This is a genomic window from Rhodoferax sp. SPJ4, from assembly GCF_058216275.1.
In genome coordinates this window covers 1,387,219-1,444,606 of record NZ_JBYZMN010000001.1, presented here as the reverse complement: position 1 = coordinate 1,444,606, position 57,388 = coordinate 1,387,219, and the positions used below count along the sequence as shown (strand labels likewise).

Sequence of the window (57,388 nt, the reverse complement as noted above, 5' to 3'; positions counted from 1 at the left end):
CTATGGCGAGCCCTACACCGGCCCGGCCGATGGCGAGGTGATCGTGGTGTCGCCACGTTTTGGCACGGTGTCACCCTGGGCCTCCAAGGCCACCGACATCGCCCACAACTGCGGCCTGGCGGTCAAACGCATCGAGCGCCTGACCGAGTACCGGGTGGTGTTGAAGGCCGGCCTGCTGTCCAAGCCCAGCCTCAGCGAGGCCCAGCGCGCCCAGGTGGCCGACCTGCTGCACGACCGCATGACCGAAAGCGCGATGTTCGACCGCGCCACCGCGGCCGGCCTGTTCACCGAGCTGCAGCCGGCGCCCATGGCCCAGGTCGACGTGCTGGGTGGCGGCCGGGCCGCACTGGTCGAGGCCAACACCACCTTTGGCCTGGCGCTGGCCGAGGACGAGATCGACTACCTGGTGACCGCCTTCACCCAGCTCGGCCGCAACCCGACCGACGTGGAGCTGATGATGTTCGCCCAGGCCAACAGCGAACATTGCCGCCACAAGATCTTCAACGCCCAGTTCACCATCGACGGCGTGGCGCAAGAACGCAGCATGTTCGGCATGATCCGCCACACCCACCAGACCAGCCCGCAGCACATGGTGGTGGCCTATTCCGACAACGCCTCGGTGATGGAGGGCAACCCCGTCCAGCGTTTCATGGCCATTCCGGGTTTGAACCCGGCGGCATCGTCGCTGGTTCGCTATGAAAAGCAAAGCGCACTGAGCCATGTGCTGATGAAGGTGGAAACCCACAACCACCCGACCGCCATCTCTCCCTTTCCCGGCGCCTCCACCGGCGCCGGCGGCGAAATCCGCGACGAGGGCGCGACCGGCCGCGGCTCGCGGCCCAAGGCCGGCCTGACCGGCTTCACCGTCTCCAAGCTGTTCGACGGTCCTTTTGGTAAGTTCGGCAAGCCCGAGCACATCGCCAGCCCGCTGCAAATCATGACCGAGGGCCCGCTGGGGGGTGCGGCCTTCAACAACGAGTTCGGCCGGCCCAATTTGCTGGGCTATTTCCGCGAGTACGAACAGGCCGTGCCCAGCGACGTGGACACGGTGCAGCGCGGCTACCACAAGCCCATCATGATCGCCGGCGGTTTGGGGCAAATCGACGCTGGCCTCACCCACAAGATCGAGTTCCCCGCCGGTTCGCTGCTGGTGCAGCTGGGCGGGCCGGGCATGCGCATCGGCATGGGTGGCAGCGCCGCCAGCTCCATGGCCACCGGCGCCAACGCCGCCGAACTGGACTTTGACTCGGTGCAACGCGGCAACCCCGAAATCCAGCGCCGGGCGCAGGAGGTCATCAACCACTGCTGGGCCCAGGGCGCGGCCAACCCCATCCTGGCCATCCACGACGTCGGTGCCGGTGGCCTGTCGAATGCCTTCCCCGAGCTGACGAATGACGCCGGCCGTGGCGCCCGCTTCGACCTGCGTGCCGTGCCGCTGGAAGAAAGCGGCCTGGCGCCCAAGGAAATCTGGTGCAACGAGAGCCAGGAACGCTATGTGCTGGCCATCGCGCCCGAGTCGCTGGCCAGTTTCCAGGCCTTTTGTGAGCGCGAGCGCTGCCCGTTTGCGGTGGTGGGTGTGGCCACCGAGGAACGGCAGCTGGTGCTGACAGATCAGGACGCCGCAGCGCCGGGCCGCCCCAAGCAAGGCACGGCCCCCTCGGGGGGCAGCGAACCACACGCAGTGGGGAGCGTGGGGGCTGCTGTCGACATGCCCATGAATGTGTTGTTGGGCAAGCCCCCCAAGATGCACCGCGACGTGGCCCGCATCGCCCGCCAGTTCCCGCCGCTGAACCTGACCGGTGTGGACCTGCAAAAGGCCTGCATCGACGTGCTGGCCAACCCCACGGTGGCGTCCAAGCGCTTTTTGATCACCATCGGCGACCGCACGGTGGGTGGCTTCAGCCACCGCGACCAGATGGTGGGCCCCTGGCAGGTGCCGGTGGCCGACTGCGCCGTGACCCTGGCCGACCACAGCGGTTTTGCCGGTGAGGCCATGGCCATGGGCGAGCGCACGCCGCTGGCCGCCATCGACGCGCCGGCCTCGGGCCGGATGGCGGTGGCCGAGGCCATCACCAATTTGCTGGCCGCACCCATGGAGTTGCCGCGCGTCAAGCTGTCAGCCAACTGGATGGCTGCCTGTGGCGAACCCGGCGAAGACGCCGCGCTGTACGACACGGTGCAGGCGGTGGGCATGGAGTTGTGCCCCGCTTTGGGCATCAGCATCCCGGTGGGCAAGGACAGCCTGTCCATGCGCACCCAGTGGAAAACCGAGGCCGGGTCGCACAAGGTCACCTCGCCGGTGAGCCTGATCGTCACCGCCTTTGCCACGCTGGGTGACGTGCGGGGCACGCTCACGCCCCAGCTCAACGCCACCGAGGCCCACACCACGCTGGTGCTGGTGGACCTGGGCCGTGGCCAGAACCGCATGGCCGGGAGCATCCTGGCGCAAACCCTGAACCAGGTCGGCGACCGGGTGCCCGACCTCGACCAGCCGCAAGACCTGGTGAACCTGGTCAACGCGGTGAACGAGTTGCGCCAGGCCGGCCAGCTGCTGGCCTACCACGACCGCAGCGACGGCGGCCTGTTCGCCACCGTCTGCGAGATGGCCTTTGCCGGCCAGGTGGGTGTGGCGCTGAACGTGGACATGCTGGTCACCGAAGGCGACGGCATTGGCGACAGCCGCATGGACATGGGCGACGCCAAGAACTGGGCCGGCCAGGTCAGCGCCCGCCGCGAGGAATTGACGCTGAAGGCGCTGTTCAACGAGGAACTGGGTGTGGTGCTGCAGGTGCGTGCGGCCGACCGCAGCGCGGTGATGCAGACCCTGCGCCAGCACGGCCTGTCCAAACACAGCCATGTGGTGGGCAAGACCCGGCCGGCCGGCAGCGCCATTGCCGCCGGTGTGGGCCAGGTCCAGGTCTGGCGCGACACCAAGCCGGTGTTCAGCGCCAGCCTCAGTGATTTGCACCAGGTCTGGGACAGTGTGAGCTGGAAGATCAACCAGCAGCGTGACAACCCGGCCTGTGCCGATGCCGAACACGCGGCCGCCGGTGCCGCTGGCGACCCTGGCCTGCATGTGAGCCTGGGCTTCGATCCGGCCGACAACGTGGCCGCGCCCTTCCTGAACCTGGCCCGGCCCAAGGTGGCGGTGCTGCGCGAGCAGGGTGTCAACTCCCATGTGGAAATGGCCTACGCCTTCCACGAGGCCGGTTTCGACGCCATCGACGTGCACATGACCGATTTGCAGACCGGCCGTGCCCGCTTGCAGGACTTCAAGGGTGTGGTGGCCTGTGGCGGTTTCAGCTACGGCGACACACTGGGCGCCGGCATCGGCTGGGCCCGCAGCATCACCTTCAACCCGGTGCTGGCCGAGCAGTTTCAGGGCTTCTTCGGTCGCCTGGACACCTTTGGCCTGGGTGTGTGCAACGGCTGCCAGATGTTTGCCGAGCTGGCCGACATCATTCCCGGCGCCGAGGCCTGGCCGCGCTTCACCACCAACCAGAGCGAGCGTTTCGAGGCCCGTTTCTCGCAGGTCGAAGTTTTGGATTCACCCAGCCTGTTCTTCGCCGGCATGGCCGGCAGCCGGCTGCCGATTGCGGTGGCCCATGGCGAGGGTTTTGCCAATTTCGCCCAGCGGGGCGACGCGGCCAAGGCGATTACGGCGATGCGTTTCACCGACCACCATGGCGTGGCCACCGAAGCCTACCCGTTCAACCCCAACGGCAGCCCGGGCGGCCTGACGGCGGTGACCACCGCCGATGGCCGCTTCACCGCGATGATGCCCCACCCGGAGCGGGTGTTCCGCAACGTGCAGATGAGCTGGACCTCGGGTGACGTTAACGCGTTCAGCCCCTGGATGCGGCTGTGGCGCAACGCCCGCCGCTGGGTGGGCTGAAGATCAGGCGGCGGCCGGTGCCGCCGGCCGCTCAGTGGGCCAGCGGCTCGGTTGGCAGCAGCGTCTGGCCGCTGGCTTCGGCCGGTGGCGCTGGCACCCGTCGGGCGCCGTTGAAGCGGCGCTGCCAATAGGCCTGGCGCATGTCTTCCACCCGCACCTCGCCGCCGACGCTGGGGGAGTGGATGAACTTGCCTTCGCCAATGTAGATGCCCACGTGGCTGAAGGCGCGGCGCATGGTGTTGTAGAACACCAGGTCGCCGGGCTGCAGGTCCTTGGGGCTGATGGTCTGGGTGCTGGCGGCCTGCTGGCTGGCGCGGCGCGGCAGCACCAGGCCCACGGTCTGCTCGTACATCGCGCGCACAAAACCACTGCAGTCAAAACCACTGTCAGCGTCGCTGCCGCCGCGGCGGTAGGGCACGCCCAGAAAGCCCATGGCGTTGATCACCAGCTCGGATGCCTGGTCGCTCAGGCTCTGGTGCACCTGGCCCAGGCGGGCCAGCAGGTTTTGCTCGGTGCGCGGTGCGTCCACCGTTTCGGCCGGCCGGGCTCGGGGGGCGGCCTGTGCACCTAGGGTGGCCCCAAAAACCAGCACTATGGCCAGCACAAGCTGTTTCAGCCAGCCCGTCTGTAGACAAGAATCCAAATGAAAATCCCTGAATAACTCTTTGATTTATATTGACTTTAGGAGGGTTGGATTGGTGGCGTTCACAACTTGACAGGTTCGAGCATAGCGGGAAATAATTAGACGACCGGTCTAATTCATTGATTGCCTTCCCCCGACCACCCACCCAGCAAATCCATGGACCGCCCTGAAAGCCAGCCCCAGAGAGATGCCATGCCCGTCAGCTTACGGGGTGCGCGCGCCGTGCAACGCGAGAAAACCAGGGAAAAACTGGTCCACCAAGGCCTGGTGCTGGTGCTGGAAAAGGGCTGGGCGGGTTGCGGTGTGGACGCTGTGCTCAAGTCCTGCGGCGTGCCCAAGGGCTCGTTCTACCACCACTTTGCCAGCAAAGACGACTTCGGTTACGCCGTGCTGGCCCATTACCAAAGCTTCTTCATGGGCCGTTTGGCGCGCTGGTTTGGCCCCGAGGCTGACCGCCTGAGCCTAGTCGCCTGTTTCGACGGCTTTCTGGCCGAGTCCGAGGCCGGCATCGCCCGCCATGGCTTTCGCCGTGGCTGCCTGGTTGGCGCGCTGGGCCAGGAGGTGGCCGGTTTGCACGACGAGTTCCGCCAGCGTCTGCAGCAGGCCCTGGGCGCCTGGGACGAGGTGCTGGCCGGTTGCCTGGCGCGCCATGGCGTGGCCGGCGACACGCTGGCCCTGGCCCAGGATTTCTGGGCCCTCTGGGAGGGCGCGGTGCTGCGCACCTTGCTGGCCCGTGACAGCCAACCCCTGCGCGCCGCGGTGCGGCGTTTTCTCGACCCCCTGATTTCCCCCCAACCCTAGGAGCCCCCTCATGTTCAAAGCCCTGCTGCTTGAAAAAGCCGAATCGTTCACCGCCAGCGTGCAATCGGTCGACGAATCCCGCCTGCCTGCCGGCGACGTCACGGTGTCCGTGGCCTATTCGACGCTGAACTTCAAGGACGGCCTGGCCATCACCAACAAAAGCCCGGTGGTGCGCAGCTGGCCCATGGTGGCTGGCATCGACGGCGCTGGCACGGTGCTGGAATCCAGCCACCCGGCCTGGAAAGCCGGTGACGCCTTTGTGCACAACGGCTGGGGTGTGGGCGAAACCCACTGGGGCTGTCTGGCCGAAAAGGCCCGCCTGAAAGGCGACTGGCTGGTGAAACTGCCGGCCGCCTTCACACCCCGCCAGGCCATGGCCATCGGCACGGCCGGCTACACCGCCATGCTCTGTGTGCTGGCGCTGGAAGACCATGGTGTGCAGCCCGGCGCCGGCGAGATCTTGGTGACCGGGGCCACCGGCGGCGTGGGCAGCGTGGCGATTGCGCTGCTGGGCAAGCTGGGCTATTCCGTGGTGGCGGCCACTGGCAAGGCCAGCGAAGAGGCTTATTTGAAGTCACTGGGCGCCAGCGCCATCGTCGACCGGGCCGAGCTGTCGGCCCCTGGCAAGCCCTTCCAGAAAGAGCGCTGGGCCGGTGTGGTGGACGCGGTGGGCTCGCACACCCTGGCCAATGCGCTGTCGCAGACCCGCTACGGCGGCGTGGTGGCGGCCTGCGGCCTGGCACAGGGCATGGACCTGCCCACCACGGTGATGCCTTTCATCCTGCGCGGCGTGACACTGGCCGGGGTGGATTCGGTGATGGCGCCACTGGCCAAGCGCCAGCGGGCCTGGGACCGCCTGGCGCGCGACCTGGACCCGGCGCTGCTGGAGTCCATGATCGACGAGGTGGGTCTGGACCAGGCCATTCCCAAAGCCCAGCAGCTGATGGACGGCAAGGTCCGCGGCCGGGTGGTGGTGAAAATCTGAACTGGCCATGTCCCGCGTGGTGGGGCTCGAGCCCCACCGCCGGCCCGCGGCCGAACTGGGAGAGTTGCTGTGAAAAATGACGCAATCCGCCTGCGCTGGCTCTGCGCCGGTCTGGCCTGCTGGGCTTTGGCGGGCACCAGCCAGGCCCAGGGCGTGCGCAGCGAGGCGGTGGCCAGCGGCCTGCAAAACCCCTGGGCCGTGGCCTTTCTGCCCGAGGGCCGTTTTCTGGTCACCGAGCGGCCGGGCCGGCTGCGGGTGGTGGAAACCAATGGCCAGCTGGGTGCGCCGGTGGCGGGGCTGCCGGCGATGGCCGTGGGCGGGCAGGGTGGCCTGCTCGACCTGGTGCTGGACAGCGATTTTGCCCGCAATCGCACGCTGTACTTCTGTTTTTCCGAGCCCGACCCGGCCGGTGGGCCGGGCAACAGCACCGCGCTGGCCCGGGCCGAGCTGTCGGCCGACCGCAGCCGGCTCGACAAGCTGCAGGTGATCTTCAGCCAGAAGCCCAAGGTGGCGAGCAACGGCCACTTTGGTTGCCGCATTGCCGAGCGAGCCGACGGCACGCTGCTGCTGGCCTTGGGCGAGCGCTATCTGCGCAAGGACGACGCCCAGACGCTCGACAACCACCACGGCAAGACGGTGCGGGTCAACAAAGACGGCAGCGTGCCGCGCGACAACCCCTTTGTGGGCCGCGCCGGTGCCTTGCCCGAGATCTGGAGTTACGGCCACCGCAACCCCCAGGGCGCAACGCTGGCGCCCGATGGTCGCTACTGGCTGGTCGAGCATGGGCCGCAGGGCGGCGACGAGATCAACCTGCCGCAGCCCGGCAAGAACTATGGCTGGCCGGTCATCACCTACGGCGAAAACTACGGGGGTGGTGCCATCGGCGACGGCCTGACCCGCAAGGCCGGCATGGAGCAGCCGCTGCATTACTGGGTGCCGTCCATCGCGCCGTCGGGCATGGCCTTTGTCACCAGCGACCGTTACCCGGGCTGGAAAGGCCATTTGTTCGTCGGCTCGCTGAAGTTTGGCTTCCTGAACCACATCGAACTGAGCGAGCCCTTCAAGGGCAAGGTGGTGCGCGAAACCCGCTTGCTGGCCGACAACCGCGAGCGGGTGCGCGACGTGCGCCAGGGTCCGGACGGCCTGTTGTATGTGCTGACCGACAGCCCCAAGGGCCGCTTGCTGCGCCTGCTGCCGAACTGAGCGCCGGCCGGTCCACGTCCAACCCCTCGCCCCATGGCCGACTCCGAGCTGCCCCTGGTCTGGTTCAAACGCGACCTGCGGGTGACAGACCATGCACCGTTGCTGGCGGCCTGTGCCGCCGGCGCGGCGCTGCCGGTGTTTGTGCAAGAGCCGGCCATCCACGGCGCGGCCGACTGTGCGCCGCAGCACCGCGGCTTCATCGGCGAATGCCTGACCGAGCTGGACACGGCGCTGCGCGAGCGCGGCAGCCGTTTGCAACGGCTCAGCGGCGATTTGCCCGACGCCTTTGAGCGCTTGTGGCGTGTTCTGCCCTTCACCCATTTGCACAGCCACCAGGAAACCGGCAACGCCGCCAGCTACGCCCGCGACCTGGCCGTGGCCCGCTGGTGCGAGGCCCGCGGCGTGGTCTGGACCGAGTACACCCAGGACGGGGTGGTGCGCCGGCTGAAGCACCGCAATGGCTGGGCCCAACGTTGGGACGCCCGCAACCGGCAGGCGCCCCAGCCCGCGCCGCAGCGCCTGCCGCCCGCACCGGCGCTGCCGCCCCTCCCCGACCCAGACGCCACCTGGGATTTGCAGGGCGATTTGCCGCTGCGACAGCGCGGTGGCCGGCAGGCCGCGGTGGACGCGCTGCACGGCTTTCTGCAGCAGCGTGGCCAGACCTACCAGCGCGCCATGTCCAGCCCACTGGCGGGCGCGGACGCCTGCTCGCGCATCTCGCCTTATTTGGCCCACGGCGTGCTGAGCCTGCGGGAAACCGTGGCCGCCATCGCCCGTCGCCGCGAGGCCCTGGCCGACCAGCCACCGGACGCGGGACAACGGGCCTGGCTGGCCTCGCTGCGCAGCTTCGAGGGCCGGCTGTACTGGCATTGCCATTTCATGCAAAAGCTGGAATCCGAGCCGGCCATCGAGTTCGAGAACATGGTGCGGGCCTTTGACGGCCTGCGCGAGAACGATTTCAACCCCGACCACTTTGCGCGCTGGTGCAGTGGCCACACCGGCTACCCCATGGTGGACGCCTGCATGCGCATGCTCAATGCCACCGGCTGGCTCAACTTCCGCATGCGGGCCATGCTGGTGAGTTTTGCCGCCTACCCGCTGTGGCTGCACTGGCGCGCGCCGGCCTTGCACCTGGCCCGGGCCTTTCTGGACTACGAGCCCGGCATCCATTACTCGCAGATGCAGATGCAGTCGGGCACCACCGGCATCAACACGCCACGCATCTACAACCCGGTGAAGCAGGCCCGCGACCACGACCCCGACGGCCACTTTGTGCGGCGCTGGCTGCCCGAGCTGGCGGGGCTGCCCACCGAGTGGCTGTTCGAGCCCTGGCGCTTGCCAGCCTCGCTGCAGTCGCGTTACGGTTGCCGGCTGGAAACCGACTACCCTTTGCCGGTGGTGGATTTCACGGCCAGCATCCGCCAGGCCCGGGAGCGGCTGGCGGTGTTCCGCGGCCTGGCCACGGTGAAAGCCGAGTCGCGCGAGGTGATGGCCAAACACGGCAGCCGCAAAAGCGGCCTGCGCGCCACGGGGCGGGAGCCGGAGCGGGGCGCCCAGCTGCCGGCCAAAAAGCCCAGCAAGGCCGCGGCACCCCCGCCACAGCTGGCGCTGGACTGGGGCGACTGAGCAGCCCGGCGGCGCTGGCGTTCAGTCGGCCGCGCGGCGCGAGGGCAGGGTGGCCTCCACCGCGGGCAGGTCCACCATCATGGGCTGGCCGGGCGTGCTGCAACCCATGTCGCAGCATTTGCCGGGTTGGCGGTTTTTGGTGATGGCGCGCTCCGGGTCGTGTGAGGCCGCGGCGGGCGAGCCGTCGGCGGCCACACCGCGTTCCAGGATGCGCTCCACCAGCTCGACCTTGGAGCCCAGGGGATAGTTGCGGTAAATCTCCTGCTTCATCGCCGCCGGCGAGCCGCCGCCGTGCAGGCTGATCACGCTGTACCAGCCGCCCTGGTAGCCGGCGGTGAGGTCTTCGAGAAAGCGGGCCGCCTCGATGCGTTTGTCGTAAGGGATGGCCGGGTTGGCCTGCAGCACCTCGGCCAGCCGGGCGGCGGTTTCCGGGTTGTGGTCTTCGTCCGGGCCGGGCAGGGTGACGATGAGCCCGCCGCTCACGTAGTGGGCGATGCGGTGCATGTCGTAAATCTGGTTGGCCATCAACAGCTTGCCGATGTTGGCGAACACCGGGTCGGGCATGTAGGTCTGGCTGTAGGGGTCGGGTTTGCCGTAAACGCTGGCGGCCACACCGCAGGCGTAAAAGCCCTCGGTGATCTTGATCAGTTCCACCATCTGGTCGCGCAGATGGGTCTCCTTGCCCGGATCGAAACCGTTGGCCTCGCACATCAGCGCACCGGCGCCGATCAGCAGATCACCAAAGCCGGCTCGGGCGGCGATACAGGTCTGGCGGTGGTGGGTGGCGTAGCTGTAGGTCAGGTGGTGGGAGTGTTCCCACTCGCCGGCGTAGAACACCCGGTCTTCCGGCACAAACACCTTGTCGAACAGCACCACGCCGGTGCTCTGGCCGTACTTGCGGGAAAACAGCGCGTCGCCATGCTCCAGCTTCTCACCGGGCCGGCCGGCAGGGCGGGCGACGATGGTGATGCCTTCGGCGTCGATGGGCACGGCGCAGCAGACCGCGAAGTCGGCGTCTTCCTGGCTCATCTGGCGGCAGGGCATGACCAGGAACTCGTGCACATAGGGGGCGCCGGTGACGATGGCCTTGGCGCCCGAGATCACGATGCCACGTTTGCCGTTGCGCAGCGCATGGCGCTCGACGATGTGCACATAGCTGTCGGGGTTGCCCTGCTGGTGGGGGCGCTTGCTGCGGTCGCCTTTGCCGTCGGTCATGGCCACGGCCAGCGTCAGGTCCTGGTCCTGCACCTGGTGCAGGTAGTTGAGGAATTTGGCGTGGTGCTCGGTGCTGCCGCGGGCGTCGTCGATCTTGGCCGTCACCTGGCCCAGCGCGTTCAGCGCGTCGTGCACCAGGTAGCGCTGGGCGCAGCCGGTTTCCTGGCAGACCAGCCGGGTGGCTTCCAGCTTGTTCAGCAGGTCGCCGGCGCTGGTGTTGATGTGCGACAGTCGGTTGACCCGTTTGCCGCTGGTGTGCTGCACCGCCGTCATGATGGGCGCGTATTCGGGCCGCAGCGCCAGGTCGTAGGTCAGGGCGATGGCGTTGATGCCGGGTTGCAGCGCGCGCTCGTCGACCACGCTGTCAATGCGGCGGCCATCCACGAACACCTTGGGTTGGAGCCGGCGCAGCGACTCGCGGAAGGCGTCGCCGGACATCATCAAAGAGCTGGGGGCAGGGGCGTTCATGGGGGTCTCCAGAAAGTCGGGCGGCTGCGGCAATTGCAAAATTTGAACACTGTTCAATAAATATGGCAAGTGTTCAAATTCACGCCGTCCCACCGCATAATCCGCCCATGGAAGCCAAACTGCAACGCCAGCAGGCGATGACCGACAGCCGCCGTGCGCTGGTGCTGGACGCCGCCCGCGCGGTGTTCAAGGCCTCGGGCATCGAGGGCGCCAGCATCCGCGAGATTGCCAAGCGGGCCGGTTACACGCCTGGCGCCATCTACTCCTACTTCGACAACAAGGAGGCGATTTACGGCGCCCTGCTGGCCGAGTCGCTGGAGCGGCTGAACGCCCAGGTGCTGGCCGCCAACACCGACCCGGCGCCGGCCCCGCGCTTGCGCGCCACCGCCCTGGCCTGGTTCGGTTTTTATGCCGACAACCCGCATGACCTGGATCTGGGCTTTTACCTGTTCCAGGGCCTGCAGCCGCGCGGCCTGACCAGCGAACTGAACACCCGGCTCAATGGCCGCTTGCTCGACGCGCTGGCCCCCTGCGCCCAGGCGCTGGCCGATCTGGGCCTGGACGCCGAGGCGGCGCGGCGCGAAAACACCGCGTTGTTCGCCCAGGGCGTGGGCCTGTTGCTGTTGCAGCACACCGGCCGCATCCGGCTCTTTGGGCAGCAGGCGCCGGCGCTGTTTGAGCACTGCATCACCGGCCTGCTGCAGCGGCTGGAATAATCGGCGGCTTCTGAAGGAATCCCATGTTGCTTGATGCCGACGGTTGCCAGCTGGTGCTGGTGGACTACCAAACCCGCTTGATGCCCGCCCTGCACGACCATGCCGCGGTGGTGGCCAACGCGGTCCGCCTGGGCCGTTTGGCCGAGGTGATGCAGGTGCCCTGCTGGGGCACGGAGCAGAACCCGGCCAAGCTGGGTGAGAACCTGCCCGAGATCCGCGCGCTGTGCCAGCGCACCCTGGCCAAGATGCATTTCAGCGCCTGCGAAGACGGCCTGGTGGACTGGCTGCGTCCGCCGGTGCAGGCGCCCCGGGGCAATGCCCGCAGCCTGCCCAAACACCTGCAAAAGGCCCAGGCCGACGATGGCGAAGCCCGCAGCAGCATCGTGATCGCCGGCTGCGAGTCGCATGTCTGCCTGCTGCAAACCGCGCTGGATTTGCTGGAAGACGACTTCGAGGTCTGGGTGGTGACGGACGCCTGCAGCTCACGCACCGAGCGCAACCGCGACGCCGCCTTCGACCGCCTGGCCGGTGCCGGGGCTGAGCTGGTGACCACCGAGATGGTGGCTTTCGAGTGGCTGCGCAGTGCCGAGCATCCGGCTTTCAAGACCATTCAGGGGTTGATCAAGTAATTGCTTTCACCCGCCCCGCCAAGGCCGCAGCCAGGTGAGGCGTGTCCGAAGCCGGATCGGGCCATGCCGTGCCGATGGCGCCGTCAGCACCCAGCAAGTTCACCACTAATAATTATGAATTCAGTTTAACGGTTCGCAGGAGACAAAAATGGCCTCGTTTGCAGATTTCCACGCGCGTTCACTCAACGACCGCGAAGCCTTCTGGGCAGAACAAGCCCAGCTGATCGACTGGAAAACCCCGCCCCAGCAAATCCTGGACTACAGCCAGCCGCCGTTCGCCCGCTGGTACGTGGGCGGCACCACCAACCTGTGCCACAACGCGGTCGACCGCCACCTGAAAGACCGCGCCGACCAGGCCGCGCTGATCTTTGTCTCCACCGAAACCAACCAGGAAATCACCTACAGCTTCCGTCAATTGCACGCCGAAGTGCAGCGCATGGCCGCCATCCTGCTGGAGATGGGGGTGAAAAAGGGCGACCGCGTGCTGATCTACATGCCCATGATTGCCGAAGCCGCGTTTGCCATGCTGGCCTGCACCCGCATCGGGGCGCTGCACTCGGTGGTGTTTGGCGGCTTTGCCTCGGTCAGCCTGGCCAGCCGCATCGACGATGCCACGCCCACCGTGGTCATCAGTGCCGATGCCGGCTCGCGCAGCGGCAAGGTCGTGCCCTACAAGCCGCTGCTGGACGAAGCCATCTCGCTGGCCACCCACAAACCCAGCGGCGTGCTGCTGGTGGACCGCCAGCTGTCGCCCATGGCCCTGGTGACCGGCCGAGACCAGCTGTACGCGCCGCTGCGCGAGAAGCATCTGAACACGGTGGTGGATTGTGAGTGGGTCGATGCCACCCACCCCAGCTATACGCTGTACACCAGCGGCACCACCGGCAAGCCCAAGGGCGTGCAACGCGACACCGGCGGCTACGCGGTGGCACTGGCCGCCAGCATGAAGCACATCTTTCAGGGCAATGCCGGCGAAACCTATTTCTCCACCAGCGACATCGGCTGGGTGGTGGGCCACAGCTACATCATCTACGGCCCGCTGATCGCCGGCATGGCCACCATCATGTACGAAGGCCTGCCGACCCGGCCCGACGCCGGCGTGTGGTGGAGCCTGGTCGAGAAGTACAAGGTCACGGTGATGTTCAGCGCACCCACCGCGGTGCGGGTGCTGAAGAAACAAGACCCGGCCTTTTTGAAGAAATACGACCTCTCGAGCCTGCGTGCGCTGTTCCTGGCCGGCGAGCCGCTGGACGAGCCCACCGCGCAATGGATCAGTGACAGCCTGGGCGTGCCCATCATCGACAACTACTGGCAGACCGAGAGCGGCTGGCCCATCCTGACCATTGCCAACGGCGTGGAAAAGGCGCCCAGCAAGTTCGGCAGCCCCGGCATCCCGATGTACGGCTACAACGTTAAGCTGATCAACGAAAGCACTGGCGAGGAGATGACCGAGGCCGACGAAAAAGGCGTGGTGGTCATCGAGGGCCCCATGCCCCCGGGCTTCATGCAGACCGTGTGGCGCGACGACGCGCGCTTCGTCAAAACCTACTGGAGCAGCATCCCGGGCCGCATGGTGTACTCCACCTTCGACTGGGGCGTGCGCGACAAGGACGGCTATTTCTTCATCCTCGGCCGCACCGACGACGTGATCAACGTCGCCGGTCACCGCCTGGGCACGCGCGAAATCGAGGAAAGCATTTCCAGCCACAGCAACGTGGCCGAGGTCGCGGTGGTGGGGGTGGCTGACCAGCTCAAGGGCCAGGTGGCGATGGCCTTTGTGATCATCAAGGACTTGTCCAAGGTGCCGGACGAAGCCGCCAAGCTCAAGCTCGAAGGCGAGATCATGAAGGTGGTGGACGAGCAGCTCGGCGCCGTGGCTCGGCCATCGCGTGTGCGCTTTGTCACCGCCTTGCCCAAGACCCGCAGTGGCAAGCTGCTGCGCCGCGCCATCCAGGCGGTGTGTGAACAGCGCGACCCCGGCGACCTGACCACCATCGAAGACCCCACCGCGCTGCAGCAAATCCAGGACCTGATGGCCGTGCGTTGACCGCCGGCCGGGCGGGGTGCATGCGCCCCGCCGGTCTGCCCGCCGTGGCCATCGCCCATGGCGCTACCATGGCCCCTCGGGCGGTGGTGGCCTTGCCACAGTTTTCACGCTTTGCAGGGCGTCACCCGGTCCAGCGCGCGGCGATGCATCGATTCGATGGCACAATCCTGGGTGTTACTTCGGCCCTTCCAGCTTCAAGTCGCATCCGCCAATCGGTTCAGCCGTGTCGCGGAAGGTTAATCAACCAGCTTTAACCAGCTAATGTTTCCTGCAGGGAAACGGAGGTCAGCGGAAATGAGTGAGTCCCCGTCTTCGAAATCGGCGTCCGCGTCGGTTTACCAGGCCTATTCGGCCAACACCTACCTCTTCGGCGGCAATGCGCCCTACGTCGAGGAGATGTATGAAAACTACCTGAGCAATCCCGGCAGCGTGCCCGACAACTGGCGCGAGTATTTCGACGCCTTGCAGAACGTGCCCGCGGTCGACGGCAGCAATGCCCGCGACGTGCCCCACCTGCCGGTCATCAATGCCTTTGCCGAGCGCGCCAAGCAGGGCGTGAACCGCGTGGTGGTGGCCAGCCCCGACCCCGAAATGGGCCGCAAGCGCACCGCGGTGCAGCAGCTGATTGCCGCCTACCGCAACGTCGGCGCCCGCTGGGCTGACCTTGATCCGCTCAAGCGCGTCGAGCGCCCTTACATTCCCGAGCTGGACCCGGCCTTCTACGGCTTCAGCGATGCCGACCAGGAAGCGGTGTTCAACACCAGCAACACCTTCTTCGGCAAGGAAACCATGAGCCTGCGCGAGCTGCTGAACGCGCTGCGCGAGACCTACTGCGGCACCCTGGGCGCCGAGTACATGTACATCACCGACCAGAACCAGAAGCGCTGGTGGCAGGAAAAGCTGGAGTCCGTCCGCACCAACCCGCAGTTCAATGCCGACAAGAAAAAGCACATCCTCGACCGCCTGACCGCGGCCGAAGGCCTGGAGCGTTTCCTGCACACCAAGTACGTCGGCCAGAAGCGCTTCTCGCTGGAAGGCGGCGAAAGCTTCATCGCCTCGATGGACGAGCTGATCAACCAGGCCGGTGCCAAGGGCGTCAAGGAAATCGTCATCGGCATGGCCCACCGCGGCCGCCTCAACGTGCTGGTCAACACCCTGGGCAAGATGCCCAAGGACTTGTTCGCCGAGTTCGACCACACCGCCCCCGAAGACCTGCCCTCGGGTGACGTCAAATACCACCAGGGCTTCAGCTCGGACGTGACCTCGCCCGGTGGCCCGGTCCACCTGACGCTGGCCTTCAACCCCTCGCACCTGGAAATCGTCAACCCGGTGGTGGAAGGCTCGGTGCGGGCCCGCATGGACCGTCGCAACGACGCCACCGGCAAACAGGTGCTGCCGGTGCTGGTGCACGGCGACGCCGCCTTCGCCGGCCAGGGCGTGGTCATGGAAACCCTGGCGCTGGCCGAAACCCGCGGTTACTCCACCGGTGGCACGGTGCACCTGGTCATCAACAACCAGATCGGTTTCACCACCTCCGACCCGCGCGACAGCCGCTCCACGCTGTACTGCACTGACGTGGTCAAGATGATCGAAGCGCCGGTGCTGCACGTCAACGGCGACGATCCCGAAGCCGTGGTGCTGGCCACCCAGCTGGCGCTGGAGTTCCGCCTGGAGTTCCAGAAGGACGTGGTGGTCGACATCATCTGTTTCCGCAAGCTGGGCCACAACGAGCAGGACACCCCCTCGCTGACCCAGCCGCTGATGTACAAAAAGATCAGCGCCCACCCCGGCACCCGCAAGCTCTACGCCGACAAGCTGGCCGCCCAAGGGCTGGGCGAGACGCTGGGCGACGAGATGGTCAAGGCCTACCGCGCGGCGCTGGACGAAGGCCGCCACACGGTGGACCCGGTGCTGACCAACTTCAAGAGCCAGTACGCGGTGGACTGGTCGCCCTTCCTGGGCAAGAAGTGGACCGACGCCGGTGACACCGCCATCCCCATGGCCGAGTGGAAACGCCTGGCCGAGAAGATCACCACCATCCCCGCCACCGTCACCCCGCACCAACTGGTGAAAAAGGTCTACGACGACCGCGCCGCGATGGGCCGGGGCGACATCCCGGTGGACTGGGGCATGGGCGAGCACATGGCTTTCGCCTCGCTGGTGGCGAGCGGCTACCCGGTCCGCCTGTCTGGCGAAGACTGCGGCCGTGGCACCTTCACCCACCGCCATGCGGTCATCCATGACCAGAGCCGCGAGAAGTGGGACACCGGCACCTATGTGCCGCTTCAGCATGTGGCCGAGAACCAGGCCCCGTTCGTGGTCATCGACTCCATCCTGTCGGAAGAAGCGGTGCTGGCCTTCGAATACGGCTACGCCTCCAACGACCCCAACACCCTGGTGATCTGGGAAGCCCAGTTTGGCGATTTCGCCAACGGCGCCCAGGTGGTGATCGACCAGTTCATTGCCAGCGGCGAAGTGAAATGGGGCCGCGTCAACGGCATCACGCTGATGCTGCCGCACGGCTACGAAGGCCAGGGCCCCGAGCACAGCTCGGCCCGCCTGGAGCGCTTCATGCAGCTGAGCGCCGACGCCAACATGCAGGTGGTGCAACCCACCACCGCCAGCCAGATCTTCCACGTGCTGCGGCGTCAGATGGTGCGCAACCTGCGCAAGCCGCTGGTGATCATGACGCCCAAGTCGCTGCTGCGCAACAAGGACGCCACCTCGCCGCTGAGCGAGTTCACCAAGGGCTCGTTCCAGACGGTGATTCCGGAGCACAAGGTGCTGAAGGCCGACAAGGTCAAGCGCATCGTGGCCTGTTCGGGCAAGGTCTATTACGACCTGGTCAAGAAGCGCGAGGAGAAGGGCGCCGACGACGTCGTCATTCTGCGTGTCGAGCAGCTCTATCCCTTCCCGCACAAGGCCTTTGCCGCCGAACTGAAGAAGTACCCCAACGCCACCGAGGTGGTCTGGTGTCAGGACGAGCCGCAGAACCAGGGCGCCTGGTTCTTCGTGCAGCACTACATCCACGAGAACATGGCCGAAGGCCAGCGCCTGGGCTACTCGGGCCGTGCGGCCTCCGCCTCGCCGGCGGTGGGCTACTCGCACCTGCACCAGGAGCAGCAAAAAGCGCTGGTCGATGGCGCTTTCGGCAAGCTCAAAGGATTCGTGCTGACCAAGTAAGGCCAGCCCTCAGTTCAGAACACAGACCCCCTAACGGAATACCCCATGGCACTCGTAGAAGTCAAAGTCCCGCAGCTGTCCGAATCGGTGGCCGAAGCCACCATGCTGCAGTGGAAGAAAAAAGCCGGCGACACCGTCGCCGTTGATGAAATCCTGATCGAAATCGAAACCGACAAGGTGGTGCTTGAAGTGCCCGCCCCGTCGGCCGGCGTGTTGTCGGAAATCCTGGTCGCCGACGGTGGCACCGTGGTGGCCGAGCAGCTGATCGCCCGCATCGACACCGAAGGCAAGGCCAGCGCCGCTGCGCCTGCCGCGGCGGCCCCCACCCCCACCGTGGCCGCCATGCTGGCCCCGGCGCCAGCGGCCACCGGCAAAGCCGGTGTGGCCATGCCGGCCGCCGCCAAGCTGATGGCCGACAACCAGCTGGCCGCCGGCTCGGTGGCTGGCACTGGCAAGGACGGTCGCGTGCTCAAGGGCGACGTGATCCAGGCTGTGGCCGCTGGCGTCAAGGCCCCGGTGGCGATGCCCGCACCGGCCGCCGCAGCGCCCAAGCTGCTGCCCCAGGTGGCCGCGCCCTCGGTCAACCTGGGCGAGCGCCCCGAGCAGCGCGTGCCCATGAGCCGTTTGCGCGCCCGCGTGGCCGAGCGCCTGCTGCAGTCGCAGTCCACCAACGCCATCCTGACCACCTTCAACGAGGTCAACATGGCGCCGGTGATGGAAATGCGCAAGCGCTTCCAGGAGAAGTTCGAGAAGGAGCATGGCGTCAAGATCGGCTTCATGAGCTTCTTCGTCAAGGCTGCAGTGCACGCGCTGAAGAAATTCCCGGTGCTCAACGCCTCGGTCGACGGCAACGACATCGTCTACCACGGCTACTTCGACATCGGCATTGCCGTGGGCTCGCCGCGCGGCCTGGTGGTGCCCATTTTGCGCAACGCCGACCAGATGAGCTTTGCCGACATCGAGAAGAAGATCGCCGAGTACGGTGCCAAGGCCCGTGACGGCAAGCTGGGCATTGAAGAAATGACCGGTGGCACCTTCTCCATCAGCAACGGCGGCACCTTCGGCTCGATGCTGTCCACCCCCATCATCAACCCGCCGCAAAGCGCCATCCTGGGTGTGCACGCCACCAAGGACCGCGCGGTGGTGGAGAACGGCCAGATCGTCGTTCGACCGATGAACTACCTGGCCATGAGCTACGACCACCGCATCATCGACGGCCGCGAAGCCGTGTTGGGCCTGGTGGCGATGAAGGAAGCGCTGGAAGACCCGGCCCGCCTGCTCTTCGACATCTAAAGCTGCTGCGCGAGTCCATGGCGGCGTTGCGGGTCCCGTTCGGACAATCCTCACGTACCGCAAGTACGTTTCGGTTGTCCGCCACCCGCGCCTTGCCCTGAACTCGCTCGCGACGCTTTCAAAACCCAGGAACCAACATGAGCAAACAATTTGACGTGATCGTCATCGGCGGCGGTCCCGGTGGCTACATCGCGGCCATCCGCGCCGCCCAGCTGGGCCAGCGTGTGGCCTGTATCGACGAGTGGAAAAACAGCAAGGGTGGCCCGGCCCCCGGCGGCACCTGTACCAACGTGGGCTGCATCCCGTCCAAGGCGCTGCTGCAGTCGTCCGAGCATTTTGAGCAGGCCCACCACCACTTTGCCGAGCACGGCATCTCGCTGTCCGATCTGAAGATGGACGCGGCCAAGATGATTGCCCGCAAGGACACCGTCGTGAAGCAGAACAACGACGGCATCCTCTACCTGTTCAAGAAGAACAAGGTCACGTTCTTCCATGGCCGTGGCGCTTTCGTGAAGGCCACCGAAGCCGGTTACGAGATCCAGGTCAGCGGCAGCACCGACGACCTGCTGGTGGGCAAGCACATCATCGTGGCCACCGGCTCCAACGCCCGGGCGCTGCCCGGCACACCCTTTGACGAAGAACTGGTGCTGTCGAACGACGGCGCGCTGCGTGTCGGTGCCGTGCCCAAGACCCTGGGCCTGATCGGCTCCGGCGTGATCGGCCTGGAAATGGGCTCGGTCTGGCGCCGCCTGGGCGCCGAGGTCACCATCCTCGAAGGCCTGCCCACCTTCCTGGGCGCGGTCGACGAGCAGATCGCCAAGGAAGCCCACAAGGCCTTCACCAAGCAGGGCCTGAAGATCGAGCTGGGCGTCAAGGTCGGTGAGATCAAGACCGGCAAGAAGGGCGTCAGCGTGGCCTACACCAACGCCAAGGGCGAGGCCCAGACCCTGGCGGTGGACAAGCTCATCGTCTCCATCGGCCGGGTGCCCAACACCATCGGCCTGGCCGCCGACGCCGTGGGCCTGGCGCTCGACGAGCGCGGCGCCATCGTGGTCAACGACGACTGCCAGACCAATCTGCCCAACGTCTGGGCGGTGGGCGACGTGGTGCGTGGCCCGATGCTGGCGCACAAGGCCGAGGAAGAGGGCGTGGCGGTGGCCGAGCGCATCGCTGGCCAGCACGGCCATGTGAACTTCAACACCATTCCCTGGGTGATCTACACCAGCCCGGAAATCGCCTGGGTGGGCCAGACCGAGCAGCAGCTCAAGGCCGCCGGCCGCGCTTACAAGGCGGGCAGCTTTCCCTTCCTGGCCAACGGCCGGGCCCGGGCGCTGGGCGACACCACCGGCATGGTCAAGATGCTGGCCGACGCCGAGACCGACGAGATCCTGGGTGTGCACATCGTCGGCCCCCAGGCCAGCGAGCTGATCGCCGAGGCGGTGGTGGCCATGGAATTCCGCGCCAGCGCGGAAGACATCGCCCGCATCTGCCATGCCCACCCGTCGCTCAGCGAGGCGACCAAGGAAGCGGCGCTGGCGGTGGACAAACGCACGCTGAACTTTTGAGCGTGATGAATCACCCCCCGCTGCCCCGCGGCGTGGGGGCTGTTCGGCCGGCTGAGTCCTGGCCATCACAGGTCGCGGCCGGCTGATGTCGTCGGTGCGCGCGGCCTATGACGCCGAACTGGCGGCCCGGGGTTACACCAGTGACCCGGCCCAGTTGCGGGCGGTGGCGGCGCTGGAGCGCTGCGCCAGCGAATGGGCGCATTTCAAGGCCAAGCGTTCCAACCCGCTGAAAAAGCTGATCAACCGCCTGGACATCCCGCGTGGGGTCTACATGCACGGCGGGGTGGGGCGCGGCAAAAGCTTTCTGATGGAATGCTTCTACAGCGCCGTGCCTTTGCGTCGCAAGACCCGGCTGCATTTCCACGAATTCATGCGCGAGGTGCACCGCGAGCTGCACGAGCTGCAGGGCACGGTCAACCCGCTGGATGAACTGGGGCGCCGCATCGCCAGGCGCTACCGGCTGATCTGCTTCGACGAGTTCCACGTCGCCGACATCACCGACGCGATGATCCTGCACCGTTTGCTGGACGCCTTGTTCAGCAACGGCGTGGGGGTGGTCACCACCTCCAATTTCAAACCCGACGACCTCTACCCCAACGGCCTGCACCGCGACCGCATCCTGCCCGCCATCGCCTTGCTCAAGGCCCACATGGACGTGGTCAATGTGGACAACGGCACCGACTACCGGCGCCGCACGCTGGAGCAGGTGCGGCTTTACCACACCCCCTTGGGGCCCGAGGCCGACGCGCAGATGACCGACGCCTTCAACCGCCTGGCCGAAACGCCGGACGAGTCGCCGGTGCTGCACATCGAGGCGCGCGAAATCCGCGCCCGGCGCAAGGCCGGTGGCGTGGTCTGGTTCGATTTTTCCGAGCTGTGTGGCGGCCCGCGTTCACAGAACGACTACCTGGAAATCGCCACCCAGTTCCACACCGTGCTGCTGAGCAACGTGCCCTTCATGCCGGTGCGCATGGCCTCACAGGCGCGGCGTTTCACCTGGCTGGTGGACGTGTTGTACGACCGCCGCGTCAAGCTCATCCTGTCGGCCGAGGTGGCGCCGGAGGCGCTCTACACCGAGGGGCCGCTGGTGCACGAGTTTCCCCGGACCGTGTCCCGCCTCAACGAGATGCAGTCGGCCGAATTTTTGGCGCTGGAACGGCGCGACGTGGACACCGGACTGACATGACACAACGCATGGTGATGCTGCTGGGCCTGCTGTGGGCGCTGGGTGCCGGCGCGGCCGACAGCGGCGACGAGGCGGCCCAGCGAACGCAGATCGGCCAGGCCCGCGAGGCGGCGGAGCGGCGCTATCTGGCCGAGGAGCGCGGCTGCTACCAGCGTTTTGCCGTCACCGATTGCCTGGAAGAGGCCAAACGGTCCCGGCGCAAGACGCTGGGCGAGCTGCAGCGGCAGGAGGCGGCGCTCAACCTGGCCCGCCGCCAGCGCGACGGTGCCGAGCGGCGCCAGGTGCTGGAGCAGCGGGCTTTGGCGGCCCAGCAACGGGCGGCGTCAGCGCCGCCAGCCCCGGTCGGCCAGCCCGGTCCCCAGGGCGCGGCCGACAACGCCACGCCGGAGGCTGGCCGCACCGCGGGAGCCGATGCGCCTTTGCCCAAGGGGCGATCCAAAGGCCACGCCCTGGGCCGCAGCCCGGCCAAGGCCAGCGAGGCCGCCCAGGCCCAGCAGCGCAAATTGGAAGAGGCCGAAGCCAGGCGGGCGGCCTTGGCCCGCCGGCAGGCCGAGCGCCGCAAACCGGCGGCCGCACCCCTGCCTGTGCCCCAGTGAGGGGCTGATTCAGCCGGCCGGGCTGGGCTCGGCGACGATGGGGGCGATTTTCACGATCACCAGCGACAGGTTGTCGCCCTGGCCAGCGGCCCGGGTGCGGGCCTTTTCCACCAGGAATTCGCTGGCCTCGCGGGGCGGCAATTCGTGCACGATGCGGCCCAACTCGGCGCTGGTGAAGTGGTGCCACAGGCCATCGCTGCAGGCCAGCAGCACATCGCCGGGCACCAGTTTGCGAATGAAATGGGCGCTTTGCGGCGGTGGCTTGTCGCCTCCCACACAGCCGAGCAGCACGTGGGATTCGGGATGCTGGGCGGCGTCGGTCAGCTTCAGTGTGCCCTGGTCGACCAGCGACTGCACGTAGGAATGGTCGCGGGTCTGGGTGACCAGCCGGCCACGCCGGAAGTGGTAAATCCGCGAGTCACCGGCATGCACCCAATGGCAGTCGCCGCCGGCGTTGATCAGAAAGGCCGCCAGCGTGCTGTGGGGCTCCTCGGCCGCCGAGATGGCGGTCAGCCGGATCATGGTGTGGGCCTCTTCCACCAGCTGCGCCAGCAGCCTGGCCCCATCGTCCGTGGACGGGACGTAGCGCTCAAACAGTTGTTGGGCGGTCAGCAGCACCTGGTCGGCCGCCTTGCGCCCGCCGGTGCGGCCACCGATGCCGTCGGCCAGCACCGCCAGCACGCAGCCGGCAACCCGTGGGTGGCTGAGCAGCGCCACCTGGTCTTGCTGCGTGTGCCTGTCCCCCTTGTGGATTCCGGTGGCACCAACGAGGCGGTAGGCAATGGGCATGGCAGGTGGTCAACGCGCGAGCGAAAAAGGGGCGGAACAGCGACGTATTATCAAGTCATTCCCCAGCCTTCTCCTGGGGCCAAGGCTCAGGGTGTTCCTTCATAGGGTATTTTTCAATCAAGGGTTTGGGGCCATGGCGCGGGGGTGTGTGGCCGCGGGGGGTGGCCGGTGCTGACGGATTTGCACCAGGCCGTGGCCGAGGCGTTTTCCGATGTCGGTGTGCTGTCCCGCCATGCCGGGCAGTTTGTGCCGCGCCAGGCCCAGACCGACATGGCGCTGGCGGTGGCCGACACCATCGTTGCCGCCACCGACGGCCCGTCGGTGCTGGTGGCCGAGGCCGGTACCGGGGTGGGCAAAACCTTTGCCTACCTGGTGCCGGCGCTGCTCAGCGGCGAGCGTGTCTTGGTGTCCACCGCCACCAAGACCCTGCAAGACCAGTTGTTCGGCCGCGATCTGCCCGGCCTGGTGGCGGCCCTGGGCATCGCGGTGAAGATCGCGCTGCTCAAAGGGCGGGGCAGTTACCTGTGTCTGCACCGGATGGAACAGGCCCGCAGCCAGGGTCTGACCAGCGACCCCATCACCACCCACACGCTGGCCAAGGTCGAGCGCTGGGCCCAGACCACCCGCAGCGGTGACCTGGCCGAGATGCCCGGCCTGGACGAGCGCTCGTCGGTGATCCCGCTGGTGACCTCGACCCGTGAGAACTGCCTGGGCGCCTCCTGCCCGCAGCACCGCGCCTGCCATGTCAACCTGGCCCGCCGCGAGGCCCTGGCGGCCGACCTGGTGGTGATCAACCACCATTTGTTTTTCGCCGATCTGGCGGTGCGCGAATCGGGCATGGCCGAGCTGCTGCCCACGGTGAAGGTGGCGATTTTTGACGAGGCCCACCAGATCAACGAGATCGGTGTGCAATTCCTCGGTCAGCACCTGTCCACCGGCCAGCTGCTGGACCTGGCGCGCGACCTGCTGGGCACCGGGCTGCAGCAGGCGCGCGGCCTGGTCGACTGGCAGGGCCTGGCCGCCGGCATCGACCGCGCCTCCCGCCAGCTGCGGTTGTTGGTGGGACCGGCGTCCGGCGGCGGCAAGCGGCGCTGGGTGGAGGCGGCGCCCGAGGGCCTGAACGCCGACGAATGGCAGGCCGGCCTGAGCCAGCTGGCCCAGGCCCTGGACCTGGCGCTGCAGGGCGCGGAGACGGTGAGCGAGCTGGGCCCCGACTTTGTGCGGCTGGCCGAGCGGCTGGCCACGCTGGCCGAGCGCGCCCGGCATTTTCTGGGCGCTTGTGCGGCCGAGGCGGTGCGCTGGGTGGACGTGGCGCAGCAAGTCCGGCTGGTCGAGTCGCCGCTGGACATTGCCGGTGCGGTGCAAACCCGGCTGCTGGCGCCCGAGCGGCCCCAGCCCATGGCCTGGGTGTTCGCCTCGGCCACGCTGGGCGACGACCCGCAGCTGCGCTGGTTCACCGAACCCTGCGGCCTGACCGGCGCCCGCATCGAGCGCTTTGGCAGCCCCTTCGACTACGCCCAGCAGGCAGCGGTCTATGTGCCGCGCCAATTGCCGCTGCCGGCCAGCCCCAGCCATGCCGACGCGGTGGCGCGCCTGGCGGGCCAGGCCGCGCGCCAGCTGGGTGGCCGCACCATGGTGTTGACCACCAGCCTGCGAGCGCTGCGGCAGATTGGCGACTGGCTGAAAACCTGGCTGCGTGACGACGACCGCCTGGAGGTGCTGGTGCAGGGCGATTTGCCCAAGCGCCGGCTGATCGAGCGCTTCCGCGAAGCCGACGCCCAGGGCGGCCGCGGCTGTGTGCTGGTGGCCTCGGTGTCGTTCTGGGAGGGGGTGGACGTGCCGGGCGAGGCCTTGCAGCTGGTGGTGATCGACAAGCTGCCGTTTCCCTCACCGGGTGACCCGCTGGTGGAGGCGCGGGCCCAACGCCTGCAGGCTCTGGGCCGCAGCCCGTTCAACGATTATTTTGTGCCCGAGGCGGCGGTGATGCTCAAGCAGGGCGCCGGGCGGCTGATCCGCAAGGAAACCGACCAGGGCCTGCTGGTGGTTTGTGACACCCGGTTGGCCACCATGGGCTATGGCAAACGGCTGATGGCGGCGCTGCCGGCGATGGCCCGGCTTGCGGACGAGGCGGCGTTTCAGGCCGCGCTGGCCCGACTCACCAGATCTTCCACCACGGTGACTTGTTCGACTTGAAACCCTTGGTCAGGTACTCGCTCTGTGGGTAGCTGGCTGCCAGGATGCGGCGGGTGTCGTCGCGCAGGTCGGTCATGCCCAGCGCGTCATAGGAGCGCATCAGGATGAAGGTGGCTTCTTCCAGCGCCGGCACGTCGCGGTAGTCGGCCAGCGTGATCTGGGCCCGGTTGATGGCCGCCACATAGGCGCCCCGGTTGTAGTAGTAGCGGGCCACATGAACCTCGTACTGGGCCAGCGAGTTGACGATGTAGGTCATGCGCTGGCGGGCATCGGGCGTGTAGCGCGAGTCGGGGAAGCGCGACACCAGTTCGCGGAACGAATCAAAAGACTCCTTGGCCGCCTTCTGGTCGCGCTCGGACAGGTCTTGCTGCGTCACCGAGCCAAACAGGCCCAGGTTGTCGTTGAAGTTGATCAGGCCCTTCAGGTACAGCGCGTAGTCCAGTGCCGCGCTGGCCGGGTGCAGTCGGATGAAGCGGTCCAGCGTGGCCTGGGCCTGGGCCGGCTCGTTGGCCTTGTACTGGGCGTAGGCCTTTTCCAGCTGGGCCTGCTGCGCCAGCGGGGTGCCGGCGGCGCGGCCTTCGAGCTTCTCGAACAGCGGCACGGCCTTGTCGTAGGCCCCGGCATTGGCCTCGTCACGGGCTTCGTTGTACAGCTTGTTGGGGCTCCAGTCGGCGGTCTTGTCGACCTCGGTGGTGGAGCAGCCGCCGAGCAAGGCCAGACCGGCCAGGGCGCCGGCCAAGCCGACCGTTGATAATTTGGTACGAAACATCGGTGAAAAGTCCTCTTGAAGCCCAGCCCCCAGAGTATATCGAGCCCCCCCCTTGATCCCGCGCCCCTGACGGACGACCTTCTGCCGGCGTCCCTGGGCGAGGAGAGCGACGAGGCCGAGCCGGCCGAAACCGCCGAGGGTGAACTGCGCGAGGCGGTGCTGGCCGCTGAGCACCATGGCCTGCGCCTGGACCGGGCGCTGGTGGCCGTGGTGCCCGAGCTGTCGCGCAGCTATTTGCAGCAGCTGATCGAGTCGGGTGCGGTGCGGCTGAACGGTCAGCCGGCGGTCAAGGCCGCGGGCAAGGTCAAGGCCGGTGACCGGCTGCACATCCACATCCGTCCCACGCTGCAAAGCCAGGCCTTCCAGCCCCAGGCCATGGACCTGGACACGGTGTTTGAGGACGCCCATTTGCGGGTGATCCACAAGCCGGCTGGCCTGGTGGTGCACCCGGCGCCGGGCAACTGGTCGGGCACGCTGCTCAACGGACTGCTGGCCCGCGACCCGCAAGCCGCCACCTTGCCCCGGGCCGGCATCGTGCACCGGCTCGACAAGGACACCAGCGGCCTGATGGTGGTGGCCCGCAGCCGCGCCGCCATGGACGCGCTGGTGCAGGCCATTGCCGCCCGCACGGTGAGCCGGCAGTATGTGGCGCTGGCCCATGGCCGCTGGACCGGCCCGGCCAAGCGGCGGGTGGACGCCGCCATCGGCCGCGACCCGCGCAACCGGCTGCGCATGGCGGTGGTGGACCTGGCCCGCGGCGGCTCGGGCAAAAGCGCGGTCACCGACTTCGACCTGCTCGACAACGGCGACGCGGCCTGCCTGCTGCGTTGCACGCTGCACACCGGCCGCACCCACCAGATCCGGGTCCATGCGGCCAGCCTGAACCACCCGCTGGTGGCCGACACCTTGTACGGCGGCCGGGTGCTGCCTGTGCCTGAGGGCGGGGGGCTGCAACGCCAGGCCTTGCATGCCCAAAGGCTGGCCTTCACCCACCCCGTCACCGGGGCGGCGCTGGCCTTCGAGGCGCCGCTGCCGGCCGACCTGGTGGCAGCCATTGCCGCAGCGGGCCTGCACTGCGGGTAAAATGGCAGAACCGCAGCGACGGCCCCCGGGCCCAGCGGTTCGCGCCGGTCAGCCCTGACGACCGGCAGCATGCGTCAACAGCGCGCCCCAGCGCTTTTTTCTTGACATCGAAACCATGAACACGGCGGACGCCAAACGTGTCCTCGAAACCGCTTTGATCTGCGCCCAGCAGCCGCTGCCGGTGCGGGAGATGCGCGTGCTTTTCAACGACGCCGTGGGCGCCGACACCCTCAAGCTGCTGCTCGACGAGCTGCAGCTCGACTGGGCCCAGCGCGGCGTGGAACTGGTGCAGGTGGCCAGTGGCTGGCGCTTCCAGAGCCGGCCCGAGATGCGCGAGTTTCTGGACCGCCTGCACCCGGAAAAACCACCCAAGTACAGCCGCGCCACGCTGGAAACCCTGGCCATCATTGCCTACCGCCAGCCGGTCACCCGGGGCGAGATCGAGGACATCCGTGGCGTGACAGTGAATTCGCTGATCCTCAAGCAACTCGAAGACCGCGGCTGGGTGGAACTGGTGGGCCACCGCGACACGGTGGGCCGGCCCGGCCTGTACGCCACCACCCGGCAGTTCCTTGATGACCTGGGCCTGTCGGCGCTGGACCAGCTGCCCGAACTGCAAGGCGCCATCGACCCGACCGAGGTGCTGGGTCTGGTGGCCTTTGAAGAACCGTCTTCGCAGGCCTCGCTGGCCTTGAGTCTGGACGCCCCTGCTGGCGAGGCGGCCGAGGCCGCTGCGACCATCACTCCCTCCCCCGATCCTCTGATTGCCGACACCGCCTTGCCCGCGGTGGCCGACCCTGCATTTCCCCCTGCCGACCCCGATTCCCCCGCGACCAGCGAGCAAGCCCCATGAACCCCAACGATCCCCTGGCCCAGCCCGACGCAGCGCCCGACGACTTGCCGCACAACCCTGCGCCCACCGTCGTTGAGCCCGCAGCGCTTGCCGTTCCCTCAGAGGCCGGCGCTGCCGCGGGGGGCAAGCCGCCGGCCCGCAAGCCAGCCCGTCCGGTCGATCCGGCGCCCGCCACTGTGCCCGGCTACCAGTTTCTGGACGTGGTCAGTGGCCAGCTCGATGCCGACGAGGAAAACGCCGAGGTGGAGGTGTCCCGCCGCGTGCTGGCGCCCCAGCCCGAATCGCCCAAGTTGCACAAGGTGCTGGCCCAGGCCGGCCTGGGCTCGCGGCTGGAGATGGAGCAGCTGATCACCGAGGGCCGGATTTCGGTCAACAACGAGCCGGCCCACATCGGCCAGCGCATCCAGTTTGGCGACAACGTCAAGGTCAACGGCAAGCCCATCAAGGTGCGCATCTCGCCGCCGCCGCCGCGTGTCATCGCCTACCACAAGCCCGCCGGTGAGGTGGTCACCCACGACGATCCGCAAAACCGGCCCACGGTGTTCCGCCGCCTGCCCAAGCTGTTCCAGGGCAAGTGGCAGTCGGTCGGGCGGCTGGACCTGAACACCGAAGGCCTGCTGCTGTTGACCAGCTCCGGCGAGCTGGCCAACCAGCTGATGCACCCCCGTTTTGGCCTGGAGCGCGAGTACGCGGTGCGGGTGCTGGGCTCGCTCAGCAGCGAAGAAAAACAAAAGCTGCTCGACGGCGTGCGGCTGGACGACGGCATGGCCCAGTTCGGCACCATCGAGCCCGGTGGCGGTGAAGGCGCCAACTGCTGGTACCGCGTGACGATTTCCGAAGGCCGCAACCGCGAGGTGCGGCGCATGTTCGAGGCCGTGGGCCACGCGGTCAGCCGCTTGATCCGTATCCGCTACGGCGCCATGCTATTGCCGCGCGGCCTTAAGCGCGGCGCCTGGATGGAACTGGACGACGCCGACCTGCGGGCGCTGACCCATGCCGCCGGTGTGGCAGAGCGCCGCCCCGACGGCGAGGCCCGTCCTGCCGGCCGTGGCAACCGGGCGCCTGACCGAGGCGCCCGCGGCGGCGGTCGCCGGGCGGGTCCTGGCGGCCCCGGCGGTCAGGCCAAGGGGCCGTCACAAGGTGCCCGTGGCCCGGGCGGCCGTGGTGGCCCACAGGGCGGTGGCCAACCCGGTTTCAAGGGCGGCCAGAACGCCCCACGTGACCAGCGCGGCGGCAATGGCGGTGGCGGTGATGCCCAGCCCGACCCGATGAAAACCGCCTTTGGCTACATCGGCGCCGACAGTTTCACCCGCCATCGCCCCGGCGCCGGCCCGCGCCGTGGACCGGGTGGCCCCGGCGGTGGCGGCAACTTCAACGGTGGTCCGCGGCGCAGCGGCGGTCGCGGCCGCTGAGCTGTCACGGTAAGCAGGCCTCTCTCGGGTTAAAATCAGAGGCTTTGCCGCACCGCGGTTTCACTCTCTTCATTCCAAGGATTTGCCATGGCCATCGAACGCACCCTCTCCATCATCAAGCCCGACGCCGTGGCCAAGAACGTCATCGGTCAGATCTACGCCCGTTTTGAAGGCGCTGGCCTGAAGGTCATCGCGGCCCGCATGGCCCACCTGTCGCGCGGTGAAGCCGAAGCTTTCTACGCCGTGCACAAGGCCCGTCCATTCTTCAAGGACCTGGTCGACTTCATGGTCTCCGGCCCGGTGATGATCCAGGTGCTGGAAGGCGAAGGCGCGATCGGCAAGAACCGTGACCTGATGGGCGCCACCGACCCCAAGAAGGCCGACAAGGGCACCATCCGCGCCGATTTCGCCGACAGCATCGACGCCAACGCCGTGCACGGCTCTGACGCCGCCGAAACCGCCGCCGTCGAGATCGCCTTCTTCTTCGCCGGCATGAACGTCTACGGTCGCTGAGACCGCCGGTCGCACGACCATGACGGCCAATCTGCTCGATTTCGACCTCGAGGGTTTGGCCGCCTTCTGCGCCGGGCTGGGTGAGAAGCGCTTTCGCGCCACCCAGCTGTTCCGCTGGGTTCACCAGCGCGGCGCCGCCGACTTTGACCAGATGACCGATCTGGCCAAGTCGCTGCGTGAAAAACTCAAGGGCGCTGCCACCGTGCAGCCGCTCAAGCTGCTGAGCCAGCACGAGTCCGCCGACGGCACCATCAAGTGGCTGTTCGATGTGGGCAATGGCGATGCGGTGGAAACCGTCTTCATTCCCGAAACCGACCGCGGCACCCTGTGCATCTCGTCACAGGCCGGCTGCGCCGTGGGTTGCCGCTTCTGCTCCACCGGTCACCAGGGTTTCAGCCGCAACCTGAGCACCGGTGAAATCCTGGCCCAGCTCTGGTTTGCCGAGCATTTCCTGCGCCGCCACCTGAAACGCGACGAACGCGTTGTCTCCAACGTGGTGATGATGGGCATGGGCGAGCCCTTGCAGAACTACAGCCAGCTGGTGCCCGCGCTCAAGACCATGCTGGACGACCATGGCTATGGCCTGTCGCGCCGCCGCGTCACCGTGTCGACCTCCGGCGTGGTACCCATGATCGACCGGCTGGCGCTGGACTGCCCGGTGGCACTGGCCGTGTCGCTGCACGCGCCCAATGACGCGCTGCGCGACAACCTGGTGCCGCTGAACAAGAAATACCCGCTGGCCGAGTTGCTCGACGCCTGCCAGCGCTACCTGGCCCATGCGCCGCGCGACTTCATCACCTTCGAGTACTGCATGCTCGACGGCGTGAACGACCAGCCCGAACACGCCCACCAGCTGATTGCCCTGTTGCGCTCGCACGGCGGCCAGGGGGTGCGGGCCAAGATCAACCTGATCCCGTTCAACCCCTTTCCGGCGTCGGGCCTGCTGCGTTCGCCAGCGGCCGTGGTCTCGGCCTTTGCGCAGCAGCTGGTGGACGCCGGCATTGTCTGCACGGTGCGCAAGACCCGCGGTGACGACATCGACGCCGCCTGCGGCCAGCTGGCCGGCGAGGTCAAGGACCGCACCCAGGTCGGCCAGCGAATGGCCACACAGCGCAGCATCCCCATCCACGCCCTGGTGCCAAACGGTGGGAAGATCGCACCATGACCCACCGCGCCCTTTTTGCCACTTTCATGGCGCTCCTCGTGAGCACCCTGAGCCTGTTCACCGCCGGCTGTGCCGCACCCAACGGTGGGGTGTCGGCCTCTGGCAGCGCCAGCCCCGACATGGAAACCGCGTCCGACGAGACCGATGTGCGCCGCCGCGCCCGCCTGCGGCTGGAGCTGGCCAGTGGCTACTTTGAGCAGGGCCAGACCACGGTGGCGCTGGACGAGTTGAAGCAGGCCTTGCTGATCGACCCCACGCTGGCCGAAGCCCACAACCTGCGTGGCCTGGTCTACATGCGGCTGGAAGACCAGCGCCTGGCCGAAGAGAGTTTTCGCCGCGCCTCGACGCTGGCCCCACGCGATCCCGACATCGCCCACAACTTCGGCTGGCTGCTGTGCAGCCAGTCCCGCTACGCCGAAGCCAAACCCTATTTCGCGCTGGCGCTGAGCGTTCCCACCTACCTCGACAAGTCCAAGACCTGGATGGCCCAGGGCCTGTGCGAACTGCGTGCCGGGGCCCGCGAGGAGGGCGAACGCAGCCTGGCCCGCGCCTACGAGCTGGACCCGGGCAACCCGATCGCCGCCTACAACCTGAGCAAGCTGCTGCTGGAAAAGGACGAGCTGGTGCGGGCCCAGTTCTACATTCGCCGGCTCAACAACAGCAACCTGGCCAACGCCGAGAGCCTGTGGCTGGGCATCAAGATCGAACGCCGCCTGGACAGCCGAGAGGCCGCACGGCAGCTGGGAGAACAACTGCGCAAGCGTTTCCCGCAATCGCGGGAAGCGGGCTTGCTGGAACGCGGAGCATTCAATGAGTGAGGCAGCTGACCTCGAGCTGGCGCCTGCCGTGCCAGCCGATCCATCCCAGACCCCCCAGGCTGCCGTCGTGCGCGACAGTGCAGGCACCCTGCTGCGCCAGGCCCGCGAGGCGGCCGGCGTAGACCTGGCTTCGCTGGCCGTGACGCTCAAGGTGCCGGCCCGCAAGCTGGAAGCCCTGGAGGCTGACCAGCTGGACCAATTGCCCGGCGAGATGTTCACCCGGGCGCTGGCCGCCAGCGTTTGCCGTGCGCTGCACATCGACGCCGCGCCGGTGCTGCAATGCCTGCCACAGGCCGAGAAATCGCCTTTTCACCAGCCCCAGCCCAGCCTGAACACGCCGTTCCGTTCGTCGGGTGGCCGCTCGTCGGTGGCTTTGTCGGGCCTGTTGGCCCGGCCCGCGGTCTGGGTGATCGCCGCGCTGTTGCTGGGCGCGGTGCTGTTGCTGGTCGCCCCCTCGGTACCCGGCCTGGGCGGCTATTTCAACCGCACGGCAGCCAGCTCGGCAGCCACGGACACGGCGCCGGCCAAGGCCGGCAGTGAAGCGGCTGTCTCCAGCCCGGCGCCTGCCGAGTTGCGTGCCAGCGACACCGTGGCCACACCACAGGCCAACCCGGCCCCGGTGACGGCGCTGGTGACCGCCGGCAGCCCGTCGGTGGCCCCGGCCCTGACCCCGGCCACCGCGCTGGCTCCCCCCGCCGATCTGGTGCGCTTCGATGTGTCGGCCGCCACCTGGGTCGAGGTGGTCGACGGCGCTGGCAAGCAGCCGCTGCGCCGGGTGCTCAACGCCGGCGAATCCGTCAGCACAGGCGGCGCCTTGCCGCTCAAGGTCACGGTGGGCCGGGCCGACGCGGTGCAGGTGCAGGTGCGCGGCAAGCCGCTCGACCTGGCCGCTTCGGCGCGCGACAACGTGGCCCGCTTCGAGGTCAAGTGATGGACACCGGCCGGCTGTTTTCCGAACTCGCCATGCCCATGGCCGCCCCGGCGCCGCGGCGCTCGCGCCAGGCCCGCGTGGTCTGGGGCGACAAAGTGGTGACGGTGGGCGGCGATGCGCCGGTGCGGGTGCAGTCCATGACCAACACCGACACGGTGGACGCCATCGGCACCGCCATCCAGGTCAAAGAGCTGGCGCTGGCCGGCTCGGAGATGGTGCGAATCACCGTCAACACCCCCGAGGCCGCGGCGGCCGTGCCCCACATCCGCGAGCAGCTCGACCGCATGGGCATCGATGTGCCGCTGGTGGGCGACTTTCACTACAACGGCCACCGCCTGCTGACCGAGTTTCCCGACTGCGCGCAGGCCCTCTCCAAGTACCGCATCAACCCCGGCAACGTGGGCAAGGGCGACAAGCGCGACCGCCAGTTCGGCCAGATGATCGAGGCCGCGATCCGCTGGGACAAGGCGGTGCGCATCGGCGTCAACTGGGGCAGCCTGGACCAGGACCTGCTGGCCGACCTGATGGACGAAAACGGCCGCCGCAGCGAACCCTGGGACGCCAAGCAGGTGATGTACCAGGCGCTGGTGGTGTCGGCCATCGAGTCGGCCCGCCGCGCCGAGGCCCTGGGCCTGCGGGGCGAGCAAATCATTCTGTCGTGCAAGGTCAGTGGCGTGCAGGACCTGATCTCGGTCTACCGTGGTCTGGCCGCCCGCTGCGACTACGCGCTGCACCTGGGCCTGACCGAGGCCGGCATGGGCACCAAGGGCACGGTGGCCTCCAGCGCGGCGCTGGCCGTGCTGCTGCAAGAAGGCATCGGCGACACCATCCGTGTGTCGCTGACGCCGCAGCCCGGCGAGGCCCGCACCCAGGAGGTGGTGATCGCGTCGGAGATTTTGCAGGCCCTGGGTCTGCGCAGCTTTGTGCCCAGCGTCACCGCCTGCCCCGGCTGTGGCCGCACGACCAGCCAGACCTTCCAGGAAATGGCCAAGCAGATCGATGATTTCATGCGCGCCCAGATGCCTGTCTGGCGCAGCAAATACCCGGGTGTGGAGCAGCTCAAGGTGGCGGTGATGGGCTGCATCGTCAATGGCCCGGGCGAGAGCAAACACGCCGACATCGGCATCAGCCTGCCGGGCACCGGCGAGGCCCCGGCGGCGCCGGTCTTCATCGACGGTGAAAAGCGCCTGACGCTGCGTGGCGAGCACATCACCGACGAGTTCCAGGCCCTCGTCGAAAACTACATCGAAAAGCGCTTCGGCGCCCAGACCCGCTGATTCCCCGCCGGGCGGGGCAGGGCAGGGGCCCGGTCACGCCACGGCAGCCTTGTTTCAAAGACCATGGAAAAACTCACCGCTGTCAAAGGCATGAACGACATCCTGCCGCCGGATTCGGCGCGCTGGGAATGGCTGGAAGACCGCGTGCGCGGGCTGATGGCCCGTTACGCCTACCGCAACCTCCGCACCCCCATCGTCGAGCCCACCGCCCTGTTTGTGCGTGGCCTGGGCGAGGTCACCGACATCGTCGAGAAGGAGATGTACTCCTTTGAAGACCGCCTCAACGGTGAGCAGCTGACGCTGCGGCCGGAGAACACCGCCGGGGTGGTGCGTGCGGTGACCGAACACAACCTGCTGTACGAAGGCGGCAAGCGGCTGTACTACATGGGGCCGATGTTCCGCCACGAGCGGCCCCAGCGCGGCCGCTACCGCCAGTTCCACCAGATCGGTGCCGAGGCCCTGGGTTTTGGCGGGCCGGAGGTGGACGCCGAGCTGATTCTGCTGGCCCAGGCGCTGTGGCAGGAGATCGGCCTGCGCGATGTGCGGCTGGAGCTCAACAGCCTGGGCCAGCCCGACGAGCGCAAGGCCCACCGCGCCGCGCTGATCGCCCATTTCGAGGCCCATGCCGAGCTGTTGGACGAGGACGCCAAGCGCCGTTTGCACAGCAACCCGCTGCGCATTCTGGACACCAAAAACCCGGCCATGCGGCCGGTGGTGGAGTCGGCGCCGCAGCTGCTGTCCTTTCTGGGTGAGGCTTCGCTGGCCCACTTCAACGCGGTGCGCGCCATCCTCGACGCCAACGGTGTGGCCTACCAGGTCAACCCACGGCTGGTGCGCGGCATGGACTACTACAACCTGACGGTGTTCGAGTTCATCACCACCCAGCTGGGCTCGCAGGGCACCATCTGCGGCGGCGGCCGCTATGACTACCTGATCGGCCAGATGGGCGGCAAGCCAGCCCCGGCGGTGGGCTGGGCGCTGGGCGTGGAGCGGGTGCTGGAGCTGGTGGCCGCCGCCGGTGTGGCGCTGCCCGAGCAGCCGCTGGACGCCTACGCGGTGGTGCCCGATGTGGCGGCATTGCCGCAGGCCACGGTGCTGCTGCAGGCCTTGCGCGCGGCCGGGCTGCGGGTGCAGATGCATGCCTCGCCCAGTGGCGACGGCATGGGCAGCATGAAATCGCAGTTCAAGAAGGCCGACGCCAGTGGCGCCCGCTACGCGCTGGTCTTCGGCGCCGCCGAGCTGGCCGCTGGCCAGGTGGCCTGGAAACGGCTGCGCGGTGAGCGCGACGCCGCTGACAGCGCCCAGGCCACCCACGCCCTGAGTGACGCGGCCGGTCTGGCCGCGCTGCTGCGCGACAGCAGCCCCCTACAATCGCCCGCATAACTCTTGGCTCCCATGGCAAACCAACTCGACCTCGAAGAACAGGAACAGCTCGACCAGCTCAAGCATTTCTGGAACCAGTACGGCAACCTGATCACCTGGGTGCTGATTGCGGTGTTCGGCAGCGTGGCTGCGTGGAACGGCTGGCAACACTGGCAGCGCAGCCAGGCGGCGCAGGCCGCCGTGCTGTTCGACGAAGTGGGCCGCAGTGCCCAGGCCGGCGACCTGCCCAAGCTGGAGCGGGCGATGGCCGACATCCAGTCCAAATTCAGCGGCACGGCCCAGGCCCAGCAGGCCGCCTTGCTCGGTGCCAAGGTCTTGTACGACAAGGGCAACGCCGACGCCGCCCGCGCCGCGCTGGCCTGGGTGGCCGACAGGGGCAAGGACGAAGGCTACCGGGCGGTGGCCCGGCTGCGTCTGGCCGGCGTGCTGATCGACAGCCAGAAACACGACGAGGCGCTGGCCCAGCTGACAGCCCCCTTCCCGGCCAGCTTCGAGCCGCTGGCGGCCGACCGCCGCGGCGACGTTTTCCTGGCCCAGGGCAAAAAGGCCGAGGCCCGCGCCGAATTCCAGAAGGCCTACACCGGCCTGGGCCCCACCGCCGACTACCGGCGCCTGGTGGAAGTCAAGCTCAACGCCCTGGGTGTCGACCCCCAGGCCACGCCATCGGCCGACGGCGCCGCGGCATCGACCTCCGGAGCCAAGCCATGAACCTGAACCACAACACCCGCACATCGGCCTGGTTGGCGCTGGCCCTGGTCGGCCTGCTGGCCGCCTGCTCCAGCACCGGCGAAAAACCCAAGCCGGCCGCACTGGCGGCCAACCAGCCGCTGATCGCGGTGTCCCAGGCCTGGTCGGCCCGCATCGGCCCGCAGACCGGTGCCGGCCTGCAACCGGTGGTCAATGGCGGCACCGTCACGCTGGCCGCCAGCGACGGCCAGTTGGCCGCGCTGGACGCGTCCAGCGGGCGTGACCTGTGGCGCACCACCGTCAAGGGCGGCATTGCCGCCGGTGCCGGCAGCGACGGCAAGCTGGCGGCGGTGGTCACCACCGGCAACGAGGTGGTGGCGCTCGAGGGTGGCCGCGAACTGTGGCGTGAAAAATTGTCGGCCCAGGCCTTCACCGCGCCGCTGGTGGCCGGTGGCCGGGTGTTTGTGCTGGCGGCCGACCGATCTGTGACGGCCTTCGACGGCCAGAGCGGTCGCAGCCTGTGGCGCCAACAGCGCCCCGGCGAGCCGCTGGTGCTGCGCCAGTCGGGCGTGATCCTGCCCGTGGGCGACACCCTGGTGGTGGGCTTGTCGGGCCGGCTGGCGGGGTTGAACCCGCTCAACGGTGCGGTGCGCTGGGAGGCGCCGATTGCCTCGCCGCGTGGCATCAACGACGTCGAGCGCCTGGTGGACCTGGTCGGCCATGTGGCCCGCAAAGGTGACATCGTCTGCGCGCGGGCTTTCCAGGCCAGCGTGGGCTGTGTCAATGCCGAGCGCGGCAACCTGCTCTGGACCAAGCCGGCCAACGGCTCTGAGGGCGTGGACGGCGACAACACCCTGGTGTTTGGCACCGAAAGCGACGGCAAGGTGCTGGCCTGGCGCACCGCCGATGGCGAGCGCGCCTGGACTGCCGAGCAGCTGCGCTACCGCGGCCTGACCGCGCCGCTGCTGCTGGGCCGGTCGATCGCCGTGGGTGACAGCACCGGTCTGCTGCACTTTTTGTCGCGTGAAGACGGCAGCGCGATGAACCGCCTGGTCACCGACGGCTCGGCCATCGCGGCCACGCCGGTGCTGGCCGCCGGCACGCTGGTGGTGGTCACCCGCAACGGTGGCGTGTTTGGCTTCAAGCCCGAGTAATTTTTGGCCCATGGCCTGGCCGGATGGCCAGGCCCCGGTCTGGTCTCCTTTTTGAGCGGCGACACCTTATGAAACCAGTCGTTGCACTTGTCGGACGCCCCAATGTGGGCAAGTCCACGCTGTTCAACCGCCTCACCAAGTCGCGTGACGCCATCGTGGCCGACTTCGCGGGGCTGACCCGCGACCGCCATTACGGCAACGGTCGCCTGGGCAAACACGAATTCATCGTCATCGACACCGGGGGCTTCGAGCCCGATGCCGCCAGCGGCATCTACAAGGAGATGGCCAAGCAGACCCAGCAGGCGGTGGCCGAGGCCGACGTGGTGGTGTTTGTCGTTGACGCCCGGGGTGGCGTCAGTGCGCAAGACCACGACATCGCCAACTACCTGCGCCGCCTGGGCAAGCCCTGCGTGCTGGTCGCCAACAAGGCCGAGGGCATGCAGGAAGGCATGCAGTTGGTGGAGTTCTACGAGCTGGGCCTGGGCGAGGTGGTGCCGGTGTCGGCGGCGCACGGTCAGGGCATACGCACGCTGATCGAGAAGGCGCTGGAGCCGCTGAACCTGCCGGACGAAGACGAGGCCGAGGCCGACGACCACAGCGTGGTGAAGCTGGCCGTGGCCGGCCGGCCCAACGTGGGCAAATCGACGCTGATCAACACCTGGCTGGGGGAAGAGCGCCTGGTGGCCTTCGATATGCCGGGCACGACCCGCGACGCGATCTCGGTGCCCTTCGAGCGCGGCGGCCAGAAGTTCGAGCTGATCGACACCGCCGGTCTGCGCCGCAAGGGCAAGGTGTTCGAGGCGATCGAGAAGTTCTCGGTGGTCAAGACGCTGCAGGCCATCGAGTCGGCCAACGTGGTGTTGCTGCTGCTGGACGCCACCCAGGGCGTGACCGACCAGGACGCCCACATCGCCGGCTACATCCTGGAGAGTGGCCGGGCGGTGGTGGTGGCGGTGAACAAATGGGACGCGGTGGACGACTACGGCCGCGAACTGCTGCAGCGCTCCATCGAAACCCGGCTGGCCTTTTTGAAGTTTGCCGCCATCCATTTCATCTCGGCCAAGAAGCGCCAGGGTCTGGGGCCGCTGTGGGCCTCCATCGTCCAGGCCCACAAGGCCGCCACCTGCAAGATGTCGACCCCGGTGCTGACCCGTTTGCTGCTGGAGGCGGTGCAGTTCCAGAGCCCCAAGCGCGCCGGCATGTACCGGCCCAAGATGCGTTATGCCCACCAGGGCGGCATGAATCCGCCGGTGATCATCATCCACGGCAACTCGCTGGAGCATGTGACCGACGCCTACAAACGCTTCCTGGAAGGGCGTTTCCGCAAGGAGTTCAACCTGATCGGCACGCCGCTGCGGATCGAGCTGAAAACCTCGCACAACCCCTACGCCGACAAGGAGTAAGGCCTCACAGGGCCCTTGTCCTGAACGGGATGGGGCTTTGCAGGGCCGATTGTCCGGGGCTGTAAGCCTGTGGTAACGTCAAGCCTCATCCACTTCAAAGAACACGGAACATATCGTGAGCAACAAAGGCCAACTCCTGCAAGACCCGTTCCTCAATGCCTTGCGCAGGGAACACATTCCGGTCTCCATCTACCTGGTCAATGGCATCAAGCTGCAAGGCCAGATTGAATCCTTTGACCAGTACGTCGTGTTGCTGCGCAACACGGTGACGCAAATGGTCTACAAGCACGCGATCTCCACCATCGTGCCGGCCCGCGCGGTCAATTTCCAGGCCACCGACGAGTCTGACGCCCCCGCCGCTTGATGGGTCGTGAACACCGCACGGACCCGGCCCACCCCCACTTGAGCTCCCAGCCCACGGCCGACCCCTCGGCGCCCGGCGCCATCCTGGTGGGGGTGGACCTGGGCCTCCCGCATTTTGATGGTCAGCTCGACGAGCTGGGCCTGTTGGCCCAGACCGCCGGCATGCGGCCGCTGGCCAAAATCACCTGCAAGCGCAAGGCGCCCGACGCCGCGCTGTTTGTCGGCAGCGGCAAGGCCGACGAGATCCGCGAGCTGGCCTTGATGCACGGCGCGACCGAGGTCTTGTTCGACCAGTCGCTGAGCCCGGCCCAGCAGCGCAACCTGGAGCGGGTGATTGGTCTCGCGGTCAATGACCGCACCCTGCTGATTCTGGAGATCTTTGCCCAGCGCGCCCGTAGCCACGAGGGCAAGCTGCAGGTGGAGCTGGCCCGGCTGCAGTATTTGTCGACCCGGCTGGTGCGCCGCTGGTCGCACCTGGAGCGCCAGACCGGCGGCGCCGGCGTGCGCGGCGGCCCTGGCGAGAAGCAGATCGAATTGGACCGCCGGATGATTGCCAGCGCGATCAAGCGCACCAAGGAGCGGCTGGAAAAGGTCAAGGCCCAGCGCCAGACCCAGCGCCGCCAGCGCACCCGGCGCGACACCTTCAACATCTCGCTGGTGGGCTACACCAACGCTGGCAAGTCGACGCTGTTCAATGCGCTGGTGAAGGCCCGTGCCTACGCCGCCGACCAGTTGTTTGCCACGCTGGACACCACCACCCGCCACCTTTACCTGGGCGACGCCGGCCGCTCGGTGTCGCTGTCCGACACCGTGGGTTTCATCCGCGACCTGCCGCACGGCCTGGTCGATGCCTTTGCCGCCACCCTGCAGGAGGCCACCGATGCCGACCTGTTGCTGCATGTGGTGGACGCCGCCAACCCCGACAACGCCGAGCAGATGGCCGAGGTCAGGCGGGTGCTGTCCGACATCGGTGCCAGCGAGGTGCCGCAGATCCTGGTGTTCAACAAGCTGGACGCGATGGAGGCCGAACGCCGCCCGCTGCAGTTGTGTGACCAGGTCGACATTGACGGCACCGCGCTGACCCGGGTGTTTGTCAGCGCCCGCAGCGGCGAAGGCCTGGCGCTGCTGCGTGAACAGCTGAGCCTGCGGGCGGTGGGCCCCTGGGTGGAAAGCACCGCCTCGGCGAGTGGCGATGGCGACGACCTGGACAACCCCGGGTCCTGATTGGGCACAATCGGGCCTGCACCTGACAAAGAGACCTTGCGCATGAACCTCCACCTCCCGGCATTCTCCTGGGCCAGGCTCCCCGCCCGCCTGCGGGGCATGTTCAACCTGAACGACCCGCGCTGGGGCCGCAGCGACGACGCCGCTGGCAGCCAGGACAAGCCCGAAGGCCCCCGCTCCGAGCCGCCATCCACACCGCCCCCGTCGGGTGGCCGTGGCCAGGGCCCCAACCAGGGCCCGCCGGACCTCGATGAGCTGTGGCGTGATTTCAACCGCAAGCTGGGTGGTTTTTTTGGCGGCGTCAAACAGGCCGGCCGCGGCAACGGCGGTTTCGGCGGTGGCCCGGGGGGCTTTCAGCCCAACATGAAAAGCGCTGGCCTGGGGGTGGGCCTGGTGGCTACGGTGGTGCTGCTGATCTGGCTGGGCACCGGTTTCTTCATCGTGCAGGAAGGCCAGCAGGCCGTGATCACCCAGTTCGGCAAATACCACTCCACGGTGGGCGCCGGCTTCAACTGGCGTCTGCCTTACCCGGTGCAGCGCCATGAGCTGGTGGTGGTGACGCAGATCCGCTCGGTGGACGTGGGCCGCGACAGCATCATCAAGGCCACCGGCCTGCGCGAGTCGGCGATGCTGACCGAGGACGAGAACATCGTCGAAATCAAGTTCGCGGTGCAGTACCGGCTGAACGACGCCCGGGCCTATTTGTTCGAGAGCAAGGACCCGGCGGCCTCGGTGGTGCAGGCGGCCGAGACCGCGGTGCGCGAGGTGGTGGGCAAGATGCGCATGGACTCGGCGCTGGCCGAGGAGCGCGACCAGATTGCGCCGCGCGTGCGCAGCCTGATGCAGACCATCCTCGACCGTTACAAGGTCGGTGTGGAGGTGGTGGGCATCAACCTGCAGCAAAGCGGCGTGCGCCCGCCCGAGCAGGTGCAGGCGGCTTTTGACGACGTGCTGAAGGCCGGCCAGGAGCGCGAACGTGCCAAGAACGAGGCCCAGGCCTATGCCAACGACGTGATCCCGCGCGCGGTGGGCACGGCCTCGCGGCTGAAGGAAGAGTCGGAAGCCTACAAGGCCCGCATCGTGGCCCAGGCGCAGGGCGATGCCCAGCGTTTCCGTTCGGTATTGACCGAGTACCAGAAGGCACCGCAGGTGACCCGCGACCGGATGTACCTGGACGCGATGCAGCAGATGTACAGCAACGTCACCAAGGTGCTGGTGGATTCGCGCCAGGGCGGCAACCTGCTGTACCTGCCGATCGACAAGATCATGCAGATGACCGCACAAGGCGGTGCAGCGGCCAGCGAGGCGCTGCCCACCGTGCCCGCCGCACCGGCCGTGCCGCCGTCGGCCCTCTCCAACGATGCCCGTTCGCGGGACACCTCGCGCACCCGCGAGCGCGAGACACGCTAGGAATCGGTCATGAATAAACTGGGATTTTGGGTTTCCTCGGCGCTGGTGGCGCTGCTGGTGCTGAGCTCGATGCTGTTCGTGGTTGACCAGCGGCAGTTCGGTGTGGTCTACGCGCTGGGGCAGATCAAGGAAGTGATCACCGCCCCCGGCCTGCATGTCAAACTGCCGCCGCCGTTTCAGAACGTCAGCTACATCGACAAGCGGCTGCTGACGCTGGACAGCAACGACGCCGAGGCCATGCTGACGGCGGAGAAGCAGCGGGTGGTGATTGACTGGTATGTGCGCTGGCGCATCACCGAGCCGTCGGACTACATCCGCAACGTGGGCCTGGACGAAAACGCCGGCGCCGTGCAGCTCAACCGGGTGGTGCGCAACGCCTTCCAGGAAGAGATCAACAAGCGCACCGTCAAAGAGCTGCTGTCGCTGAAGCGCGAGCCGCTGATGGCCGACGTCAAGCGCGAGGTGCTGGAGAAGGTGCGTGGCGCCAAGCCCTGGGGTGTGGACGTGGTGGATGTGCGCATCACCCGGGTCGACTACGTCGAGGCCATCACCGAATCGGTTTACCGCCGCATGGAGGCCGAGCGCAAGCGGGTGGCCAACGAGCTGCGTTCCACCGGTGCGGCCGAGGGCGAAAAAATCCGCGCCGACGCCGACCGCCAGCGCGAGGTGACGGTGGCCAACGCCTACCGGGATGCGCAAAAAACCAAGGGTGAAGGCGACGGCGAAGCCGCCCGCGTGTACGCCGACGCGTTTGGCCGTGACCCGCAGTTTGCCCAGTTCTACCGCAGCCTGGACGCCTACAAGGCCAGCTTCAACCGCAAGGGCGATGTGATGGTGCTGGACCCGTCGTCGTCGGAGTTCTTCAAGGTCATGCGTGGCAACGCCGCGCCGGCCCCTGCCGCGAAGAAATAAGCCAGCGCGGTGTGATCAGCGCCAGCAGTTTCTGGACCGCCGTCGGCCTGGTGCTGGTGATCGAGGGCTTGTTGCCCTTGCTGTCGCCCGGCGGCTGGCGCCGCTTTTTCGAGCAGGCGCTGCGCCTGCGCGATGGCCAGATCCGCTTCTTTGGCCTGGGCAGCGTGCTGACCGGCCTGTGGCTGATCTGGCTGCTGGCCTGAATTCTCCCGCCCGGTTTGCCGGGAGCGGGCCGCCAGCCCGGTAAAATCTCGTTTTAACCCGATTCCCACCACCTATGTCCGCTTGGGTCCTGCCGGATCACATTGCCGATGTCTTGCCCTCCGGCGCCCGGCACATCGAAGAGCTCCGCCGTCTGCTTCTCGACACCGCCCGCAGCTATGGCTACGAGCTGGTGATGCCGCCGTTGCTGGAGCACCTGGAGTCTTTGCTCACCGGCACCGGCGAGGCGCTGGACCTGCAAACCTTCAAGCTGGTCGACCAGCTGTCGGGCCGCATGATGGGCCTGCGCGCCGACACCACGCCCCAGGTCGCCCGCATCGACGCCCATTTGCTGAACCGCGTCGGCGTGACCCGGCTGTGCTATTGCGGCCCGGTGCTGCACACCCGGCCCGAACAACCCCATGCCACCCGCGAGCCGCTGCAGTTCGGCGCCGAGATTTACGGCCATGCCGGCCTGGAAGCCGACCTGGAGGTGCTGGGCCTGGCGCTGGACAGCCTGAAGCAGGCCGGCGTTCAGCACATCAGCGTCGACATGGCCGATGCCCGCATCGTGCAGTCGCTGCTGGCCGGCGTGTCGCTGGCCGCACCGGCGCTGGCCGACCTGCATGCGGCGCTGGCCACCAAAGACGCCACTGGCCTGGCCGGGCTGACCCGTGGTCTGCCTGCGCCCGTGCGCGAGGGCTTGCAGGCCTTGGTGGATTTGTATGGTGATGCCACGGTGCTGGACGAGGCCGAAAAGCGCCTGCCGGCGGCGGCGCTGCTGCAGCAGGCTTTGGCCCAACTGAAGTGGCTGGGCGGGCATGTCGACGGCGCCCAGGTGACCTACGACCTGGCCGACCTGCGTGGCTACGCCTACTACAGCGGGGCCCGGTTTGCGATGTATGCCCAGGGCGCCAGCCAGTCGCTGGTGCGGGGTGGGCGTTACGACGAGGTGGGCGCGGTGTTCGGCCGCAACCGGCCGGCCGTGGGCTTCAGCCTGGACGTCAAGGCCCTGGTCGAGGTGCTGCCTGCGCCGCCGCCCAAGGCGGTGGTGCGTGCACCCTGGGGCGAAGACGCTGCGTTGCGCGCGGCCATTGCGCAGCTGCGCCAGCAAGGTCATGCCGTGGTCTGTGTGCTGCCCGGACACGAAAGCGAAGTTGATGAATTCCGTTGCGACCGCGAACTGGTGCTGAGCGCCGGCCAGTGGGTCGTGCAAGCCATTTGAAAAGCGTTGAGATGAACACAAGCACAGCACAAAAACCCGGCCGCAACGTGGTCGTGGTCGGCACCCAGTGGGGCGATGAAGGCAAGGGCAAACTGGTCGATTGGCTGACCGAAAGCGCCCAGGGCGTGGTGCGCTTCCAGGGCGGCCACAACGCCGGCCACACGCTGGTGATCAATGGCGTCAAGACGGCGCTGCACCTGATCCCCAGCGGCATCATGCGGCCCGGCGTCAAGTGCTACATCGGCAACGGCGTGGTGCTGTCGGCGGCCAAGCTGTTCGAGGAAATCGAAGGCCTGGAAAAAGCCGGTGTCGAGGTGCGCTCGCGCCTGCGCATCAGCGAGGCCTGTCCGCTGATCCTGCCCTTCCATGCGGCGCTGGACATCGCCCGCGAAGTGGCGCGGGAGCAGGGCGGCAATGCCAAGATCGGCACCACCGGCCGCGGCATCGGCCCGGCCTACGAAGACAAGATCGCCCGCCGCGCGCTGCGGGTGCAAGACCTCAAATACCCCGAGCGTTTTGCCACCAAGCTCAAGGAGCTGCTGGACCTGCACAACCATGTGCTGACCACCTATTTGAACGCGCCGGCGGTGGCCTTCGAGCCGGTGTATGCCGAGGCCATGCGCCACGCCGAGCTGCTCAAGCCCATGATGGCCGACGTGTCGCGCGAGCTCAACGACGCCCACCAGGCCGGTGCCAACCTGCTGTTCGAAGGCGCGCAGGGCACGCTGCTGGACATCGACCATGGCACCTACCCCTACGTGACCTCCAGCAACTGCGTGGCCGGCAATGCCGCCGCCGGTGCCGGTGTGGGCCCGGGTCTGTTGCACTATGTGCTGGGCATCACCAAGGCCTACTGCACCCGGGTGGGCGGCGGGCCGTTCCCGACCGAACTGGACTGGGAAACCCCGGGCACGCCGGGCTACCACATGAGCACCGTGGGCGCCGAAAAGGGCGTGACCACCGGCCGTTCGCGCCGCTGCGGCTGGTTCGACGGCGCGCTGCTGAAGCGCTCGGCCCAGGTCAATGGCCTGACCGGTTTGTGCATCACCAAGCTCGACGTGCTGGACGGCCTGAAAGAGCTGCTGCTGTGCACCGGCTACGAGCTGGACGGCGAGACCATCGACATCCTGCCCATGGGCGCCGACGACATCGCCCGCTGCAAACCCATCTACGAAACCCTGCCCGGCTGGAGCGACACCACCGTGGGGGTGACCGAGTACGCCAAGCTGCCGGTCAACGCCCAGCGTTACCTGCAGCGCATCGCCGAGGTCACCGGGGTCCGCATCGACGTGGTCTCGACCAGCCCGGACCGCGACCACACCATCATGATGCAACACCCCTACGCCGTCCCGGCGCTGTGAGCTGGTGCATCTCCGCCCCGACCTGAACCCAGGAACCCAAGCATGCTGACCGAAGACGGATTGCACCTGTACGTCAGTTACGACGAATACCACAACCTGATCGAGAAGCTGGCCATCAAGGTCCACCAGTCGGGCTGGGGCTTCGACACCATTCTGTGCCTGGCCCGTGGCGGCATGCGGCCCGGCGACATCCTGAGCCGGATTTTCGACAAGCCGCTGGCCATCATGTCGACCAGCTCCTACCGCGCCGGTGTGGGTGCCGGCGCCAAGAAAAGCACGCTGGACATCGCCCGCTACATCACCACCCCGCAGGGCGAGATCGCTGGCCGGGTACTGCTGGTGGATGACCTGGCCGACACCGGCCACACGTTGCAGGAAGTCATCGCCCAGCTGCGCGCCAACTACCCCGCCATCACCGAGCTGCGCAGCGCCGTGCTGTGGACCAAGGCCATGTCGACCTTCACCGCCGACTACTCGGTGGAGTTTTTGCCCAGCAACCCGTGGATTCATCAGCCCTTCGAAGGCTATGACACGCTGCGGCCCGAGCGCCTGCTGGAGAAGTGGCGGGTCTGACCCGCCCGTCCCGCATGAGCGACCTGGCTGACCGGCCGCGCGTCGGGCGCTTCGCACTGACGCTGCTGGCGCTGGCCTTGGCCGCCTGTGGCCATGTGCCGCCGGTGCCGCCCGACGCGGTCACGCCTCCCTCACCGGTGGCGGTCAAAAGGCCACCTCGCCTGGGCCTGGCCCTGGGCGGTGGTGCAGCGCGCGGCTTTGCCCATGTGGGGGTGATTCAGGTGCTGGAAGAGGCCGGCATCCGCCCCGACCTGGTGGTGGGCACCTCGGCCGGCAGCCTGGTGGCGGCGATTTACGCCTCGGGCAAGACCGGCGCGCAGCTGCAGCAGGTGGCCGACACCATGGACGAGGCCACCATCACCGACTGGACCTTGCCGCTGTTCAGCCGCGGTGTGCTGCGTGGCGACGCCCTGGCCCGCTATGTGAGTGGCCAGGTCAATGGCAAAACCATTGAGACCATGGCCCTGCCGCTGGGCATCGTGGCCACCGACCTGCAGTCTGGCAAGGCGGTGCTGTTTCAACGTGGCGACGCCGCCACCGCGGTGCGGGCCTCGAGTGCGGTGCCGGCGGTGTTTGTGCCAGTGAAGATCAACGGCCGCGAGTATGTGGACGGTGGCCTGGTGTCACCGGTGCCGGTGCGTCAGGCCCATGACATGGGGGCCGAGGTGGTGGTGGCGGTGGACATTTCCAGCCCGCCCGAAGGCAACCTGGCCGGCGACACCTTGCAAATCCTGCTGCAGACCTTTGCCATCATGGGGGCCACCATCAACCAGCACGAGCTCAAAGCGGCCGACGTGGTGGTGCGGCCGGCCTTGCCGAATGTGAAGGGGGCCGACTTTTCGGCCCGGCGCAATTCGGTGGCGGCAGGTCGGGCGGCGATGCTGGCCGCTTTGCCGCAACTGCGTGCAGTGCTGGCCGACAAGGCCAGGTGATCCCGATCGGGCATAAAAAAAGGGTTGGTTTTGCAACCAACCCTTAAGGGATCTCTGAACCAGAAGGTGTCGAAAAGATCCGAGGAGACAATCGAAACACTCAGCACTACACACGCAGTGTCTGAGAAAAGTGGCCCCGGATGTAGAGCTTGCTCACCAATTCGGTGGGCAAGCCTCGGGGGCCACTGGCAGATCAGCGCTTCTTGGTGGCGGTCTTGGCAGCAGCAACCGCTTGCGAAGACACGGCGTTGAAGTTGGCTTCGGCGACGTCGGTGGCTTGCTTGACAGCCTTTTGCACGGACTCGAAGGCGTTGCCGGCAGCGGCCACGGCGCTCTTCATCACGGCCACGGCGGTTTCGGAACCGGCGGGTGCGTTCTTGGCAGCGCTGTCGACCAGCGACACGAAGGCCTTTTGCGCGTCAGCGGCTTGGGCTTCGAAGGTCTTGCCGAATTCGCCACCGGTGCTGGAAGCGATGTCGTACAGGTGACGGCTGTAAGCAGCGGTCTTTTCGGCCAGAGGCTGGAACAGGCCGGCTTGCAGAGCCAGCAGCTCTTGGGCGTCCTTGACGCTCAGCAGCGCGGTCGTGTGTTCGGCGGACTCGGCCAGGGCAGCCTTGGTGGCGGTCAGGTTGAGTTCGACGAGCTTCTCGACGCTTTCGAAAGCCTTGTTGGTCAGACCGAACAGGGTTTCGACAGAAGCTTTGTGGGAAGCAAGGATTTGTTCAGGGGTCAGCATGTTCAATTCTCCGGGTGGGGGTTAAAAAAACTGCTCCGAACACTTATGGTGCAGTGCAGCATGGAATGAATTATAGGGATGGCGCGAAAGACATCAAGTCTTTTTTGTTGCAGTGCAGCAAATTAGATGGGAAGGCCTAACAACAGCCTGGCTTCATCGCCGCGACACAATGCCGCATGCTGGCCCATTACGCCGATCACTTTGTGTTGCCTTTGCCCGAAGGCCACCGTTTCCCGATGCACAAATACCGGCTGCTGCGCGACCGCCTGGCGGCCGAGCTGCCCGAGGTGCATTTGTGCGAGGCGCCGGCCGCCAGCGACGGCGAACTGGCACTGGCCCACAGCCCGGACTACATCGCGGCCATCGCCCAAGGCACGGTGGCGCCGGCGCTGATGCGGGAGATCGGTTTCCCCTGGAGCGAGGCCATGGTGGCGCGGGCCCGCCGCTCGGTCGGCGCCACGGTGGCGGCCTGCCGCGCGGCCTTGTTGCAGGGCCTGGCGGCCAACCTGGCCGGCGGCACCCACCATGCCGGCACAGCGCAGGGCGGTGGCTTTTGTGTCTTCAACGATGTGGCGGTGGCGGCCCGGCTGATGCAGGCCGAATGGGGGCGAGTGGCGCCCGCAGCGCGTGCGCCGCTGCAGGTGGCGGTGATCGACCTCGACGTGCACCAGGGCAATGGCACGGCACAGATTTTTCGCCATGACCCCAGCGTGTTCACGCTGTCGCTGCATGGTGAGAAGAATTTCCCGTTTCGCAAGGAGACCAGCGACCTCGATGTGGCCTTGCCCGACGGCTGTGGCGACGCCGCCTACCTGGAGGCGCTGGACGGCGCGCTGGACGCGTTGGACCACCGCAGCCGACCCGGCTTGGTGATCTATCTGGCCGGTGCCGACCCGCACGAGGGCGACCGGCTGGGCCGGCTGCGGCTCAGCTTCGACGGCCTGGAGGCGCGGGATCGCCGGGTCTTCGACTGGGCCTGGCAGCGCCGCATCCCGTTGGCCTTCGCGATGGCCGGAGGCTACGGCCACCGCGTCGACGATACGGTGAGCGCCCAGTTCACCACCTACCGCACCGCGCTGGGCTACTGGCGCCGATGGCAGAATCAGCGCCCATGAGTTCGCCTGCCGCTCCCACCCCCAAACCCCAGCCCGAGCCCCGCTCGGCCTACCGCGCCTTTCGTGCCATCGGCACCCGCTGGGCCGACAACGATGTGTATGGCCATGTCAACAACGTTGTGTACTACAGCTGGTTCGACACGGCGGTCAATGCCCACCTGATCGAGCAGGGCGCACTGGACATCCATCAGGGCAGCACCATCGGCCTGGTGGTGGAAACCCAGTGCAACTACTTCGCGCCGCTGGCCTTTCCGCAAACGGTGGAGGCCGGCATCCGGGTGGCCAAGATCGGCGGCTCCAGCGTGCGTTACGAGGTGGGCCTGTTCGCCCAGGGCGCGCCGCTGACCGCGGCCAAAGGCCATTTCATCCATGTCTACGTGGACAGCCACACCCGCCGGCCCGCAGCCCTGCCGCCGATTTTCCTCCGTGTTCTGGAGCAACTCACGTGACCGACGCCTTGTCTGCCATTTCCACCCAGGTCACCGTTGACGCGGCCATCGAAAGCCGCATGTCCACCCGGGCCTTCACGGCCCAGCCGGTCTCGCGCGAGACGCTGACCGACATCCTGCGCGTGGCCAGCCGCGCGCCCTCCGGCACCAACACCCAGCCCTGGAAGGTCTACGTGCTGCAAGGTGCCAGCCGCGACAGCCTGGTGGCCCAGGTCTGCGCCGCCCACGACGCCCTGCGCGCCAACCCGGCGCTGGCCGCCGAGTACAAGGAGGAGTACGACTACTACCCCGAACAGTGGGTCTCGCCCTACATCGACCGCCGGCGCGAAAACGGCTGGGGCCTGTACGGCCTGTTGGGCATCGGCAAAGGCGACAAGGACGCCATGCACGCCCAGCACCAGCGCAACTTCAAGCTGTTCGACGCCCCGGTGGGTTTGATGTTCACCGTCGACCGCGTCATGGGCCGCGGCTCACTGGTCGACTACGGCATGTTCTTGCAAAGCATCATGGTGGCTGCGCGCGGCCGTGGCCTGCACACCTGCCCGCAGGCGGCCTGGAACGGCTTTGCCAAGATCATCCTGCCGCACATCGGGGCCGGCCCCGACGAGATGCTGGTCTGTGGCATGGCGCTGGGCTACGCCGACGCCAGTGACAAGGTCAACAGCTTCCACACCCCCCGGGTGCCGGTGGAAGACTTCACGCGCTGGGTGGAGTGAGGCCGGCCGCGTTCAGCGTGCCGGTGGCCGCCAGCGCAGCCTGTGCTTCGGTGTCCGCCGCGGCGTCGTCGCCGTCGGGTGCAGGCAGCGAAAAGTAAAAAGTCGCGCCTTCCCCCGGCGAGCTGTCGGCCCAGACCCTGCCCCCGTGGCGGCTGACGATTTTGGCCACCGTGGCCAGGCCCACGCCGGTGCCGGGATAGTCCCGCGCCGAGTGCAGGCGCTGGAAAATCTGGAACAGGCGGTGCGCGTACTGCGGGTCGAAACCGGTGCCGTTGTCGCTCACCCAGTAGACATGCTGGTCGCCGTTGACCTCCCCACCCACGCTGATCTCGGGTGCGGCCTGGCGGTGGCTGTACTTCACCGCGTTGCCAATCAGGTTGTCGAACACGATGCGCATCATGCTGGGGTCGCAACGGCTGGGGGGCAGGGCGGCGATGTCGAAGCGTTTGCCCTGCCAGGCCGGCATGTTGGCCTCCACCGTTTGCCGCGCAATGGCCGTCATGTCGGCCGCGACCACCTGCAGCGGTTTCTGCCCCAGCTTGGACAGTGCGTGCAGCGCGTTCACCAGGTTGCTCATGTCCAGGCCCGCCTGGTCGATGCGTTTGAGCAGGCGCTGGGCCTCTGGTGGCATCTGCTCGCCAAAGTCCATCTGCAGCAGCTCCGAGAAGGTGCGCATGGCCCGCACCGGCGCCAGCAGGTCGTGCGTCACCATGCTGGTGAAGCGGTCAAGGTCGGTGTTGGCGTCCTGCAGGTCGGACACCGCCTGCTCCAGCTTCAGCGTGCGTTCGGCCACCCGGGCTTCCAGCGCCTGGTTGGTGCGCACCAGCGTGGCTTCCTCCTGCCGCAGCGTGGCCAGCAGGCTGGACAGCGAGCGGGCCAGCTGGCCGATCTCGTCCTTGCCGGTCTGCGGCAGCGCCAGCGTCCGTTCGCCCGAGGCGATGCGGTCGGCGGCCTGGGCCATGGCGGTGATGGGTTTGCTGATGCGGTCGGCCAGCAACCAGCCCGCCACGCCGAACAGCACACTGGCCAGCAGGCCGATCCAGGCGATGCGGTATTCCAGGTTCTCGGCGGTGGCAAAGGCCACATGCTCGGGCAGCCGCATCGTCACCCGCCAGCCCAGCCCGGCGTAATCCTTGTGGCCTTCGCTGACCACCGCGCAGCTCAGGTAGGGCATGCTGCCGTCGCTGTCGTCACGGGCGCAGGCGCCGGCGGGCACGGCCAGGGACTGGGCCGGCACCGTGGCCGGGCTGTTGTGGGTGGCCAGCAGGCGGCCATCGCGGGTGCTGACAAAGACCTCCAGCCGGGACGACTGGTCGGGCGAGGCCAGCAGCCGCAGCCGGTTGCGCAGCGTGTCCACCCAGGGCTCGGCGAGCTGGGCCAGCAAAACCCCGCCGGCGCCCACCGGGACCACGATGTCCACATGGCGCTGACCCGGACTCAGCGCGGCGCTGGCGTCGCTGACCAGCGCCGCGCTGTGGTCCTGGGCAAACCAGGGCGCCTTGGTGAGGTCCTGGTTTTCCAGCGCGGCTTCGCTGGCCAGCCGCACCTGACCCTGGCCGTCGGCCAGCATCACCGCCTGCAGGCCATAGCGCTCGGCAAAGGCTTTCAGCAGCTGGCGGTGGCTGTCGGCATGGGGGTTGTCCAGGCCCAGCGCCTGCTGGGTGTCCAGCAGCTGGGCCAGGGCCAGCAGGTCACGCCGCCGTTCCTGGATTTCACGGTCCAGGCCCACCGACACCAGGTGGGCCGCCCGCAGCAGGGCCGCGCGGGTGTCGGTTTCCAGGCGCTGGCTGACCAGGTGGCTGACAGCCAGGCCGGCCGCCAGCAACAGCAGCAATGTCAGGGTGCCAAAGGCCAGTCCAATTTTTGCGCGCATGCCGTTCACAGGGTCTCCGTTGTTTTTGTGAGGTGGGGTCACCCACCGAAAAGCGACCATGACCAACTATGCCACGGGCACCGTGGCCGGCACCAGACCGTGGGGTTGGGCGCTCGGGCACAATCAATCCCTGTCGGTTGCATCGGCCCAACCGTGCCATTCTTGAACCCGCCGGTGGCCTGCCCCGGCGCCAGACACCCACACCATGACACCACCCCGCATTCTTGTCGCCCGCGCCATTTTTCCCGAGGTGCTGGAACGCCTGTCCCAGGTCTTTGAAGTCCAGTCCAACCAGGCCGACCAGGTCTGGTCAGCCGCCGAGCTGACCGCCCGGGCCCAGGGCATGGATGGCCTGTTGACCACCGGCTCAGAGCGCATCGACGCGGCCTTGCTGGCCGCCTGTCCGCAGCTCAAGGTGTGCGCCAACATGGCGGTGGGTTTCAACAACTTCGACGTGCCGGCCATGACGGCCGCCGGCGTGCTGGCCACCAACACGCCGGACGTGCTGACCGAAACCACCGCCGACTTCGGCTTTGCGTTGCTGATGGCCACGGCGCGGCGCATCACCGAGAGCGAGCACTTTCTGCGCCGCGGCGAATGGACCCAGTGGCGCTACGACCTGTTCGTCGGCCCCGAGGTCCATGGCAGCACGCTGGGCATTCTGGGCATGGGCCGCATTGGCCAGGCGCTGGCGCGGCGCGGTGCCCATGGCTTTGGCATGAAGGTGATTTACCACAACCGCAGCCGGCTGGACGCGGCCACCGAGGCCGATTGCCGGGCCTCCTGGGTGGACAAGGAAATCCTGTTCCGCACCGCCGACCATGTGGTGCTGGTGCTGCCTTACTCGGCATCGTCACACCATGCGGTGGGCGCCACCGAGCTGGGCTGGATGAAGCCCGAGGCCACCTTGGTCAACATCGCCCGCGGCGGCATTGTCGATGACCAGGCGCTGGCCGCTGCCTTGCGCGAGGGACGCCTGGCCGCCGCCGGCCTGGACGTGTTCGAGGGCGAGCCTTCTGTCTGCCCGGATTTGCTGACCGTGCCCAATGTGGTGTTGACTCCGCACATCGCCAGCGCCAGCGTGGCCACCCGGCGCGCCATGGCCAACCTGGCGGCCGACAACCTGATCGCCCGCCTGAGCCGGGGCGAGGCGGTGACGCCGATCAACCCCGAGGTGCTGGCGCCACGCTGAGGCCCGGTTGACGGGTCAGCTGTAAAAAGCCTTGACCAGGTCCCAGGCGACCTGTGGGCTGTCGGTGTACTGCAGCAGCTTCAGGTCGTCGGCGGCGATCACGCCTTCTTCCACCAGCACCTGTGGGTTGAACAAACGCTGCCAGTAGTCGGTGCCCACCAGCACAATGGGCACGGGCTGGGTTTTCTTGGTTTGGATCAGCGTCACCGTCTCGAACAGCTCGTCCATGGTGCCGAAGCCACCCGGGAAGACCACCAGCGCCTTGGCCCGCATCATGAAGTGCATCTTGCGCAGCGCGAAGTAGTGGAACTTGAAGCTCAGGCCGGGGGTGATGTAGCGGTTGGGCGCTTCTTCATGGGGCAGGGCAATCGACAGCCCGACGCTGCGACCACCGGCCTCGTGCACGCCGCGGTTGGCGGCTTCCATGATGCCGGGGCCACCGCCGGTGCAGACAAAAATCTGGTCCTTAGGCGGCAGGCCCTCGTTGTCCTGGGCCACCACCCGGCCGAAGGTGCGGGCCAGCTCGTAGTAGCGTGCGTTGCGCAGCAAGACCGTGGCGCGGGCAATCGCCTGGGCGTTGCCGTCGGCCTGGGCCTGGGCCAGCAAGACCTGGGCGTCTTCCTCGCTGCGAAAGCGGGCGCTGCCAAACACCACCACGGTGTTCTCGATGCCCTGGGCATGCTGTTCCAGGTCGGGCTTGAGCAGTTCCAACTGGAAGCGGATGCCGCGGGTTTCACGGCGCAGCAAAAACTCCGGGTCGATGAAGGCCAAGCGCTGCGGGTCGGGCGTCAGTGGCCGGCCGGCAGCCGAGTGGGATTGCAAGGTGGCCCAGGCGTCAGCGACGCTGGGCTCTTTCCAGTATTCGATTTGTTCCATGGGGCGATTGTGCGCGGGGTCGAGGGCCGGGATGCGGTGGATTGCCCATGAAAAAGGCCCCAATCGGGGCCTTTGTTCATCGGCGCTGACAGTCGCTCAGACGCGCTTGCGGTATTCGCCGGTGCGGGTGTCGATTTCGACGCGGTCACCCTGGGCCACGAAGATCGGCACGCCGATCTCGAAACCGGTGGCGATCTTGGCGGGCTTGAGTACCTTGCCCGAGGTGTCGCCCTTGACGGCGGGTTCAGTCCAGGTGATCTCGCGCTCGACGCTGGTGGGCAGCTCGACCGAAATGGCCTTGCCGTCGTAGAACACCACTTCCACGGCCATGCCGTCTTCGAGGTAGTTCAGCGCGTCGCCCATGTTCTCGGCTTCGACTTCGTACTGGTTGTAGTCGGCGTCCATGCAGACATACATCGGGTCGGCGAAGTAGGAATAAGTGCAGTCCTTCTTGTCGAGGATGACCTGGTCCATCTTGTCGTCGGCCTTGAACACGACTTCGGTGCCGAAGTTGGCGATCAGGCTTTTGAGCTTCATCCGCACGGTGGCGGAGTTGCGGCCACCCCGGCTGTATTCGGTCTTGAGCACAACCATCGGGTCCTTGCCGTGCATGATGACGTTGCCGGCGCGGATTTCTTGGGCGATTTTCATAACAGTGTCAGAAGTTAGACCGCTCAAGGCGGCGAGGTAGGCCGCAGCACATCCTGAAAGGCTCAGGCAGAGGCCGCAAAGCCCATGATTTTAGCGGATTTGCCGAGCAAAGCGCAGCAACTGGCTGGTCAAATCGTCTTGCTGGCGCAGACGGTGGCCCAGGTCCGACACGCTGGCCCGCCAGGCCGGCAGGTCCAGCGCCGGTGGCACGGTGTCATCGGCGCCGTTCCAGGCCGCATGCCATTGGCGCAGGCTGGCCGGCGCCTGCAGCCGGTCCAGCCAGGCCTCGAGCTTGGCATGGTGGGCCTGGTCGTCCTGCGGATAGGCTTGCCAGACCAGGGCCTGGCCGGCCCAGAGGGCGCGCACCAGCGAGTCTTCGCCACGCACAAAATTCAGGTCACAGGCCCACAGCAGCCGATCGAAATCGGCCTGGCTCAGCCAGGGCAGGTGGGCGATGGCCAATGAACCGCCACCGGCTGCAGCCCCGGCGTCGGTCACCAAGGCCTGTACCGCCGCCGTGGCCCGTCCTGCCGTCACCAGCAGCCGGGTGGGCTGGGCATCGCTCTGCAGCCGTGCCAGCAAGGCCGGCAGCGCGTGCGGCTCGTAACAGAACAGCGACACCAGGCGTTCGCCCTGCCAGGCAATGCCCTGGGCCTGCAGCCAGGCCGTGCGGTCAAAACGGGCCCGGGCCGCGTCCAGGCCCGGCTCGCGCAGCAGGCCGCCGGTGGCCGGCGTGAAGCCGGGGTAGAAAAACCATTTGCCCAGACCGGCGGCCGGCCCGCTCAGCACCGGCGAGGGCAGGCCATGACTGCGTTCCACATAGGCCTCGGCCGACAGGTATTCGAGGTTGACCCAGCGCGGTGCGGGGGAGGCCGACGCCATGCGGGCCAGAAAGCCGGGGGGCAGGTCGCAGCCAAAGGCCTCCACCACCACCTCGCCGGCTTGCACCCCGGTGGATTCGGCCTGTGCCCAGGGCCACACCGTCACCCCTGGCGGGTGCTGGGGCGCCATCCAGGCCAGCGCAGCGGCATCGTCCACCCACAGCCGCACCGACTCGCCACGCGCGGCCAGGTCGCAGGCCAGCCGCCAGCACACACCGATGTCACCGAAGTTGTCGATGACTTTGCAAAAAATATCCCAGCGCATCGCGCCCTCCAGAGGGCAGATTGTCCACAATAGGCCCATGACAGACGCTCCGGAGAACCTTGCCGCCACAGAAGAAGCCTCGGCCCACCCGCCGCAGCTGCTGGCCGAGGTGGCCGCGCTGCCGGCCCTGCCCGGGGTCTACCGCTACTTCGATGCCGAGGGCAGCGTGTTGTACGTGGGCAAGGCCCGCAACCTGAAAAAGCGGGTCAGCAGTTATTTCCAGCGCAACCACGACGGCACCCGCATCGGCCACATGGTGGGCCGCATCGTGCGCATGGAGACCACCGTGGTGCGCTCCGAAGCCGAGGCGCTGCTGCTGGAAAACAACCTGATCAAGACGCTGAACCCGCGCTTCAACATCCTGTTCAGGGACGACAAGAGCTACCCCTACCTGAAGATCACCGCGGCGGGCCAGGGCGCGGGTGGCGGCCCCTATCCCCGGGTGGCCTACTACCGGGGTGCGGTGGAAAAAAAACACCACTACTTCGGCCCCTACCCGAGTGCCTGGGCGGTCAAGGAGTCCATCCTGCTGCTGCAAAAGGTGTTCCGCCTGCGCACCTGCGAGGACACGGTGTTTGCCAACCGCACCCGGCCCTGTCTGCTGTTCCAGATCAAGCGCTGCTCCGGGCCCTGCGTGGGCCACATCACACCCGAGGCCTACCAGCAGGACGTGGCCCATGCCGAGGCCTTTTTGCGCGGCGAAACCCAGACCGTGCTGCAGACGCTGGAGGGGCGGATGATGGCCCATGCCGAGGCCTTGCGCTTCGAGCAGGCGGCCGAGCTCCGCAACCAGATGGCGGCGCTGTCCAAGGTGCTGCACCAGCAGTCGGTGGAGACCGCCTCGGACCGCGACGTCGACATCCTGGCGGTGCAGGTGCAGGGCGGCAAGGCCTGCGTCAACCTGGCCATGGTGCGCGGCGGCCGGCACCTGGGCGACCGACCCTACTTCCCCACCCATGTGGAGGAGGCCGCCGGCTGGGAGGCCACGCCCGACGAGGGACCGGACGGCGCCGCCCCGCGCTCGGTCGAAGGCCTGGTGCTGGACGCCTTTGTGGCCCAGCACTACACCGGTGTGCCGCCGCCGCCGGCGCTGATCACCAGCGAGCCCGTCAGCAAAGCCTTGCTGGCCGCCTTGTCGGAGCAGACCGGCGTGCGCATCAGCGCGGTGCACAACCCGCGCGAGCAGCGCCGCATCTGGCTGGAGATGGCGCAGCAGAACGCCCGCATCCAGCTGACCCGGCTGCTGGCCGAAGAAGGCTCGCAGCAGGCCCGCACCCGGGCCCTGATGGAGGCGCTGGACCTGGCCATCGACGACCCGGCCCAGCTGCGCATCGAGTGCTTCGACATCTCGCACACCGCCGGCGAGGCCACCCAGGCCTCTTGCGTGGTGTTTCACCGGCACGCGATGCAGAGCGCCGAATACCGGCGCTACAACATCGAGGGCATCACCGGCGGCGACGACTACGCCGCCATGCGCCAGGCCCTACTGCGGCGCTACAGCAAGCTGGCCGAGGCGGCGGCCCAGGACGGCAATGACGCCCGGCTGCCGCAGCTGGTGCTGATCGACGGCGGCAAAGGCCAGATCGGCGTGGCCCGCGAGGTGTTCGAGTCGCTGGGGCTGGGCCTGTCGCGGCTGGTCGGGGTGGAAAAAGGCGAGGGCCGCAAGGTGGGCCTGGAGGAGCTGGTGTTTGCCGATGGCCGCGACAAGGTCTACCTTGGCAAGGACTCGGCGGCGCTGATGCTGGTGGCGCAGATCCGCGACGAGGCCCACCGCTTTGCCATCACCGGCATGCGGGCCAAGCGGGCCAAGGTGCGCACCGGTGGCAGCCAGCTGGAAGACATTCCGGGCATCGGCCCCAAGCGGCGGGCCCGGCTGTTGCAGCGTTTCGGCGGCATTCGTGGCGTGGCGTCGGCCGGGGTGGCCGACATCGCCACCGTGGATGGCATTTCCA

General features: G+C 67.4%; 49 protein-coding genes (2 of these 49 running past the window's edge). 40 read left to right on the top strand and 9 right to left on the bottom strand.

What is annotated here, in order from left to right; all coding sequences use genetic code 11:
• Nucleotides 1–3,895, top strand: partial view of a phosphoribosylformylglycinamidine synthase gene (purL, locus tag AC4BAR_RS07020; protein ID WP_490627088.1) — the 3' portion only. Its footprint begins 188 nt before the window's first position; only the last 3,895 of its 4,083 coding nucleotides appear in the window; its start codon lies off the left edge, out of view; its stop codon occupies nt 3,893–3,895.
• Between the two features lie 31 nt (nt 3,896–3,926).
• Here the strand turns inward: purL and AC4BAR_RS07015 are convergent, their stop codons facing one another.
• Nucleotides 3,927–4,511: a C40 family peptidase gene (locus AC4BAR_RS07015; RefSeq protein ID WP_490627210.1), complete on the bottom strand. Its 585-nt coding sequence runs from the start codon at nt 4,509–4,511 to the stop codon at nt 3,927–3,929.
• Nucleotides 4,512–4,730: 219 nt separating this feature from the next.
• On the opposite strand from AC4BAR_RS07015, the gene AC4BAR_RS07010 reads away from it, so the two are divergent.
• The 4 genes from AC4BAR_RS07010 (at nt 4,731) to AC4BAR_RS06995 (ending at nt 9,153) form a co-directional block, all read left to right on the top strand.
• Nucleotides 4,731–5,339: a TetR/AcrR family transcriptional regulator gene (locus tag AC4BAR_RS07010; RefSeq protein WP_490627087.1), complete on the top strand. Its 609-nt coding sequence runs from the start codon at nt 4,731–4,733 to the stop codon at nt 5,337–5,339.
• 10 nt (nt 5,340–5,349) lie between these two features.
• Nucleotides 5,350–6,324: an acrylyl-CoA reductase (NADPH) gene (acuI, locus tag AC4BAR_RS07005; protein ID WP_490627086.1), complete on the top strand. Its 975-nt coding sequence runs from the start codon at nt 5,350–5,352 to the stop codon at nt 6,322–6,324.
• 69 nt (nt 6,325–6,393) lie between these two features.
• The gene (locus AC4BAR_RS07000; protein WP_490627085.1) at nt 6,394–7,527 is read left to right on the top strand and encodes a PQQ-dependent sugar dehydrogenase; all 1,134 of its coding nucleotides are present in this window, start codon (nt 6,394–6,396) and stop codon (nt 7,525–7,527) included.
• A 33-nt stretch (nt 7,528–7,560) separates the two neighbouring features.
• Nucleotides 7,561–9,153, top strand: a complete 1,593-nt coding sequence (locus tag AC4BAR_RS06995; protein WP_490627084.1) for a cryptochrome/deoxyribodipyrimidine photo-lyase family protein — start codon at nt 7,561–7,563, stop codon at nt 9,151–9,153.
• A gap of 21 nt (nt 9,154–9,174) precedes the next feature.
• Here the strand turns inward: AC4BAR_RS06995 and AC4BAR_RS06990 are convergent, their stop codons facing one another.
• Nucleotides 9,175–10,836 (bottom strand): 4-hydroxyphenylacetate 3-hydroxylase family protein, encoded by a 1,662-nt coding sequence (locus AC4BAR_RS06990; RefSeq protein WP_490627083.1) that lies wholly within the window; start codon nt 10,834–10,836, stop codon nt 9,175–9,177.
• Between the two features lie 107 nt (nt 10,837–10,943).
• On the opposite strand from AC4BAR_RS06990, the gene AC4BAR_RS06985 reads away from it, so the two are divergent.
• The 8 genes from AC4BAR_RS06985 (at nt 10,944) to AC4BAR_RS06950 (ending at nt 22,051) form a co-directional block, all read left to right on the top strand.
• On the top strand, nt 10,944–11,552 hold the full coding sequence (locus AC4BAR_RS06985) for a TetR/AcrR family transcriptional regulator (RefSeq protein ID WP_490627082.1): 609 nt from the start codon (nt 10,944–10,946) through the stop codon (nt 11,550–11,552).
• A 23-nt stretch (nt 11,553–11,575) separates the two neighbouring features.
• Complete coding sequence (locus tag AC4BAR_RS06980; protein ID WP_490627081.1) at nt 11,576–12,181, top strand: isochorismatase family protein; 606 nt, start codon at nt 11,576–11,578, stop codon at nt 12,179–12,181.
• Between the two features lie 148 nt (nt 12,182–12,329).
• Nucleotides 12,330–14,228 carry a propionate--CoA ligase gene (locus tag AC4BAR_RS06975; RefSeq protein WP_490627080.1) on the top strand — a complete coding sequence of 633 codons (1,899 nt, stop codon included), beginning with the start codon at nt 12,330–12,332 and terminating at the stop codon, nt 14,226–14,228.
• Between the two features lie 294 nt (nt 14,229–14,522).
• On the top strand, nt 14,523–17,411 hold the full coding sequence (locus AC4BAR_RS06970) for a 2-oxoglutarate dehydrogenase E1 component (protein WP_490627079.1): 2,889 nt from the start codon (nt 14,523–14,525) through the stop codon (nt 17,409–17,411).
• A gap of 45 nt (nt 17,412–17,456) precedes the next feature.
• Complete coding sequence (gene odhB / locus AC4BAR_RS06965) at nt 17,457–18,704, top strand: 2-oxoglutarate dehydrogenase complex dihydrolipoyllysine-residue succinyltransferase (protein ID WP_490627078.1); 1,248 nt, start codon at nt 17,457–17,459, stop codon at nt 18,702–18,704.
• A 137-nt stretch (nt 18,705–18,841) separates the two neighbouring features.
• Nucleotides 18,842–20,269, top strand: coding sequence for a dihydrolipoyl dehydrogenase (lpdA, locus tag AC4BAR_RS06960; RefSeq protein WP_490627077.1), 1,428 nt, complete (start codon nt 18,842–18,844; stop codon nt 20,267–20,269).
• Nucleotides 20,270–20,354: 85 nt separating this feature from the next.
• A complete protein-coding gene (zapE, locus tag AC4BAR_RS06955) occupies nt 20,355–21,455 on the top strand; it encodes a cell division protein ZapE (RefSeq protein ID WP_490627076.1) in 1,101 nt (366 codons plus the stop codon).
• A complete protein-coding gene (locus tag AC4BAR_RS06950; protein WP_490627075.1) occupies nt 21,452–22,051 on the top strand; it encodes a hypothetical protein in 600 nt (199 codons plus the stop codon). Before zapE ends, AC4BAR_RS06950 begins: the two co-directional genes overlap by 4 nt.
• 9 nt (nt 22,052–22,060) lie before the next feature.
• Here the strand turns inward: AC4BAR_RS06950 and AC4BAR_RS06945 are convergent, their stop codons facing one another.
• Nucleotides 22,061–22,840, bottom strand: a complete 780-nt coding sequence (locus tag AC4BAR_RS06945) for a PP2C family protein-serine/threonine phosphatase (protein WP_490627074.1) — start codon at nt 22,838–22,840, stop codon at nt 22,061–22,063.
• A 168-nt stretch (nt 22,841–23,008) separates the two neighbouring features.
• Here AC4BAR_RS06945 and yoaA point away from each other — a divergent pair, with 168 nt between their 5' ends.
• Nucleotides 23,009–25,033, top strand: coding sequence for a DNA repair helicase YoaA (yoaA, locus tag AC4BAR_RS06940; RefSeq protein ID WP_490627073.1), 2,025 nt, complete (start codon nt 23,009–23,011; stop codon nt 25,031–25,033).
• On the opposite strand, the gene AC4BAR_RS06935 is transcribed toward yoaA, so the two are convergent.
• Entirely contained in the window at nt 24,996–25,802 is an 807-nt protein-coding gene (locus AC4BAR_RS06935; protein WP_490627072.1) for an outer membrane protein assembly factor BamD, read from the bottom strand. The two genes, yoaA and AC4BAR_RS06935, sit on opposite strands and share 38 nt — an antisense overlap.
• 66 nt (nt 25,803–25,868) lie before the next feature.
• On the opposite strand from AC4BAR_RS06935, the gene AC4BAR_RS06930 reads away from it, so the two are divergent.
• From AC4BAR_RS06930 to AC4BAR_RS06830, 21 genes are all read left to right on the top strand, one after another.
• Complete coding sequence (locus tag AC4BAR_RS06930) at nt 25,869–26,885, top strand: RluA family pseudouridine synthase (RefSeq protein WP_490627209.1); 1,017 nt, start codon at nt 25,869–25,871, stop codon at nt 26,883–26,885.
• A gap of 115 nt (nt 26,886–27,000) precedes the next feature.
• Nucleotides 27,001–27,738 (top strand): SMC-Scp complex subunit ScpB, encoded by a 738-nt coding sequence (gene scpB / locus AC4BAR_RS06925; protein WP_490627071.1) that lies wholly within the window; start codon nt 27,001–27,003, stop codon nt 27,736–27,738.
• Nucleotides 27,735–29,150, top strand: coding sequence for a pseudouridine synthase (locus tag AC4BAR_RS06920; RefSeq protein ID WP_490627070.1), 1,416 nt, complete (start codon nt 27,735–27,737; stop codon nt 29,148–29,150). Before scpB ends, AC4BAR_RS06920 begins: the two co-directional genes overlap by 4 nt.
• Nucleotides 29,151–29,237: 87 nt before the next feature.
• Nucleotides 29,238–29,663: a nucleoside-diphosphate kinase gene (gene ndk / locus AC4BAR_RS06915; protein ID WP_490627069.1), complete on the top strand. Its 426-nt coding sequence runs from the start codon at nt 29,238–29,240 to the stop codon at nt 29,661–29,663.
• A gap of 19 nt (nt 29,664–29,682) precedes the next feature.
• A complete protein-coding gene (gene rlmN / locus AC4BAR_RS06910; RefSeq protein ID WP_490627068.1) occupies nt 29,683–30,828 on the top strand; it encodes a dual-specificity RNA methyltransferase RlmN in 1,146 nt (381 codons plus the stop codon).
• A gap of 26 nt (nt 30,829–30,854) precedes the next feature.
• Complete coding sequence (gene pilW, locus AC4BAR_RS06905; RefSeq protein ID WP_490627067.1) at nt 30,855–31,646, top strand: type IV pilus biogenesis/stability protein PilW; 792 nt, start codon at nt 30,855–30,857, stop codon at nt 31,644–31,646.
• Nucleotides 31,639–32,577: a helix-turn-helix domain-containing protein gene (locus tag AC4BAR_RS06900; protein ID WP_490627066.1), complete on the top strand. Its 939-nt coding sequence runs from the start codon at nt 31,639–31,641 to the stop codon at nt 32,575–32,577. The genes pilW and AC4BAR_RS06900 overlap by 8 nt, the downstream gene beginning before the upstream one ends.
• A complete protein-coding gene (gene ispG / locus AC4BAR_RS06895; RefSeq protein ID WP_490627065.1) occupies nt 32,577–33,854 on the top strand; it encodes a flavodoxin-dependent (E)-4-hydroxy-3-methylbut-2-enyl-diphosphate synthase in 1,278 nt (425 codons plus the stop codon). Before AC4BAR_RS06900 ends, ispG begins: the two co-directional genes overlap by 1 nt.
• Before the next feature lie 63 nt (nt 33,855–33,917).
• Entirely contained in the window at nt 33,918–35,237 is a 1,320-nt protein-coding gene (hisS, locus tag AC4BAR_RS06890) for a histidine--tRNA ligase (RefSeq protein ID WP_490627064.1), read from the top strand.
• A gap of 12 nt (nt 35,238–35,249) precedes the next feature.
• On the top strand, nt 35,250–35,945 hold the full coding sequence (locus AC4BAR_RS06885; RefSeq protein ID WP_490627063.1) for a YfgM family protein: 696 nt from the start codon (nt 35,250–35,252) through the stop codon (nt 35,943–35,945).
• Nucleotides 35,942–37,078 carry an outer membrane protein assembly factor BamB gene (gene bamB / locus AC4BAR_RS06880; protein ID WP_490627062.1) on the top strand — a complete coding sequence of 379 codons (1,137 nt, stop codon included), beginning with the start codon at nt 35,942–35,944 and terminating at the stop codon, nt 37,076–37,078. Before AC4BAR_RS06885 ends, bamB begins: the two co-directional genes overlap by 4 nt.
• A 68-nt stretch (nt 37,079–37,146) precedes the next feature.
• Entirely contained in the window at nt 37,147–38,481 is a 1,335-nt protein-coding gene (der, locus tag AC4BAR_RS06875) for a ribosome biogenesis GTPase Der (protein ID WP_490627061.1), read from the top strand.
• 115 nt (nt 38,482–38,596) lie between these two features.
• Nucleotides 38,597–38,845, top strand: coding sequence for an RNA chaperone Hfq (hfq, locus tag AC4BAR_RS06870; RefSeq protein ID WP_490627060.1), 249 nt, complete (start codon nt 38,597–38,599; stop codon nt 38,843–38,845).
• Nucleotides 38,846–38,883: 38 nt separating this feature from the next.
• On the top strand, nt 38,884–40,068 hold the full coding sequence (hflX, locus tag AC4BAR_RS06865; RefSeq protein ID WP_490627059.1) for a GTPase HflX: 1,185 nt from the start codon (nt 38,884–38,886) through the stop codon (nt 40,066–40,068).
• A 42-nt stretch (nt 40,069–40,110) separates the two neighbouring features.
• Nucleotides 40,111–41,478 carry an FtsH protease activity modulator HflK gene (gene hflK / locus AC4BAR_RS06860; RefSeq protein WP_490627058.1) on the top strand — a complete coding sequence of 456 codons (1,368 nt, stop codon included), beginning with the start codon at nt 40,111–40,113 and terminating at the stop codon, nt 41,476–41,478.
• 9 nt (nt 41,479–41,487) lie between these two features.
• Nucleotides 41,488–42,390 carry a protease modulator HflC gene (hflC, locus tag AC4BAR_RS06855; RefSeq protein WP_490627057.1) on the top strand — a complete coding sequence of 301 codons (903 nt, stop codon included), beginning with the start codon at nt 41,488–41,490 and terminating at the stop codon, nt 42,388–42,390.
• A 14-nt stretch (nt 42,391–42,404) separates the two neighbouring features.
• Nucleotides 42,405–42,593, top strand: a complete 189-nt coding sequence (locus AC4BAR_RS06850) for a DUF2065 domain-containing protein (protein ID WP_490627208.1) — start codon at nt 42,405–42,407, stop codon at nt 42,591–42,593.
• Nucleotides 42,594–42,667: 74 nt separating this feature from the next.
• Entirely contained in the window at nt 42,668–43,816 is a 1,149-nt protein-coding gene (locus AC4BAR_RS06845) for an ATP phosphoribosyltransferase regulatory subunit (RefSeq protein WP_490627056.1), read from the top strand.
• Nucleotides 43,817–43,827: 11 nt separating this feature from the next.
• Entirely contained in the window at nt 43,828–45,177 is a 1,350-nt protein-coding gene (locus AC4BAR_RS06840) for an adenylosuccinate synthase (RefSeq protein WP_490627055.1), read from the top strand.
• A 42-nt stretch (nt 45,178–45,219) separates the two neighbouring features.
• The gene (locus AC4BAR_RS06835) at nt 45,220–45,750 is read left to right on the top strand and encodes a phosphoribosyltransferase (RefSeq protein WP_490627054.1); all 531 of its coding nucleotides are present in this window, start codon (nt 45,220–45,222) and stop codon (nt 45,748–45,750) included.
• Nucleotides 45,751–45,764: 14 nt separating this feature from the next.
• Nucleotides 45,765–46,682, top strand: a complete 918-nt coding sequence (locus tag AC4BAR_RS06830; RefSeq protein WP_490627053.1) for a patatin-like phospholipase family protein — start codon at nt 45,765–45,767, stop codon at nt 46,680–46,682.
• Nucleotides 46,683–46,875: 193 nt separating this feature from the next.
• On the opposite strand, the gene AC4BAR_RS06825 is transcribed toward AC4BAR_RS06830, so the two are convergent.
• Nucleotides 46,876–47,418, bottom strand: a complete 543-nt coding sequence (locus AC4BAR_RS06825) for a phasin family protein (protein WP_490627207.1) — start codon at nt 47,416–47,418, stop codon at nt 46,876–46,878.
• A 176-nt stretch (nt 47,419–47,594) separates the two neighbouring features.
• Here AC4BAR_RS06825 and AC4BAR_RS06820 point away from each other — a divergent pair, with 176 nt between their 5' ends.
• From AC4BAR_RS06820 to AC4BAR_RS06810, 3 genes are read left to right on the top strand one after another with little or no spacing between them, the layout of a single operon-like run.
• A complete protein-coding gene (locus tag AC4BAR_RS06820) occupies nt 47,595–48,533 on the top strand; it encodes a histone deacetylase family protein (protein WP_490627052.1) in 939 nt (312 codons plus the stop codon).
• Complete coding sequence (locus tag AC4BAR_RS06815; protein WP_490627051.1) at nt 48,530–48,982, top strand: acyl-CoA thioesterase; 453 nt, start codon at nt 48,530–48,532, stop codon at nt 48,980–48,982. Before AC4BAR_RS06820 ends, AC4BAR_RS06815 begins: the two co-directional genes overlap by 4 nt.
• A gap of 59 nt (nt 48,983–49,041) precedes the next feature.
• Nucleotides 49,042–49,698, top strand: a complete 657-nt coding sequence (locus AC4BAR_RS06810; RefSeq protein WP_490627206.1) for a nitroreductase — start codon at nt 49,042–49,044, stop codon at nt 49,696–49,698.
• Here AC4BAR_RS06810 and AC4BAR_RS06805 read toward each other — a convergent pair.
• Nucleotides 49,679–51,571 (bottom strand): sensor histidine kinase, encoded by a 1,893-nt coding sequence (locus AC4BAR_RS06805; RefSeq protein WP_490627050.1) that lies wholly within the window; start codon nt 51,569–51,571, stop codon nt 49,679–49,681. The genes AC4BAR_RS06810 and AC4BAR_RS06805 overlap by 20 nt on opposite strands.
• 205 nt (nt 51,572–51,776) lie before the next feature.
• Between AC4BAR_RS06805 and AC4BAR_RS06800 the strand changes: the two genes are divergently transcribed.
• A complete protein-coding gene (locus AC4BAR_RS06800) occupies nt 51,777–52,763 on the top strand; it encodes a 2-hydroxyacid dehydrogenase (protein ID WP_490627049.1) in 987 nt (328 codons plus the stop codon).
• A gap of 15 nt (nt 52,764–52,778) precedes the next feature.
• On the opposite strand, the gene AC4BAR_RS06795 is transcribed toward AC4BAR_RS06800, so the two are convergent.
• From AC4BAR_RS06795 to earP, 3 genes are all read right to left on the bottom strand, one after another.
• Nucleotides 52,779–53,639, bottom strand: coding sequence for an LOG family protein (locus AC4BAR_RS06795; RefSeq protein WP_490627048.1), 861 nt, complete (start codon nt 53,637–53,639; stop codon nt 52,779–52,781).
• 96 nt (nt 53,640–53,735) lie between these two features.
• Complete coding sequence (efp, locus tag AC4BAR_RS06790; RefSeq protein ID WP_490627047.1) at nt 53,736–54,290, bottom strand: elongation factor P; 555 nt, start codon at nt 54,288–54,290, stop codon at nt 53,736–53,738.
• Nucleotides 54,291–54,380: 90 nt separating this feature from the next.
• Nucleotides 54,381–55,436 (bottom strand): elongation factor P maturation arginine rhamnosyltransferase EarP, encoded by a 1,056-nt coding sequence (gene earP, locus AC4BAR_RS06785; RefSeq protein WP_490627046.1) that lies wholly within the window; start codon nt 55,434–55,436, stop codon nt 54,381–54,383.
• A gap of 37 nt (nt 55,437–55,473) precedes the next feature.
• Here earP and uvrC point away from each other — a divergent pair, with 37 nt between their 5' ends.
• Nucleotides 55,474–57,388: the 5' portion of an excinuclease ABC subunit UvrC gene (uvrC, locus tag AC4BAR_RS06780; RefSeq protein ID WP_490627045.1), read on the top strand. Its footprint extends 38 nt past the window's final position; the window shows 1,915 of its 1,953 coding nt (coding positions 1–1,915); it begins with the start codon at nt 55,474–55,476; its stop codon lies off the right edge, out of view.

Bases quoted from the DNA above. Each gene is read 5' to 3' on its own strand.
- AC4BAR_RS07010 (WP_490627087.1), top strand. From the start codon at position 4,731: ATGCCCGTCAGCTTACGGGGTGCGCGCGCCGTGCAACGCGAGAAAACC.
- acuI (WP_490627086.1), top strand. From the start codon at position 5,350: ATGTTCAAAGCCCTGCTGCTTGAAAAAGCCGAATCGTTCACCGCCAGC.
- AC4BAR_RS06995 (WP_490627084.1), top strand. From the start codon at position 7,561: ATGGCCGACTCCGAGCTGCCCCTGGTCTGGTTCAAACGCGACCTGCGG.
- AC4BAR_RS06990 (WP_490627083.1), bottom strand. From the start codon at position 10,836: ATGAACGCCCCTGCCCCCAGCTCTTTGATGATGTCCGGCGACGCCTTC.
- AC4BAR_RS06985 (WP_490627082.1), top strand. From the start codon at position 10,944: ATGGAAGCCAAACTGCAACGCCAGCAGGCGATGACCGACAGCCGCCGT.
- AC4BAR_RS06980 (WP_490627081.1), top strand. From the start codon at position 11,576: ATGTTGCTTGATGCCGACGGTTGCCAGCTGGTGCTGGTGGACTACCAA.
- AC4BAR_RS06975 (WP_490627080.1), top strand. From the start codon at position 12,330: ATGGCCTCGTTTGCAGATTTCCACGCGCGTTCACTCAACGACCGCGAA.
- AC4BAR_RS06970 (WP_490627079.1), top strand. From the start codon at position 14,523: ATGAGTGAGTCCCCGTCTTCGAAATCGGCGTCCGCGTCGGTTTACCAG.
- odhB (WP_490627078.1), top strand. From the start codon at position 17,457: ATGGCACTCGTAGAAGTCAAAGTCCCGCAGCTGTCCGAATCGGTGGCC.
- lpdA (WP_490627077.1), top strand. From the start codon at position 18,842: ATGAGCAAACAATTTGACGTGATCGTCATCGGCGGCGGTCCCGGTGGC.
- zapE (WP_490627076.1), top strand. From the start codon at position 20,355: ATGTCGTCGGTGCGCGCGGCCTATGACGCCGAACTGGCGGCCCGGGGT.
- AC4BAR_RS06950 (WP_490627075.1), top strand. From the start codon at position 21,452: ATGACACAACGCATGGTGATGCTGCTGGGCCTGCTGTGGGCGCTGGGT.
- AC4BAR_RS06945 (WP_490627074.1), bottom strand. From the start codon at position 22,840: ATGCCCATTGCCTACCGCCTCGTTGGTGCCACCGGAATCCACAAGGGG.
- AC4BAR_RS06935 (WP_490627072.1), bottom strand. From the start codon at position 25,802: ATGTTTCGTACCAAATTATCAACGGTCGGCTTGGCCGGCGCCCTGGCC.
- scpB (WP_490627071.1), top strand. From the start codon at position 27,001: ATGAACACGGCGGACGCCAAACGTGTCCTCGAAACCGCTTTGATCTGC.
- AC4BAR_RS06920 (WP_490627070.1), top strand. From the start codon at position 27,735: ATGAACCCCAACGATCCCCTGGCCCAGCCCGACGCAGCGCCCGACGAC.
- ndk (WP_490627069.1), top strand. From the start codon at position 29,238: ATGGCCATCGAACGCACCCTCTCCATCATCAAGCCCGACGCCGTGGCC.
- rlmN (WP_490627068.1), top strand. From the start codon at position 29,683: ATGACGGCCAATCTGCTCGATTTCGACCTCGAGGGTTTGGCCGCCTTC.
- pilW (WP_490627067.1), top strand. From the start codon at position 30,855: ATGGCGCTCCTCGTGAGCACCCTGAGCCTGTTCACCGCCGGCTGTGCC.
- AC4BAR_RS06900 (WP_490627066.1), top strand. From the start codon at position 31,639: ATGAGTGAGGCAGCTGACCTCGAGCTGGCGCCTGCCGTGCCAGCCGAT.
- ispG (WP_490627065.1), top strand. From the start codon at position 32,577: ATGGACACCGGCCGGCTGTTTTCCGAACTCGCCATGCCCATGGCCGCC.
- hisS (WP_490627064.1), top strand. From the start codon at position 33,918: ATGGAAAAACTCACCGCTGTCAAAGGCATGAACGACATCCTGCCGCCG.
- AC4BAR_RS06885 (WP_490627063.1), top strand. From the start codon at position 35,250: ATGGCAAACCAACTCGACCTCGAAGAACAGGAACAGCTCGACCAGCTC.
- bamB (WP_490627062.1), top strand. From the start codon at position 35,942: ATGAACCTGAACCACAACACCCGCACATCGGCCTGGTTGGCGCTGGCC.
- der (WP_490627061.1), top strand. From the start codon at position 37,147: ATGAAACCAGTCGTTGCACTTGTCGGACGCCCCAATGTGGGCAAGTCC.
- hflK (WP_490627058.1), top strand. From the start codon at position 40,111: ATGAACCTCCACCTCCCGGCATTCTCCTGGGCCAGGCTCCCCGCCCGC.
- hflC (WP_490627057.1), top strand. From the start codon at position 41,488: ATGAATAAACTGGGATTTTGGGTTTCCTCGGCGCTGGTGGCGCTGCTG.
- AC4BAR_RS06845 (WP_490627056.1), top strand. From the start codon at position 42,668: ATGTCCGCTTGGGTCCTGCCGGATCACATTGCCGATGTCTTGCCCTCC.
- AC4BAR_RS06840 (WP_490627055.1), top strand. From the start codon at position 43,828: ATGAACACAAGCACAGCACAAAAACCCGGCCGCAACGTGGTCGTGGTC.
- AC4BAR_RS06835 (WP_490627054.1), top strand. From the start codon at position 45,220: ATGCTGACCGAAGACGGATTGCACCTGTACGTCAGTTACGACGAATAC.
- AC4BAR_RS06830 (WP_490627053.1), top strand. From the start codon at position 45,765: ATGAGCGACCTGGCTGACCGGCCGCGCGTCGGGCGCTTCGCACTGACG.
- AC4BAR_RS06825 (WP_490627207.1), bottom strand. From the start codon at position 47,418: ATGCTGACCCCTGAACAAATCCTTGCTTCCCACAAAGCTTCTGTCGAA.
- AC4BAR_RS06820 (WP_490627052.1), top strand. From the start codon at position 47,595: ATGCTGGCCCATTACGCCGATCACTTTGTGTTGCCTTTGCCCGAAGGC.
- AC4BAR_RS06815 (WP_490627051.1), top strand. From the start codon at position 48,530: ATGAGTTCGCCTGCCGCTCCCACCCCCAAACCCCAGCCCGAGCCCCGC.
- AC4BAR_RS06810 (WP_490627206.1), top strand. From the start codon at position 49,042: ATGTCCACCCGGGCCTTCACGGCCCAGCCGGTCTCGCGCGAGACGCTG.
- AC4BAR_RS06805 (WP_490627050.1), bottom strand. From the start codon at position 51,571: ATGCGCGCAAAAATTGGACTGGCCTTTGGCACCCTGACATTGCTGCTG.
- AC4BAR_RS06800 (WP_490627049.1), top strand. From the start codon at position 51,777: ATGACACCACCCCGCATTCTTGTCGCCCGCGCCATTTTTCCCGAGGTG.
- AC4BAR_RS06795 (WP_490627048.1), bottom strand. From the start codon at position 53,639: ATGGAACAAATCGAATACTGGAAAGAGCCCAGCGTCGCTGACGCCTGG.
- efp (WP_490627047.1), bottom strand. From the start codon at position 54,290: ATGAAAATCGCCCAAGAAATCCGCGCCGGCAACGTCATCATGCACGGC.
- earP (WP_490627046.1), bottom strand. From the start codon at position 55,436: ATGCGCTGGGATATTTTTTGCAAAGTCATCGACAACTTCGGTGACATC.